Consider the following 48,186-nt stretch of genomic DNA (forward strand, 5'->3'; position numbering starts at 1 on the left):
CAGCTGGAGATCCCGCTGGAGACGGTCGTGGAGGTCGTACGGAATCTCGCTCCCGGGAGCCGGTTCGTGCTGAATCCCTCGCCGCCGCAGCCGTTGCCCACCGAGGTGCTGGCCGCCTGCGACCCGCTGATCGTCAACGAGCACGAGGCGAAGGTGATCCTCGGGGACGCCTGTGTGAGCGACGCGCCGGAGGACTGGGCGCGGCTGCTGCTCGCGAAGGGGCCGAGGTCGGTGGTGGTGACGCTGGGTGCCGAGGGGTCGCTGGTGGCCTCCTCGTCCGGGGACGTGACCCGGGTGGCCTCGGTGAAGGTGGACGCCGTGGACACGACGGGGGCCGGGGACGCCTTCACGGCGGCGCTGGCGTTCCGGCTGGGGGCCGGGGCGTCCTTGGCCGACGCGGCTTCGTACGCGTCCCGGGTCGGGGCGGTCGCGGTGACCCGGGAGGGCGCGCAGGACTCCTTCCCGACCGCGGAGGAGGTCTCGGCGCCGTGAAGAGGTCCGGAATACTGAACCGTCATCTCTCGGGCGCGATAGCCGAGTTGGGCCACGGCGACGGGGTGCTGGTCTGCGACGCCGGCATGCCGATCCCGGCCGGGCCGCGCGTGGTCGACCTGGCCTTCCGGGCCGGGGTGCCGTCCTTCGCGGAGGTCCTGGACGGGCTCCTCGACGAGCTGGTCGTCGAGGGGGCCACGGCGGCGGCGGAGGTCCGCGACGCCAACCCGGCGGCCACCGCCCTCCTGGACGCCCGCTTCCCCGGACTGCACCTCGTCTCCCACGAGAAGCTCAAGGAGCTGTCGGCGGGGGCACGGCTCGTCGTCCGCACCGGCGAGGCACGGCCGTACGCGAACGTCCTGCTGCGCTGCGGGGTCTTCTTCTGATTCTTCCGGCCCTGATGCTTCGCTGATTCTTCCGGCATGTTTCGAGGGGCCCGGTCCGTCGACCGAGCCCCTCGGGTTTTCCCCTCCACGCCAGGACCCCTCGCGATCCCCCCAGATCCCCCTCCAAGAGTCCTGACACCGAGTACGACCGGTGGGGTGGGGGGAGGGTTGTACGGTTCCCCGGATTTTTTTGTCAGTGCCCGCCCCTACTGTTCCCCCATGACTCCTGAGGAGATGCGGAACAAGTTACGTCCCTTCCGGGACAAGGCGCTCGCGCGGGGGATTGCCGTCGGGGACGTGGAGCGGTGGATGGACACCGTGCGGCCGTGCGTGACGTTGGCGGAGGGTGGGGACGGGGAGGTCGTGGGGCGGTTCGGGGGGCCGTTGATGCTGCCTGTGGGGATGGCGCATCCCTTCCATCCCTTCGTCGCCGCCATCGATCTCGCGGCGCTGCCCGCCGGGGCGACGGATCTTCCGCTGCCGTCCGAGGGGCAGTTGCTGCTGTTCGCCTATCCGGAGAACTTCGGCGACGAGCACGACATGGGGAACGTGGTGTACGTCCCCGCGGGGACCGCCGTGGAGGAGCGGGACAAGGAGGGGTGGCACTGGTTCGACCTCGACGAGGAGTACCAGGAGGTCTTCGCGCAGTTTCCGCAGGAGGCCCTGAGGGCGACGGCCGACGTGTCGTTGCCGTACCACCACTGGGTCGAGATGTCCGAGGAGCCCCGCTGGGTGCCGATTCCCGGGCATCCGCGCTCCGAGGAGCTGGCCGCGGTGTGGATCGAGGCCCATGACGACATCGCCTCCCCCGGGCAGCTCCAGCTCGGCGGGTACGCCGATCAGGAGGCCGTCGACACGGACCCGGTCGCGTATGCCGCGTGGTGCGCGGCCAAGGAGGCGGCGGCGGGGCGTTGGGGCGGTGGTGAGCCGGTGTCGGGCGATCCCGCGGACTGGGTGCTGCTCGCCGACTGGAACCCCTGGATCGACGGCCTGGAGGGCGCCACCGTCCACTGGACGATCCAGCGCACCGACTTGACCGCCCGGCGCTTCGACCGCGCCTTCACCATGGTGTTCCGGAATCCCTGACCCGGTCCGGCAGGCAATTAAGAACAATCTCAGCCGGGACCAGGGGACAGCGCTCCCACAGAATCCATAGGATTCACGGCGACAGCCCCACCCCGGCTCCAACGGGGTGGGGCTGTCTCACACGGCTGTCAGCCGGCGGGCGTCAGCGTCACTTGACGGTGACGGAGACCGCCTTGGACACGGTGTTGCCGTCCTTGGCGCGCAGCACCTCGACGCCCTTCTTCTCCAGCTTCTCGGCGACCTTGAAGGCACCCTTGGCGACCTTGGCGGAGGCGGGCAGCGTGACCCACTTCGCGCCCTCCTTCACCTGGATGACGACCTTGCTGCCGTCCTTGATGCCGGCGGTCCTGCCGGTGAAGGTGACGGGGTCGCCGAGCTTGACGACGGGGGCGCTCGCCTTGAGGGTGATCGCCGCCTTGGGCGCCGGGGCGGCCTGCGGGGCGGCGACGGCGGCACCGGCGCCGGTCGCGACGAGAGCGGCGGACACTACGGAGACGGCGGCAATTCGCACGTTCACAGAGAACTCCTTGTTTTTTTACCGTTTCTTTTCCGCCGCAGGGTCGGAGGGAAATTCCGGAATCTCCCTCCGACCCTGCGGCGGACCTGATCGTACAGACATGACCAGGCAAGACACGGACCCCGCTGACCTCAAGAAACGTGAATTCTCAGCGAAACAACAGGAATCTCCGCGAACACACACGCCGTGATCTGCATTTATAGAAGAGAGCTGTGTAAAGGAAACCTTCACAATGCCGGGGCTGACGTGGCCGCAGACACTTCCCTTGCCCGCGTGAACCGACCGGGCAAATACTTGAGGCCACTCGGCGTGGCCGGAGGTGCGGTGTGTTGTCGTACGACTTCTTCCTCGCGCACGCGGGGCCGGACAGTTCTGTGGCCGAGCGGCTCTACGAGCAGTTGTCGGCCGAGACCCGGGTCTTCCTCGACAGCAGGAGTCTGCTGCCCGGGGACGACTGGAGCCTGGAACTCCCCAGGGCACAGCGTTTGTCACGCGTCACGGTGGTCCTGGTGTCAGCCGGGGTTGACACCGCGTTCTACCAGCGCGAGGAGATCGCGGCCGCGATCCAGTTGGCCCGCGAGGTGGGGACCGGGCATCGAGTGGTGCCGGTGTACCTGGAACCGCCGTCGGACAACGTTCCTTACGGGCTGCGTCTCAAGCATGGTCTGGTGGTCTCCGAGAGATGCTCCCTCAGCGAGGTCGCGGACCGACTGCTGGACCTGCACCGCAGGCTCGCCGCCGGGCCGCACATCGCTCCCGCGCCTTCGGCCGTCTCCGCTCCCCCGCCCGCGAGGTCCCGCGCGGAGCTGGTGGGCGACCTGTTCCACCGGGACCCCGTGGTGAGCGTCTCGGCAGCGGCACGGCTCTCGGGGACAGGGCCCATGGTCGTCGCCGACGTCATCGCCCACTTCGCCAGGGTGGCCGGGCGCTCCGAGATCGGCACCGTCGTCGCCTTCGCCGTCCGGACGCTACTGAGCCGTTTTCCCGAACAGTCGGCCCCGTTGATGGTCGAGCGCGTTCTCGACGCACACCGGGCGTGGCATGTCGCCGCCCCGCTCACCCAGTGCTTCTCCGCGCGGCATCGTTCGTTCGGCGCCGGAACGCTGGCACGGCACCTCCACGACTGGGAACCAGACGTCGTACGGCTGTCCATCGAATCCCTCGGATACATGGCGGACGAGACATGGGCGCACTCGATCGTCGATCTGCTGGAGCCGAGCGACGACTACCGCTTCGGGAAGTTCGCGTCCTACGCGGTGGCCGCATGCGCCAGGATGCTGGTCTTCCAGGAGACGTCCCATCAGTTCATGGAATCCTGGAGCCTGCCCGTCGCGTTCTCGGACGTGGAGCGCCTCCTCAGCGCGGTGAGCGAGACAAGCCGAGGCCGAGGCATCGTCCACGACTCCTTGCGGCCGGTTCTGGCCAAGTGCCAACCCCGGCACGCCGATTACCTGATCACGTCATGGCTGGTGTCGGACGACGAGACACGACGAGCCCTGGCCGCCTGGTCCCTCGGACAGATGAGGCTGCACCGGAGCCTGCCCCGTCTCACCGACCTCGTCAGGGACCCGGACGAGAGCGAGACTGTCGTGTCGGAGGCCGCCTACGCCCTCGCCAACATTGCGGGAGCCGACGCGGTCACGGTCCTGAACGAACTGCTGAGCGCGGTGGGAGACGACGACCGACGCGCGGGGACGGTCCGCGCGGCACTCGTCCGCTGTGTCCAGGACGCCCCTGACGACGACCGCTTCGCCCGATGCGTGGCCGGCCTCCTCGCCCGTCCTCCACAGGAGGTCTGCTTCGTGTACCGGGCCATCGGGGTGCGGCGGGACGATCGGTTCGCGGACGAACTCCACCGAGGGCTGAACAGCACCGAGTGGCAGGTCCGGGGCCAGTGTGCGCTCGCGCTCGCCCGTGTCGAGGGGGCCGGGGCCCAGATCGTCCTGCGACGGGCCTACGCCCAGGCAGGGGCCGCCCAGGAACGCGCCCTGTCGGCCCTCGCTCTGCTGTCGCTCGACCAGGAACCACCCGGGGACCCCGAACTGCGGCAGCTGCGCACCGACTTGGCGAGCGACTCCCCTCAGTACCTCCGCCTGGTCACGGACGACATCCTCCAGACCCTCTCGGCGTCCCGGCACCCGCGGGCCGCGGCCATCGCACAGGCGTGGACAGACGTCTACGCGGAGGGCGTGGACTACTGAACCGCTCCCACCCGCCCTCCGCGCATCGCCCGAGCCCGGCGCCTACAGGGTGTGGGCCACGAATCGCTCGGCCGTCTCCGCGAGGAGTTCGCGGCCGTCCCTGGCCCACAGGTCGTCGTTGAAGAGTTCGACCTCGATGGGGCCGGTGTAGCCGGCCGCCTCGACGTGGCGCTGCCACTCGCGCATGTCGATCGCGCCGTCGCCGATCTGGCCGCGGCCGTTGAGGACGCCCGCCGGGAGGGGGGTCGTCCAGTCGGCGAGCTGGAAGGTGTGGATACGGCCGCCCGCGCCCGCCCGGGCGATCTGCGCGGGCGCGTTGTCGTCCCACCAGATGTGGTACGTGTCCACGGTGACGCCGACCTGCTGGGCGGGGAAGCGTTCCGCGAGGTCGAGGGCCTGGGTGAGGGTGGAGACCACGCAGCGGTCCGAGGCGTACATGGGGTGCAGGGGCTCGATGGCGAGCCGGACCCCGCGCTCCTCGGCGTACGGGCCCAGCACGGACAGGGCGTCCGCGATGCGCTCGCGGGCGCCGTGCAGGTCCTTCGAGCCGGCCGGGAGGCCGCCGGAGACCAGGACCAGGGTGTCGGTGCCCAGCGTGGCCGCCTCGTCGACCGCGCGGCGGTTGTCGTCCAGGGCCGCCGTCCGCTCGTCCGGGTCGATCGCCGTGAAGAAGCCGCCGCGGCACAGCGTGGTGACCGCCAGGCCCGCGTCGCGGACCAGCTTGGCCGTCGCCTCGACGCCGTACGACTGGACGGGCTCGCGCCACAGGCCCACGCCCGGGATGCCCAACTCCAGGCACCCCTCGACCAGTTCAGGGATCGACAGCTGCTTGACCGTCATCTGGTTGATGGAGAAGCGGGACAGGTCGGTCACTGGGTCACCCCGTACAGGGACAGCAGGTTCTTCATGCGCTCCTCGGCGAGCTTCGGGTCCGGGAACAGGCCCAGGCCGTCGGCGAGTTCGTAGGCGCGCGCGAAGTGCGGGAGGGAGCGGGCCGACTGGAGGCCGCCGACCATCGTGAAGTGCGACTGGTGGCCGGCCAGCCAGGCGAGGAAGACCACGCCCGTCTTGTAGAAGCGGGTCGGCGCCTGGAAGAGATGGCGGGACAACTCGACCGTGGGATCGAGGAGTTCGCGGAACCCCTTGGCGTCACCCGTGTCCAGCACCCGGACCGCCTCGGCCGCGAGCGGGCCCAGCGGGTCGAAGATGCCGAGCAGGGCGTGGCTGAAGCCCTGGTCGTCGCCCGCGATCAGCTCGGGGTAGTTGAAGTCGTCGCCGGTGTAGCAGCGGACGCCCTGCGGGAGCCTGCGGCGGATGTCGATCTCGCGCTGGGCCTCCAGGAGCGAGACCTTGATGCCGTCGACCTTGTCCGGGTGGGCGGCGATGACCTCCAGGAAGGTGTCGGTCGCCGCGTCCAGGTCGGACGAGCCCCAGTAGCCCTCCAACGCCGGGTCGAACATCGGGCCCAGCCAGTGCAGGACGACCGGCTCGGTGGCCTGGCGCAGCAGGTGGCCGTAGACCTCCAGGTAGTCCTCGGGGCTCTTGGCGGCCGCCGCGAGGGCGCGGGAGGCCATGAGGATGGCCTGGGCGCCGGACTCCTCGACGAGGGCGAGCTGCTCCTCGTAGGCGGCCCGGACCTCCGCGAGGGTCGCCGGGCCGGTGAGCTGGTCGGTGCCGACACCGCAGGCGATGAGCCCGCCGACCGCCTTGGCCTCGGCGGCACTTCGGCGGATCAGCTCGGCCGCGCCCGCCCAGTCCAGGCCCATTCCGCGCTGGGCGGTGTCCATCGCCTCGGCGACCCCGAGTCCGTGCGACCACAGGTGGCGGCGGAAGGCGAGGGTGGCGTCCCAGTCGACGGCGGCCGGGGAGTCCGGCGTGGAGTCGGCGAACGGGTCGGCGACGACATGGGCGGCCGAGAAGACCGTACGGGAGGTGAAGGGCGAGCCGGTGGTGACGGCGAGGGGTTCGAGGCGGGGTTCGTACGCCTTGAATCCCCCGTCGCCGGTGGGGAGTTGGATCGTCACAGCGCGATCTCCGGTACGTCGAGACGGCGGCCCTCGGCCGAGGACTTCAGGCCCAGTTCGGCGAGCTGGACACCGCGGGCGCCGGCGAGGAGGTCCCACTGGTAGGGGGCGTCGGCGTAGACGTGCTTGAGGAAGAGCTCCCACTGGGCCTTGAAGCCGTTGTCGAACTCGGCGTTGTCGGGCACCTCCTGCCACTGGTCGCGGAAGACCTCGGTGGCGGGGATGTCCGGGTTCCAGACCGGCTTCGGGGTGGCCGAGCGGTGCTGGACACGGCAGTTGCGCAGGCCCGCGACCGCGGAGCCCTCGGTGCCGTCGACCTGGAACTCGACGAGCTCGTCGCGGTTGACGCGGACGGCCCAGGAGGAGTTGATCTGGGCGATGGCGCCGCCGTCCAGCTCGAAGATGCCGTAGGCGGCGTCGTCGGCGGTGGCGTCGTAGGGCTTGTCGTTCTCGTCCCAGCGCTGCGGGACATGGGTGGCGGTGAGGGCCTGGACGGACTTCACTCGGCCGAAGAGCTCGTGGAGCACGTACTCCCAGTGCGGGAACATGTCGACAACGATGCCACCGCCGTCCTCGGACCGGTAGTTCCAGCTCGGACGCTGGGCGGTCTGCCAGTCGCCCTCGAAGACCCAGTAGCCGAACTCGCCGCGGATCGAGAGGATGCGGCCGAAGAAGCCGCCGTCGATGAGGCGCTTCAGCTTGAGCAGGCCGGGGAGGAAGAGCTTGTCCTGGACGACGCCGTGCTTGATGCCGGCCGCGTTCGCGAGGCGGGCCAGCTCCAGGGCGCCCTCCAGGCCGGTGGCCGTGGGCTTCTCGGTGTAGATGTGCTTGCCGGCCGCGATCGCCTTCTTGATCGACTCCTCGCGCGCGGAGGTGACCTGGGCGTCGAAGTAGATCTCGACGGTCGGGTCGGCGAGGACGGCGTCCACGTCGGTCGAGATGTTGTCGAGGCGCAGACCGTGCTGCTCGGCGAGCGCCTTGAGGGCGTGCTCGCGGCGGCCGACGAGGATCGGCTCGGGCCACAGCACCGTGCCGTCGCCGAGGTCGAGACCGCCCTGCTCGCGGATCGCGAGGATGGAGCGGACCAGGTGCTGGCGGTAGCCCATGCGCCCTGTCACACCGTTCATGGCGATACGCACCGTCTTGCGTGTCACGTCATTCCCTTCGTAGGAGTCGTACGCGGTCGTGCGCGCCGCGCACGCTCCACTGATGAGCGTTACAGCAAGCGCTTTCTATCTAGGAAGAAGCTAGCCTCTGAGCAGCGGTCTGGACAAGAGCGCGAACGGTGTGAGTTGTTCGAGGGGGCGAACAACGGGGGTCGGGGGGCTTAAGGTCGGCTCGGAACCGGGCCCTGGGTGCCCGCGTGTACGACGGAGTACGACTGAGATGCGCCGAAGCGGGCTTGGGCCGCCGAGGCGCGCGACCGGAGGACGACGATGACGGTGACCCTGGCGGACGTGGCGGCCCGCGCCCAGGTCTCCCCCGCGACGGTGTCGCGCGTACTGAACGGGAACTACCCCGTGGCCGCGACCACGCGTGAGCGGGTGCTGCGGGCCGTGGACGAGCTGGACTACGTGCTGAACGGTCCCGCGAGCGCGCTCGCCGCCGCCACGTCCGACCTGGTCGGCATCCTCGTCAACGACATCGCCGACCCCTTCTTCGGGATCATGGCCGGAGCCATCCAGTCCGAGATCGGCGGTCCCGGCGGGCGTGCGGGGGGCGAGCGGCTGGGTGTGGTCTGCAACACGGGCGGGTCTCCGGAGCGCGAGCTGACGTATCTCACCCTGCTCCAGCGGCAGCGGGCGGCGGCCGTCGTCCTCACCGGTGGCGCGGTCGAGGACGCACCGCACCAGGCCGCGATGTCGGCGAAGCTGCGGAAGCTGGCGGACGCCGGGACACGGATCGTGCTGTGCGGGCGGCCGCCGGCGCCGGAGACGGGCGCCATCGCGCTGACCTTCGACAACCGCGGCGGCGGCAAGGAACTCACCGAGCACCTCATCGGACTCGGGCACCGGAAGCTCGGCTACATCGCGGGCCCGGAGGAGCGGACGACCACCCGGCACCGGTTGGAGGGGCACCGGGCGGCCCTCGACGCACACGGGATCACCGAGGACCCGCGCTGGACCGTCCATGGGCGCTACGACCGACGGTCCGGATACGAGGCCACGCTGGAGCTGCTCCGGCGGGACCCGTCCCTGACGGCCGTGGTCGCCGCGAACGACTCCGTCGCGCTCGGCGCCTGCGCGGCCCTGCGGGACTCCGGACTGCGCATCCCGGAGGACGTCTCCGTCGCCGGCTTCGACGACCTGCCCTTCAGCATCGACGCGGTACCCGCCCTGACGACCGTACGGCTGCCGCTGGCGGAGGCGGGCGCCCGGGCGGGACGGATCGCGATGGGACGCGAGGAGCCTCCGCCGGGGGGGATCGCGACGGTTCGGGGGGAGCTGATGGTGCGGGGGTCTTCGGGAGCGCCTCGGGTTTGACGGGGGTGGGGGGTGGGGGTGCGTGCGAGGGGCGGGGGCTGGTGCTGGGCCGGTGGGCTTGAGGACGGGGGCTGTCGTTGAGGGCGGAGCCTGTGAGCCGGGGGCCAGCGCTTGGGGCTGGGCCCGAGGACCGAGGGCTTGTGCTGGGGGCCGAACCCGAGGGCCCGGAGCCAGCGCCGGGGGGTGATCATGCGGACCGGGGCCACCGCCGACACCCGAGCGCAACGACCCGAGAACCACCATCCCCGGGGCCAGGCCCGATGGCCGGGAGCCGGTGCCAGAAGCCAGGCCCGAGGACCGGTGGCCGCCGCCGAGGACCGGTGGCCGCCGCCGAGGGCCGGGCCGCCGCCGACACCCGAGCCCGGCAGCCAAGGGCCACCGCCAGCGGGCGGACCCGCCGATCGGGGGCCCGGCGCCAAGAGCCTAGGCCGACGGCCGAGAGCCGCGCCCGACACCCGAACCCCCACCAGACACCCCACCCCCGGACCACCCCGGCCCAGGCGGCCCACCTCACCGCCGCCTGAATCGCAGCAGCGCCGCCTGTAGGGGTAGTTCGTGGCAGGACGCGAAGTCGAAGCCGGCTTCGGAGAGCAGGTGGCGGTAGTGGGATTCCGTGCGTTCGCGGCCGCCTACGTTGCACAGCATGTGGACGTCCCAGGCGACGGCGAGGGAGAGGCGGGTGTCGGAGGGGAGGAGGCGTTCGATGACGAGGAGTTCGGTGCCGGAGGCCATCGCTTCGGCGCACCGGCGCAGGATGGCCAGGCAGCGGGCGTCGTCCCAGTCGTGCAGGACGCGGGACAGGACGTACAGGTCGCCGCCGTCGGGGACCCCGGTCGTGAAGTCGCCCGCCACGAACCGGCAGCGGTCCGCCAGGCCGGCCGCGGCGAACGCCTTCTCCGCCGACTCCACCGCGTGCGGCTGCTCCAGCAGGACGCCCTGGAGGTGCGGGGCCGCGCGCAGCAGACGGCCGAGGAGTTCGCCGTTGCCGCCCGCGATGTCGACCACCACCTCGTGGGCGGCCAGGTCCACCAGCCCGGCCACGGGGGCGAACATCGGCGCGCTCGCCGCCATCGCCCGGTCGAAGAGGTCGGCGAGTTCCGGGTGGCGCGCGAAGTACGCGAAATGATGCTCGCCGAAGAGCCGCGCGAACGCCTCCTCCCCGGTCCGCACCGAGTGCAGCAGCCGCCCGAAGGAACGGTAGAACGGGCCGCCGTAGAGCAGCGCGAGCGGCTGGAAGGAGTCGTCGGTCCCGGTGCGCAGCGGTCCGCCCAGCTCCGTGAGGTGATACGAGCCGTCCGGGTCCGCCGCCACCAGGCCGAGCCCGGCGAGATAGCGCAGCAGCCGTCCGAGGCTGTCGGTGTGACAGCCGGTGAGCCCGGCGAGGAGCGTGAGGTCGGCGCCGGGGTGGGTGTCCAGGTGCCCGGCGAGCCGGATCGAGGCGGCCACACCGATCGCCTGGGTGGTCCAGGCGCCGGTCATCAGCTGGAGCAGCCGGTCCCGGGGATGGGCGCCGGGCATCTGCGGGTGCCCGTCGCCGGTCCTTCCCTCCCCCTCCGCCGAGCGGCGCAGGTGGGCGGCGAGGAGTTCGGGGTGGCGGCCGGGGACGTAGAGCTCGATGCGGTGGTCGCCGGTGCGGAAGTAGAGCACGGTGGAGTTCTCGTGCGGGTTGTGGCCGCCGCTGTCGGCGAGGCAGCCCGCCCGGTCGAGGAGCAGGGCCGTCAGTCCGTGCAGGAGCACGGGCGTGGGGTCCACGACCTCGAACGCGGTGTGCGCCTCGTGCCCGGCCGCGCGCTCGGCCGCCGCCACGGTCGCGAGGTCCGAGCCGGGCGGCACCTCCAGGGCGAAGATCTCGATCTCCCCGCACCCGCCCGGGGTGTCCGGCACCGACGCCCGCAGAATCCCGACCGGGAGGCTGCCCGCCGGCCGGCCGTAACGCTGGGCGAGCCGGCCGCGGACGACCACGCTCGGGGTCAACTCGGTTCCGCGCAGCCCCCGTTCGGCCAACTCCTCGCACAGTCCCGCGAGCGTCCGCGGGAAGACGAGCAGAGCGGTGTGGGCCAGCCGGATCCGGCCGCCGAGCTCCTGCCGCTCCTGTGCGGTGAGGGCGGGCAGCAGGACGTCGAGGGCGCTTGCCGTGTCGTTTCGGCGGACGAACTCGGCTGCCTGCTCGATGCGGTCGAGGTCCGCCGGGGGAAGGCAACGCTGCGACGCCGAGGCGATGGGCATGAAGATCCTCTGATGAATCGTGGGTGCGGGAGGTGGGGGACGTACGGGAAGAGGGGCGCTTGTGGGCGGCCTACGGCATACCTGGCTGGCGGCATACGTGGCTGACGGTCGGCACGGCGTATGGCGTACGGCCGCACGATCGTCGTCGGACAAGGACGCGAGGGTCCCTGACAGGCCCTAGACGCCTACGTAGTTGTCGGCGAAGGAGTGCTGCTGGACCGTCGACGTGCGCAGGCTCTCCAGGCGGGAGTCGCGCAGGGCGCGGAGGAAGCGGGACTCCTCGTCGTCCCCGGCGGGCGCGTGCAGCAGGCCGATCATCCAGTGGGAGAACTCCTGGGCCCGCCAGATCCTCGGCAGACAGGTGGCCGAGTAGCGGGCCAGCGGCTCCTCGTCGCCCTGGTGGAGCGCGGCGGCGAAGGCCCGGGCCAGGGTCTCGGCCGCCATGACGGCGAGGTTGGCGCCCTTGGCCGCCGAGGGGCTGATGAGGCCCGCCGCGTCACCGGCCAGGAACAGGCGGCCGTACTGCATGGGGTCCAGTACGTCGGACTCCAGGTCGACCACGGCACGCTCCAGGACGGGTCCGCGGCGCAGCGGGCCGAATCGTTCCGCCCGCATCCTGAGGTCGAGTTCGTCCCAGACGGCCGCGTCGGTCCAGGCGTCCGGGTCGGTGCCCGGTTCGCACTGGAGGTAGTAGCGGGTGACGGAGGGGGTGCGGGCCATGTGTCCCGCGAAGCCGCGGTCGTGCACCGCGTAGGTGACCGCGGGCAGGGCGGGCGGTGTCTCGACGAGCAGGGCGAGCCAGGACACCCCGTGCCGGCGCCGGTGCGAGCGCACCGCCCCGGCCGGGAGCTGTCGGCGGCACACCCCGTGCCGGCCGTCGCATCCGGCGACGTAGCGGCCCGTGAGGCGGTACGGCGTCCCGTCCGCGCGGTGTGCGACGAGCCAGGGCCGCTCGCCGTCCAGGCCGTCGAGGCCGCCCGTCTCGCTCACCGGTGTGTCGAACCGCAGGTCGCCGCCGCGGGCCAGGAACTCGGCGACCAGGTCGGTCACCAACTCCTGCTGCGGGTAGACGGTGTGGGCCTCTCCTCTGCCGAGGCCGTCGTACTGGAGGGCGAACTCGCCGCGCTCGGTGCGGAAGACGCAGGTGCCGTGCTGTCGGCCGCGGGCCCGGAGTCCGGTGCCGAGGCCGTTGTCGACGAGGACGCGGACCGTTTCGGCGGCCAGGAAGCCTGCTCTGGCGCGCTGTTCGACGTGTGCGCGGCTTTGCCGCTCCACGATCAGACAGTCGACACCGGCCGCCAGCAGCAGGTTGCCGAGCACCAGCCCGGCGGGGCCGGCACCGACGATCAGTACCGTCGCCCCGTCCGCGGAGGAGCGTTTTTCCACCTTGTTCTCCAGCTCTCTGATGATCAGTGACGATTCAAGCAGGATGTGGAGAACCGGTGAATGGGTGCCGTTGATCCGAATGGTGCACGGTGCGGGCCGGGTTGACGTGCCGCTCGCTCCCTACCTGGCGCGATGTCGATTTCGGCCTCTTGGCGCAAAAGTGCCGTTTCACCCGTTCGGGGAACCCGAGGCCTCTCTCGCCGCCCGCTCCACACGCCCGCGATGCCCCGCCCACCAATCCCCGTCCCCCGTCGGCAGGTTGTCGCCGGGCCCCCTCAAGCCGACCTCCCCGTCGACCAGTTCACGGACGATGTCGGCGTGGCCCGCGTGGCGGTGGGTCTCGCCGATCATGTGAACGACCAGGCGGTGCAGGGTGATCTCGCCGTACGGCTCGAAGGGGATCCGGCCGAGCGCGTCGAGCGGCAACGCCGAGATCGTCTCGTCGGCGTGGGCGCAGGCGCGGCGGTAGGTGTCCACGATCCGCTCGCGGGACTCCTCGGGGGTGGCCCACAGATCGGCGTTCGGTTCCTTCGTCGCGCCGGTGACCCACAACGGCGGGGCGTCCGGGAACGGCCTGCCGAAGGTCTCGCCGAAGTACAGCGCCTCCGCGCCGGTGAGGTGCTTGACCAGGCCCAGGAGGTTGGTGCCGGTCGGGGTCAGGGGGCGGCGGACGTCGTACTCCGACAAGCCCTCCAGCTTCAGGAGTACGGCGGCGCGGGCGTCCTGGAGATAGAAGCGGAGGTCGGCGCCGGGGTCGGTTCCAGTCATGGGCTCAGTCTGTCGGCGGAGGGATCTGTGTCCACCGAATTCGGGGGCACCGCGTCCCCGGGCGCCCGATGTCAGTGGGCCGTTCTATCGTCCCGGCATGGTGTTCTCGCTGCCCGATGGGCTGCCTTCGGGGCGGTTCGAGCGGTGGGGGTCGGTGGAGGTGTGGGTCTCCGGCGAACTCCCTGACGATGTGGATGAGTTGTGGGTCCGGCTGCTCGGGCGGGCCGGGGTCACCGGGCTTTATCCGCACCTGTGCCGGCCCGGGTCGCCGGTGCGGCCCGTGGATCCGGGGGCCGCCGACGCCGTAGACCTGGAAGGGGTGTTGGCCGCCGACTTCGCGGAGTACCGGCGGCGGCGGTTGCCGTTCTGGAGCGCACCCGCCTCCGTGGAGGTGCCGGAGGACGTCGAGCCCTGGCCGCACGATCCGGGGCCGCCGTTCACGCGCTGGCCGGGGCTCGCGCCCGCGGTCCCGGACTCCGGGGCCGGTCCGACGCCCGAGGAGGCCGCGGCGCGTACCGTCGCCGACCTGCTGTGCGCCGAGCCGTACGCCGCGTCGCTCGCCCTCGCCCTCGTCCCGGCCCGGCGCTCAGCCGACGTCCCGGCCGTGGCGGGCTGGTCGCGCGGTGGGCCGTTGCCGCTGCTGGGCGCCCTGTTGCGGAGCTGGGAGGAGCGGTTCGGGGCCCGGGTCGTGGCCGCGTACGGCGGTGAGCTGCATGTCTCCGTGGCCCGGCCGCCCCTCGACCCGGCCCACGCGGAACTGCTCGCGCTGGAGCACGTGCTGACCACCGCGGACAACATCGTGGACGATCCGCCGACCCCGTTCCTGGAGTACGCGAGGGAGCTTGTCGGGCGGACGGACTGGCGGTTCTGGTGGGACTAGGGACCAGAGAACCGGGCTCGCGAACCGGTCACCGGGCCCGCACCGATGAGTTCCGCACCCCGGCCCGGTCTGTACTGCCGTAATCACCCCAGTGGGAAACGACAAGGAACTGGAGTACATCCCATGCGCATCGTGGTCACCGAGTTCATCAGTCTCGACGGTGTCGTGCAGGCCCCGGGCGGGCCGCAGGAGGACACCGACGGTGGGTTCGCGCACGGCGGCTGGTCGCATCCGTACTTCGACCCGGAGCTGCTCGGCACGGCGTTCACGGAGGGCCTGGAGCGGGCCGAGGCGCTGCTGTACGGGCGGCGGACGTATCTCACGATGGCGGGGGCGTGGCCGGAACGCGCCGGGGACCCGTTCGCCGACCGGCTCAACTCCCTGAAGAAGTACGTCGTCACGGACACCCTCGGCGACGCCGAACTGACCTGGAACAACACCGAGCGCATCCCCGGCACCGACGCGGTCGCCCGTATCCGCGCGCTGCGGGACACCGAAGGCGGCGACCTCGCCATGATGGGCAGCCCCACCCTCGTGCGCACCCTCGTCGCCGAGGGCCTCGTCGACGAACTCCAGCTCGTGGTGATGCCGGTGCTCCTCGGCGGCGGCAAGTCGATCTTCCCGGAGGACGGCGCGAAGCGGCCCTTCGAGCTGGTATCGACGGCCGCCGGGAAGACAGGCGTGCAGGTGTGCGTGTACCGGCCGGCGGGGGCCTAGGGATCGGGGGCGGGCCCTGCGGTTAGTGTGCGCGGATGTCGTACCGACTCGATGCCGTCGTAGGTGACTTCGACCGCCTGCGCAGCTGGGCCGAGGAAGTGCCGGGGGCCGTGGTCGCGCCTCTCCGGCAGCGCCTGGGCCTGCTGCCCCTCTCCGACGCGCTCCACGCCGACCTGCCGAGCCTGCTGTGCGAGCTCTCGCGGAGTGGCCCTGTGGCCCATCTCCAAGCGGACTTCTGGGGCGGCGAGGGCGATCAGACCGCCGACCTGTGGCGGGCCGGTGCGCGGGAATGGGGGCCGGTGCAGACCTCGGACTTCCGTGGCCCGCGGGAGAGTTGGCCGATCAACGCGGCACTCGCTCGCCTCGGCGTGGCCCCGGCGGGCCCCGGCGCACCGGACCACCGCGACCTGTTCCTGGAGGTCGGCCTCGGCCACGGACGGGACGAGGAGGACTGGCACCGGGCCGCCCTCAATGCCTCCGCCGCGGCCGATTACGACGACTGGCACGCGGCCGACCAGGCCGAGCGCGAGTCCGAGGAGCGCGCCGCGGCCGAGCGAGCCGCCCATGAGCGGCTGCCCGGCGTCCCCGTCCCCCTCGACGGCAAGGAGATCATCACCCTGCTCGGCCTGCCCCAGGGACGCACGGTAGGAGCGGCCATCCGCCACCTCCAGCAACTCCACCTCGACCAGGGCCCCCAGTCCCGCGAGGAGGCCGAGGCGGCGCTGCGTGTGTGGGCGGCGGAGCGGGGGTTGCCGGTTACCGGGTGAGGTGGGTGAGGAAGGACGCCCAGGTGGTGGTGGACACGGTGAGGTGTTCGGCGTCGGGGGTCTTGGAGTCGCGGATGTGGATGGCGGAGGTGGTGGCCACCTCGACGCAATCACCGCCAGAGCTGTCGCTGTAGCTGCTCTTGTGCCAAGTCAGTTCAGTCATAGCTCACCTGCCAACTGCTCGATCAGGGCGACGGATTCCTCCGGCCGGAGGGCCTGACTTCTGATCATCGCATAGCGGCGAGCGAGCACACCGACGTCCGCCGGTTTGGATACGAGGGTGCTGTGGCCGTTGCCTTCCATGTACACGAGGGTGGTCTGTTCCGGCGTCTCGATCACCTTCATCGAGCCTTGCAGGCCCGCGTGCCCACCCCTGTCGGTCGGCATGACCTGGATGACGATGTTCGGGCGCTTGGCGCAGGCGAGGAGGTACTCGTACTGTGCGCGCATCACCTCCGGGCCGCCGACCGCGCGCCGGAGTGCCGACTCGTCGAGGATGACGTTGACGACGCACAGCGGCTTGCGGTCCAGCAGGGCCTTGCGCTCCATGCGGGCCAGCGTCAACCGCTCGATCTCGTCCTCGTCGAGAGGCGGGAATGCGCACTCCAGCACCGCCCTGGCGTACGGCTCGATCTGCACCAGGCCATCGATCACCTGCGTGCAGTACGAGGACACGCTCAACGCCTCCTGCTCCAGCTGCACGAACCCCTGGAAGTGCTCCGGATACCGCTCCAGCCGTAGGTACTTGGCGGCGGCCAGCACCAACCCGCCCGCCTCCAACGCCTTCTCGGCCGCCTCGATGAACTCGTCCGTCGCTGGCTTCGCGCAGGTCTCCACCGCGCTCACCGCCGCACCCGAGTACGCCATCAGGTCGCCCAACTCGCTCTGCGACAGCCCCCGCGCGGTACGCAGAAGCCGCAGTACCTCCGCGAAGTACTGCGCCGCGGGCGATGACGTGTTCTTCTTCGGCTGTCCCACCGCACCCCCTCGAATCGACCGCTCAACACCGCTCAACCCGACTCAACGCGCCCACAACCCCAGTCACCGTCAGCGACTGTCGACGCTGCGTCACTTCCGAAGGTAGCGATCAGGACCGACAGTCGTAACGTGAACACGGAAAGTCACTCCTGGCGCCGCTCCTTCATGCCGGTCGTCGAGAACATCCCCGAGGTCCGGCGCGGTGCCCAACTGGTCCTCGACTCCTGGTCGGTGCCCGAGGACGCGAGCGAGACGGTCGTACTGATCCTGTCGGAGCTGGCCGCGAACGCCGTACGGCATGCCCGGCGCCCGGGACGCACCTTCGACACGTCCCTGGCGTACGACGGCGGGAAGGCCGTGGAGATCGAGGTCGGCGACGGTTCCCCGCACCTCCCGGTGCTCAAGTCCTATGACCCGGAGGCCACTTCGGGGCGCGGCCTGATCCTGGTGGACGCGCTCGCGGACGCCTGGGAGGTGCGGCGGCGGGAGTTCGGGAAGGCCGTGTGGGTGCGTGTGCTGGTGTGAGACGTTCAGGGTTCAGGCCAGGAAGCTGCCGTACGGGCCGTTCCGGATGCCGTTCTTCTGCTGCTGGTCGAAGTGGCAGTTCGGGTAGTCGTAGAACGAGGCCGACATCGGTGTGCCGTCGGTGCGTGTGGAGTCGGGCAGGCCGAAGGCGTGGCCCAGTTCGTGCACCATGCCGCCGTACCAGCGGTTCATCGGGCTGTTGATCCCGGCCGCGCCGTCGGCGTCGTGGCCGCTGAGGATCACCCAGCCGCCCCCGCCACCGCCGCCGGAGACGCCGGCCTTCTCGGCGCTGACCTCGCCGACGCACAGCCAGCGCGAGTCCGGGGCGCGCAGGCCGAGTCTGGCCATGAGCTCCTGCTGCATGTTGAAGACCACCCACCAGTACGCGTCACCGCCGTTCGGCGTGTTCTCGTACCAGGAGCGCGGGTGGCTGCCCTGGACCACCTCGACGGCGGGGTTGTTCAGTGTGAACGTCACACCGAGTTCCTGGCGGTAGTAGCGCTGCGACTCCTGCATGACACTGGTGATGCCGTTGGGGTACCGGGAGTCGTTCGCCACGTCCGAGGGCCTGAGCCAGAACACTCGTACCGTCCCGGTCGGCGGGGCGGCGGCGGCCGCCTGGGCCGTGGCGGTGAACGCCCCGGAGCCGAGCGCCACGGCTCCTCCAGCCGCCGCGGCCAGTACCGCACGTCGTGTGAACCTGCATTCCTCCATCGGGGCCCTCCTCGGCCTTTCGGTTCGGTCTTCGGTTCGGTCTTTGGTCCGGCCTTCGGTTCAGTGCTTCGGTGTGGACATGACAAGCTTTTCTCGAACAGTGTGCGAGATACCGACCGTGTGGCGTAGACGACATCAAGCCGTAGTGGCCGCCCGCAACTCCGGGGTGCGCGCGCCGACATACCCCACCGCGGCCACGCACAGCAGTCCGCCCGTGATGAGCGCCGAGGCCCCCGAGCTCCAGCCGGCGACCAGGCCGCCGCGGAGGTTGCCGAGGTGCGGGCCCGCCTGGCCGACGATCGTCTCGGCGGCCGTGACCCGGCCGAGGAGGGCGTCGGGGGTGCGGGTCTGGACGATGGTGGTGCGGGAGAGAACGGCGATGGCGTCCGCCGCGCCGGCCAGCGCGAGGATGCCGAGGCCCAGCCAGGCGCTGGTGGTCAGGCCGAACAGGGCGAGGGCCGCGCCCCAGGTCGCCGAGGCGCACAGCATCACCGGGCCGGGGCGGGCCAGGCGGGTGACCGGTCCCGAGAAGACGGTCGCGGTGACCCCGCCGACCGCGAGCGCGGACAGGAACAGGCCGAGGGTGCGCGGGTCGCCGCCGAAGCGCTCCTCGTTGACCAGCGGGAACAGGCTCACCGGCATCGACAGGACGGTCGCGGCCAGGTCGGTCAGGAGCGCGCCGCGCACCACCCGGTGGCCGGTCAGGAACCGCAGCCCGTCCAGGACGCCGTGCACCCCGGGCCGGGACTTCTCCCCCTCGGGCGGCAGCGCGGGCAGACCGTAGGCGCCGTAGAACGACATCGCGAAGCTCAGGGTGTCCAGGAGGTAGCAGACGCCGATGCCCCACCAGCCGAGCACGACCCCGGCGACCGCCGGGCCGACCAGCATCATCGCCTGGCCGGTGACCTGCTGGAGCGCGAGACCGGACGCCACCTGCTCGCGGGGCAGCAGCCGCGGCACGAACACCCCCGCGGCCGGCGCGCCGAGCGCGGCGAACGACGTCTGCGCCGCGACCAGCAGCAGGACGACCGGCACCGGCGCGTGTCCCGCGAAGCCCTGCACGGTCAGCAGCAGGGCGCAGACCGCGGAGCCGACGGTGCCCGTCAGATACACCCGGCGCCGGTCGGCCCGGTCGACCCAGGCCCCCGCGAACAGGCTCACCCCGACCATGGGCACCGCCTGCGCGACACCGACCGCGCCGCTCCAGACCGTGCTGTGGGTCATGTCCCAGACCTGGTACATGACGGTGACCATGGTCATGAAGCTGCCCAATGTGGACACCGTGCGCCCGAACAACAGCCGCCGGAAGACGGGGGAGGTGCGCAGCGGCCGTACATCGAGGAACGTACGGCTGAGGCTCATGACACGGGGACCGGGGGCGGAGGCGGGGCGGGCTGATGCACCCGGGGACGTTAACCGGCCGTCGCGATTCGGGCCAGCGAATTAATCGCCGGCCCGCGCGGTTCGCCGTACGGTCAGGCGCTCTCGTTCAGCAGGCGCGCCAGGTGCTCGCGGCCCGCCCCCAGCAGCTCGGGCAGCGGGGCGGCGGCCTCGTACCAGCGCTTCTCGTACTCCCAGCAGAGCCAGCCGTCCCAGCCGTGGCGGGAGAGGACCTCCACGCACTCGGCGAGCGGCAGGACGCCGGCGCCGAGCCCGAGCGGGGTGGTGTCCTCGGCCGAGGCGATGTCCTTGACCTGCACGTATCCGAGGTGCGGGGCAAGGGCCGCGTAGGTCTCCAAGGGCTGCTCGCCACCGAGCCAGGTGTGCATGACGTCCCAGAGCGCCCCGACCTGGCGGTGACCGACCGGGCCGAGCACCCGGATCGCGTCGGCACCCGTGCGGTGCGAGTCGTGGGTCTCCAGGAGGATGCGTACGTCGAGGTCGCCGGCGTACTCCGCGGCCGTACCGAGCCGTCGCGCGGCCGTGGCGTCGGCCTCCTCGCGGGGCTGGTCGGAGGCGGCGCCGGGGAAGACCCGGATGTGGCCGGCGCCGAGGTCGCGGGCGAGGTCCAGGAGGCGGTGAATCTCCTCCACCACGGGCTCGTCGTCCCCGGGCGCGGCCACGCGCGCGTACCCGGCGAGACCGAGCACCTCCACGCCTGCCGCCTTGAACTCGGCGACCGCGTCGGCCCGTTCGGCGAGCCCGATCCCCGGGTGCACCGGCTCCTCCGGGTGCGCGCGCAGTTCTACGCCGTGATAGCCGTGCGTGGTCGCGAGCCGCAGCACGTCGGTGAGGGGGAGGCCGGGGACACCGAGGGTGGAGAACGCCAGTTTCATGGCCCTACTCTCACCCGGTGACGAGGGTGAGGTCCAGCCCGGTCACCGCGCTCACTCGGTGAGGTCGAGCCGCCAGTCCTGGCCGTTGAGATCCTGGCCGAAGGAGCGGTGGGGTTTCTCGGCGACGAGGACGAAGCCGTGGCGCTGGTAGACGCGGCGGGCGGCGGCGAGCACGTCGTTGGTCCACAGCACCAGGTCGCGGTAGCCGACCCCGCGGGCGAAGTCGACGACCGCGGTGACCAGCCGGTCCCCGATGCCGAGTCCGCGCGCGTCCGGCTCGACGAGGAGCAGCCGCAGCCGCGCGGTCGCGGGCGCGTCGTCCCGTACGCACATCACGCAGCCCACCGGCCGGCCGTCCAGCTCGGCGATCCACACCCGCTCCAGATGCGGGTCGTGGTCCTCCGCGAAGTCGGCGACGATCCTGGCGACCAGGCCCTCGTAGTCGGCGTTGAAGCCGTACTCGGCGGCGTACCGGGCCGCGTTCCTGGCCACGATCCAGCCGAGGTCGCCGGGGCCGGGCTCACGCAGCAGGACGTCCTCGCGGCGGGGCGGGCGGCCGTCGGACAGAAGAGTCCGGACGGTGTCCATCGCCTCGGTGAGCCGGGGCCGGTCGGCGGCCGGAACGGTGGCGAGCAGCGCCCCCACGGATTCGTCGGCCCGCTCGGCGAGCAGTGCGGCGGTCTCCCGGCCCCGCGCGGTGAGGGTCACCCGGCGCCGCCGCGGATCCTGCCGGGAGGCGGTGCGCTCGATCAGCCCGTCCTGCTCGAACTTGTTCAGGATCCGGCTCAAGTACCCGGCGTCCAGGGAAAGTTCGGTACGGAGGTCGGCGGCGTCGGTACGCGGGGAGTGCGCGAGCTCGTACAGCACGCGGGATTCGGTGAGGGTGTAGGGGGCGTAGAGCTGGCGGCTGTAGTCGAGGGCGCCGATGACGTTGGTGTAGAAGCGGTTGAAGGCGCGGATGTCCTGGACGGTCATGGTTGGTCGACCCCCGGATATGTTTGACTCAGTCAGAGGTATTGGTGGGGTGAGGATAGGTGGTGGGGGGCTGTCGGGGCTAGTCCTTTGGCGGGGGTGGGGGTGGGTGGGGTGGTTCTCCGGGGGGTGCGGGCGGGCGGGGCTGCTTCGGCGTGGCTTGGTGTGGGCGGGGCGCTTTGCTGAGGCTGGGTGGCGGGCAGGGGTGCTTCGCCGAGGCCCGGTGCGGGCGGGGAGGCTTCGCCGAGGCTCGCTGCGGCGGGGCGCTTCACCGCAGCTCCGTGCCGACGGGGACGCTTCGCCTGGGCTCGGTGCGGGCGGGGCCGCTTCGCCGTGGTTGCGTGGCGGACCGGGCACTTCACCACAGCTCCATGCCAGCGGGGACGCTTCGCTGAGACTTGGCTCGGCGGGGCGCGAAAACCGGGTGCCGGTGGGTGGGGCGTGGTGATAGACAGCCGGGCGTGGCGAAGACTCTGGAGTTTCCTGACCTGCTGCGGCTGATCGAGGAGCGGTCGGACGCGTTCCGGGCCGCGGTCGCTTCCGCGGCCGACCTCGGCGTACGGGTGCCGTCCTGTCCCGACTGGACGCTGTTCGACCTGGTCCAGCACCTGGGCGGGGTGCACCGCAGCTGGGCCGCCAACGTGGCCGCGGGCCCGGCCGACGGCCCCGCGCTCCAGCGCGGCACCACGTGGGAGGGCCCTCTGGCGGCACCCCGCGAGCGCGAGGCCCTGCTGACCTGGTCGGCCGAGTCGACCCAACTCCTCCTGAACGCCCTGCGCGAGGCCGGCCCCGACCGCGGCTGCTGGACCTGGTGGGGCGCGTCGGAGTCTCCGCAGACCTCCGGCGCCGTCGCCCGGCACCAGGTCCAGGAGGCGACCGTCCACACCTACGACGCCCAGCTCACCGTGGGCACCCCTTCCCCGCTGCCGACCGACGCGGCCTTCGACGGCGTCGACGAGTTCCTGACCACCTGCTGCGCCACGACCAGCCCCTGGCCGCACCCACCGGCCACGATCGACTTCCACGCCACCGAGGGCCGCTCTTGGCGGTTGTCCCTCTCCCCCACGGGGGCGGCGACTTCGACACCGACGCCTTCCACGCCGACCGCCTCTGCGCGGGGAGCGGCTGGGGAGTTGGTGCTGACGCTGTACGGGCGGATGTCAGTGGATTCCTTGGAGGTCAGCGGGGATCGGGGGGTGTTTGATCTGCTTGAGGCTTGGGAGCCGGAGGACTGAGACGGCGTGGCGGTGACGCCACAGCTCTGCCGGGGGCGTCATCCGCAGTGGCGATAGCTCCAGCGGCCTTCTGGAGCACTGTGGGGAGGGGTGCGGCGGACCGGCCGACCCTGTATTCGCAAATCGAGTCCGGCGAGCGGCTCGGCCGCCACCGCTGGTAGATCGAGCGATCGATCTACCAGCTGTTCGGCTACCAACGGCTCACCGTGCGATACGAACGGAAAGTGAGCTGCACCGGGCGGGTCCGGTGGCTCTACGGGGCGGCCTCGGCATTCACCTGGACCACTCGCGCCCCGGCGATCCCCAGTACCTCGACAATTCGGTGAGCGGCGGACGGGGAGAAGAGGCCGCTGGTCACACTCAGGCCGAATTGAGGCGTCGGAGGGTGCTCCACCTCGCGCAGCAGGAGGAACGCCTCCCCCTCTGCCGGGGAGAAGGCGAAGCAGAGCCACTCCGCGAGGCTGTCGCAGGCGGTCTCCGCCCGGCCCCAGCGCTCCTCCAGCGCCACACGGTCAATATCGACCTCGGCGAGCCACTTGACGTCGCGCGAACTGACATCCCCTTCAGGGATCCGCTTCAGCTCCGCAGGGTCCAACTCTCTCAGGTCCATCCCTACCGCACCTCTGTGACGATGACCGGAACGGAAGCCCACTCCTCGCCCTCCATCTCGGATTCCTTGACGCTATCCCCCCAGGAAGCGTATCCAGGCCTGATGTCGACCTTGGGCTTTACGGCGGTGAAGAACTCCAGGCTTCCCAGCTTGGCGCCCTTGGGGATGGCACCGACGTGCGCCTGGGTAGTCGCGACTCCGAGGGACTACCTCTGCCCTCGGAGCCCGACATATCTGGCTGCGGCCCAAAGCGCGGGCAGCCTGCGCTGTCTCGGCTGCGGCGAGCCCCGGACGTCGCTCTTACCCGCTCCCACCACCTATCTCCCGTAGAAGATCTTTGCACTCCGAGTGGCCTCGCACATGGCGGCAAACCCCACTCTCCGAATCGACGACAACTCCAGGGCTACCACCAAACCTTGGCCTGCAGCTCGGAGTTTTCGGATTCACGGTGATTTGAAACAGGTAGAGGCCGGACCCTGAGATACCTCGAAATTGAAGCCCCCACTGCAATTCATCATTTGAGGGAAGGTCGCGAGATGCGAATTCTTGCGCAGCAAATTCGGCAGCCTCCAAGTCAATCACGGTGCCGGAACACCGCCTCCCGTATGCATGAACTCCCAATGATCCCAGTTCATGTCGGCGTATCCTCCTGCCTGACCATCAACGAAGCCAAGTTGGTCGCCAATATATAATACCCGGCAGTACCCGGTCTTGGAAGGGCAGGCCTCAGAGATCGCCCCCCCGTGGGATTTTCAGCATCCACTCATAGCAGCACGGCCACCAACTTCAGAACTTGCGTGCGCTCAACCCAGTGAATGAGGCCATCCAGGACGGATCCGACGCCGAGATCACACCAGCCACACCAAGATCATAAAATCTAGAATTCGTTGCGGTAAACCAATTTGGCAGCCGTACGGCCGGGCAAGGTTCGGCAATCCAACCTGGCACTTCGCGCAGTTCATGTGTGAGTGCTCAGGACTCCCTTGACGCTCTTCCCTCAGGACCTGCGTGGGCGCGCTGGATGGACGGCCTTCGCCTTCGCGCACGATGCAGCAGACAACGTGAGGCGCCTTGCAGAAGATCCGGTGGGGCGCCTTCCCTTCGCTGCCCGGTGGCTACATCAGCCGTCGGCCGGGGTGGTTTTCCCGTCACCAGAGGGCCGGCCCGGCGAACCGGGTTGCGCGGAGACATCAAGGTCGGGTGCCAGTCGAGCAGGCTCATCTCGGCATCATCCGCCTCCAGGGAATACATCATCACGCTGCCCATGCTCATGATTTATTTGCGCTTGGACGTCAAGGACTCCGGCGTCTCGATGCTTCAGAAATCCTTGCCGTCGTAGACGTACGAACTCTGGACCCCCGGGACCCATTTCCCATCTTTCAGGCAGTCGCGAATTCCTTTTATATCGCCAGGCCGGACTGCTGGGGGGACGGGAACGCGGCGGGTGCTGGTACGGCCCACCCACGCGCGCAAACCCTCCAAGCAAGATCAATGATCAAGCACAGATCCTGGTCATGAGTTCCCGACGGCATCGTCGGAACTCATGACCGATCAAGGACAACCGAGTTCAAACTTCAAGATTACCCGGCGGTCCCGAACTCCCTCACGAAATCCTCGAGCAGTTGGATCATGTCTCTCTCCGACCAGTAAGGAGGCCCACCCCAGGGGCGATACAGAGACATCCCCTCCGCGAGAAATTCAAACACCTCGGAATCCATGAAATGCTCGACGGCAAATCCTTCCATGGACGTCACGTATTCCATTGATCGATCTTCGCCGGAAATAAATTTTCGAGCCATTTCGAGAATTTCTTCCAGAGGGTTCACGGAATATCAAAGCTCCTCGGGATCATTGCAGTGACTATGTGATTCGGATTACTCCCAGAGACAACCACAAAAGGCTTACCTGGCAGCTGTGTCGCCCGAACCTGGATCGTATCGCGGACCGGGTCATACTTTACCTTGTTGGCGTTGTTCAGGATGTAGTCAAGCGCATTCAGCGTTGTGGGGGGACGCCCCGGCCCACTACCGGCGACTCGTTCGGCAGCATGATTACTCAAAGTCCTGCCTTCCGGAGTGACCAGGTTGGGGAGGTGCAGGTTCTTCTCCTGCCTCAACGCCCAATTGGGGCTATAGGGAACCGGCAGGTTACTCGCCGCGCCGACAGCCTCATCGGCTCCCCTGAAGGTTACGGGAAGAACTTCGGCGTTCCCTTCAGGGAACCTTCCACCGAGAGCCAGCATGGGAGCAAGCGAACCGTTGTTCCACGCCGCCTGGTAGGTAACGGAGTTAGGGTCCGCTCCGGCAGCACTCGCCCATCCGTCGTAGGTCTCCTTCGTGCTCTCAGTGGCACTGCAGGAACCATCATCGAACCAACAGAATGGATTGGCGAGGTCACTTGCCTTGTCAAGACCGTAGGCTATGCCGCCCAAATGCCCCATAAGGTTGTCCCGGTTGTTGCTGCCTCTCTTCGCCTGGGCCGGGTCTGGCCCCTTCTTGAATTCAACACTCGCTGAGGAACGCCCCCCGTCGGTGCGGACGGCAAAGGTCATGGTGCCGCTTCCGGTACCGCCGCCCGGGGTGTGGTAAACAAAACTTTGAGTGTAGGTATGGGTGGAATGGTAGACCCAGGTCCCGCCCGGCCCCATTGAGAGGTGGTCCCGATAGGAGCCGCCATTGCCGTCGCTGCATCCCTGCTCGCATGCCGTGATTGGGCGGAGGCCGGTGGGATCAAACTTGGTGACGGGAGTGTTGTTGGAGTACGCGTACCCGTTGAGGGACTCGTGGTCCTCCGGGGCGAGAACTGGGTCAGCGGAGATAAACCGCCCGGTCACCGGGTCGTATTCTCGTGCGCCGATATGGGTGAGTCCAGTCTCGACGTCGGCTGGCTTACCCAAGAATCCCTTGTCGTCGGGCCAGGTCGACGGCGTCGCGCCACGCGCTTCGCCGAAGGGCTTGGTGTAACGGCGGGTGACAGCCTGGGTCGTAGCGTCCACAGTCATTGAGGCAGTGCCGTGGTGGTCGTCGACCATCCAGGACAAGCCGGTCTCAGTGCGGATGGCGGTGGCATCGCCGACCGGGTAGTAGCGCTGAGCGGTGAACTTCTTGGCGGCCGTGTCGTAGTGGAGTTCCTGACCAGCCAGGTACAGGACGGTCTCGCCGGGGCCACGACGGATCAGTAGTTCACCGTTGGCGTCGTAGACGTATTCGCTGGTCTTGGTGCCTCCGCCGCCACCGCCAGATCGGCCGCGTGCCGCCGTTCCAGCGGCTCCAGACGCACCAACCCGCCCTCCAGGACGGGCCCTTCCAACCGGAATCCCATGCCGTGCCTTCCCCTCGCAACGGCAGCAGTATGTGCGGCCACCGCGCCCGACGGGAAGCGGGTGGAGGGGGCGGCAGAGGGCAGCAGGGGGCGGCGAGCCGTCACAGGCCCTGTCTGAACTCCGCGAACGCCTCATGGAACCCCGGGAAGGTCTTCCGTACGCACCCCGGGTCGTCGAACGAGATTCCCGGTACCCGCAGGCCGGTGACCGCGAAGGACATGACCATGCGGTGGTCGCCGTAGGACTTGATCTCGGTGGGGGTCAGCGCCGGTGCCGGGTGGATCTCGATCCAGTCCGGGCCCGTGGCGACCTGGGCGCCCAGAGCGCGGAGGTTCTCCGCGCAGGCCTCCAGGCGGTCGCACTCCTTCACCCGGGTGTTGGCGACGTCCTCGATGCGGACGGGTGAGGTGGCGAACGGGGCGATGGCGGCCAGCGTCGGCATGGTGTCCGAGATGTCCCGCATGTTGACGGTGAGGCCGTGCAGCCGGGACGGGCCGCGGACCGTCGTGGCCTCGGCGCCGACGGACACCTCCGCGCCCATCCGCCGCAGTACGTCCACGAAGCCGAGGTCTCCCTGGAGCGCGCCCGTGCCCAGCCCCGGCACCGTCACCTCCGCGCCCGGCGTCAGGGCGGCCGCCGCGAAGAAGTAGCTCGCCGTGGACGCGTCCGGCTCGATCGCGTAGGTCGTGGCACGGTAGCCGCCCGGCGGGACCACGTAGACGTCGCCCTCCCGCGCCACCTCCACGCCGAACTCCCGCATCATCGCGACGGTGATCTCGACGTACGGCACCGAGACCAGGTCCGTGACCCGGATGCGCAGGCCCCTGCGGGTCAGGGGGCCCAGCAGCAGGAGCGCCGTCAGGTACTGGGAGGACTGGCCGGCGTCCAGCGTCACCTCGCCGCCCTCCACACCCGCCGCCGTCACCGTCAGCGGATGGTGGCCCTCCGCCTCCTCGTGCCGCAGGTCCACGCCGAGGTCGCGCAGGGCGCGGGACAGGGGGGCCAGGGGGCGCCTGCGCATCTGGGGCGAGGCGTCGAAGCGGTACGTGCCGTGGCCGGCCGCGGCCAGGGTGGGCAGGAAGCGGGCCGTCGTCGCGCCGTCCCGGCAGTACACGTCGGCCTCCGCGACCGCCGGTCCCTGCGGGCGGCCGTCCACCTGCCAGGTGTCCGGCGTACGGCCCACCCGGTACCCGAGCCGCACCAGGCCCTCGGCGAAGCCCTCCGTGTCGTCCGAGCGCAGGGGGCGTACGAGGGTGGTGACCCCGTCCGCGGCGGCGGCCAGGAAGAGGGCGCGGGCGGTGATGGACTTCGAGCCGGGCAGGGCGAGGGACCGCGGGGCGGGACGACTGTCGACGGGCATGCCCCGCATGATCGCCCCAGGGGCGCGTCGTATGCCGGGGCGTCCACGGGGTGGGACTCGGGGGGAGCCGTGCAGGGGAGGGGGCTCAGCCCCGGTTCACGACATCGGCCTCACACCGACCCCACCCCTCGATCACCCGGCCGCCGACCTCCGGCAACCATCCCAGGCCACCCACCCCCTCACCGACGCCCCCTCCACCCCCACCGATCATCCGGCAACGGCGACTTCCGATCCGTCTGCACCTGGATCTCCACATACGAGTCCGCGGCGCCGGACGTGCCGGGCCAGCAGGGTGAGGAGGCCGAGGGGCCGAAGGGCTCCCGGAAGGGCCCAAGAACCCGGCTCATCCGCCCCGTTGGTCCCGCCCTCACCAACTTCGGGAAATCGGGCCGGAGCCGGGAACCCCGCCCCGCCCCCGCTCGTCCAACCCGCAAGCTGCCGGAGAGTCACCACGGTACGGCGTCGGCCTCGCTGCTGGCTGCGAACGCTGACCAACCCTCTCCTCCGTACTGCGGCCGGCAGCACGCCGTCATCGGCGCGCCCCCCTCCAACAGCGCCGATGGCGGCCCCTTGTCCCCAGGCACACACGCTCCACCCCCACACGCTCATTCCCGCCCCCGCCCCACCCCCCGGGTTACTGTGCACTCCCTTGACTGGCAGAAACTTCCCGGTTATTGGTGACTTCTCGGAAGTTTCCTTCAGTGGATCACCTCCGGAAGGAGCGCACGTGCCCTCCAGACGTACCGTCCTCGCCGCCACCGCGGGGGTCACCGCGGCACTCGCCGTCGGCGGGACCGCACACGCGGACGACAAGAGGCTCCGGTCCCTCATCTCCCGTATGACGCTGCCGGAGAAGGTCGGCCAGCTGTTCGTGATGCGGGTCTACGGCCACTCCGCCACCGCCCCCGACCAGGCGGACATCGACGCCAACCTCCAGGAGATCGGCGTCCGTACGGCCGCCGAGATGATCGCGAAGTACCGGGTGGGCGGGATCATCTACTTCACCTGGGCCCACAACACCCGTGATCCGCACCAGATCGCCGACCTGTCCAACGGCATCCAGGCGGCCTCGCTGAAGCAGCCGCGCGGACTGCCCGTCGTCATCTCCACCGACCAGGAGCACGGCATCGTGTGCCGGGTCGGCGAGCCCGCCACCCTCTTCCCGGGCGCCATGGCGGTCGGCGCCGGTGGTTCGCCGAAGGACGCGCGCGCCCTCGGCCGGATCGCCGGGCAGGAGCTCAGGGCCGTCGGCATCCGGCAGAACTACTCCCCCGTGGCCGACGTCAACGTCAACCCGGCCAACCCCGTCATCGGCGTCCGCTCCTTCGGCTCCGAACCCCGGGCGGTCGCGGCCCGGGTGGCCGCCGAGGTCGCCGGTTACCAACGGGACGTGGCCGCGACCGCCAAGCACTTCCCCGGCCACGGCGACACCGCCGTCGACAGCCACTACGGCTTCCCGGTGATCACGCACAGCCGGGAGCTGTGGGAGAAGCTGGACGCCGTGCCGTTCCGGGCCGCGATCCGCGCCGGCATCGACTCGATCATGACCGCGCACATCCAGTTCCCGGCTCTGGACGCCTCGGGCGACCCGGCGACCCTCTCCCACCCGATCCTCACCGGCATCCTGCGCGGCGAACTCGGCTACGACGGGGTCGTGGTCACCGACTCGCTCGGCATGGAGGGCGTCCGCCAGAAGTACGGCGACGACCGCGTGCCCGTCCTCGCACTGAAGGCCGGTGTCGACCAGCTCCTCAACCCGCCCTCCCTGGACGTGGCGTGGAACGCGGTCCTGAAGGCCGTACAGGACGGGGAGCTGACCGAGGCACGGCTCGACGAGTCGATCCTGCGGATCCTGCGGCTCAAGGCCCGGCTGCGGCTGTTCGAGGAGCCGTACGTCAGCCGGGGCGGTGTCACCCGGACCGTGGGCACCCCGGCGCATCTCGCCGCGGCCGACCGGATCGCCGAGCGCACCACCACCCTGCTGGTCAACGAGGGCGGGCTGCTGCCCCTCGGCCGGCGCACCCACCGCAGGCTGCTGGTCGTGGGCGCCGACCCGGCCTCCCCGTCCGGTACGACGGGCCCGCCCACCGGCGTCCTCGCCGCCGCCCTGACCGAACTGGGCTTCACCGCCACCGCGTTGTCGACCGGTACGGCACCCTCGGCGGCCGTCGTCGCCCAGGCCGTCGCGGCGGCACGGGACGTGGACGCGGTGATCGTGGGGACGTACAACCTCACGGCGGCCCAGAAGTCGCTGGCCGAACAGCTCGTGGCGACCGGGAGGCCGGTGGTGGCCGTCGCGATCCGCAACCCCTACGACGTGGCCCAACTGCCCGCCGTCCCGGCGTACTTGGCGACCTACTCCTGGACCGACGTCGAACTGCGGGCCGCCGCCCGGGTGATCGCCGGGAGGGTGGCGCCGCGCGGGCGGCTGCCGGTGCCGGTGCAGCGGGCGGACGACCCGGCCGCGGTGCTGTACCCGGTCGGGCACGGGCTGTCGTACGACTGAGGGACCCACGGAGCGCACGGCGCGGGCCGTCGTACGGCTGACGGCCCGCGGAGCGTAGTTCGCGTACGTCACGCAACCCGGGCAGTGACCCCGAAAGGCGCAAAGGACCCCACATGTCTGGCGTGGCCCCGCCGCGACGGTCACGCTGGACGGGGGTAGTCCGGGGGGATCACGATGCGCGAGAAGTGTTCGGCGGGGGCGGTGTGCGCACTGCTGGCGCTGCTGGCCGCCCTGCTCACGGGGTGTACGGGGTCGGCGGCCGGCTCGGACGGCGGCGGGCGGGGCGGGGCGTCCGCCGGGGGTGTCTCGCCGTCGGCGACCCGGGCCTCCGGGTACGGCGCGGTGTTCCTCGCGGTCGACGAGTGCAGCTCCTTCGGCAAGGCCAGCTTCACCGAGGTGCCCTGCACCAGTGAGCGCGCGGCGGCCCGGGTCGTGGCCCGGCACGACGGCACCCCGGCCGACGGACCGCCCTGCCCCTCGACCACCGACTTCGTGCTGCACATCAGCGAGCAGAGCCAGATCTCCGACGAGGACGGCGACGGCGCGGTGCCACAGGGGTACGCCTGTATGCGCAACCTGGAGCCGCCGCATCCCGGAGACCCCGGGGGCGGGGGCGGACCGCGGACCATCGTCGGCGACTGCGTCTACAGCTCGGGCAGCGGCCAGGTCCGGGAGACCGCGTGCGACGGCAAGGGCGAGAGGAAACCCCAGTACCAGGTGGCCAAGGCGGTCGCCGAACGCTCCCGGTGCCCGCTGTCCACCGCCCTGTACGTCCAGCTCGGCGGCGCCCGACCGGTGGGCTGCGCCCGGCCGTTGTGATCCCGGCCGGGCGCAGCGGGCGGACTACGGACGCAGCGTGGGCTCCCGCTCCACGTCCCGCGTGTCCAGCCTGGTGTCGAACTTCGCGAGCGGCTTGGCCGCCTCGACCGCGGGGGCGGAGACGCCCGCCCAGTCGAGGATCCGCGCCGTGGCGAACGCCTTCTGGTCGGCGACCAGGCCGGCGACGTTCGCCCCGTGGTTCATGCCGGGCGCGGTGAAGACGTAACTGTCCTTCGCTCCCTTGTCGACCCGGAACCGCTCCGCGCCCCACGGGTCGTTCTGACCGTAGACGTAGAGCATGTGACGGGCGTTGTGCCGCACCCAGTCGTCGACGTCCCGCATCACGTACGGCTGGAACCTGGTCGGGATGTCACGCGGCACGAAGGTGCGCGGCGGCTGGTAGCCGTAGCGGACGTACTTCTTCTCGATGTGCGGGAAGTGGATCGTCGGCGCGCCGAGCTGGGTGGCCGCCTGGTAGTAGTACGGCGTGTACGGCGTGAGGCCCTGGTCGGTGTAGAACGAGAACCCGGAGATCGTGTCGATCGAGTTCCAGATCTGGTCGTCGGTCGCGGTCCTCGCGTTCGGCGGGATCAGCTCGTCCTCGGCGCAGTCGGCGGCCTGGGCGTACTGCCAGAAGCCCCAGACGTAGTCGAGTACGACGGCCTCGTACGCCTTGTCGAGGCTGCCGACGGTGTTGAAGGTGAAGCCCTCGGCGGCGGCGTACTGCGCGTACTTCTTCTCCAGCGGCCCGCGCCGGACCAGGGCCTCGCGCTGCACCGCGTTCAGCCGGTCGCGGCACTCCTTGGTGCCGACCTTGGTGAAGAACCGGTCGTAGGCCGAGTCCTCGTTGTTCACCACGTCGTTGGGGGCGACGTAGGCGACGACGCCGTCCATGTCGCGCGGGTAGAAGCGCTCGTAGTAGGTGGCGGTCATGCCGCCCTTGGAGCCGCCGGTGGCGAGCCAGTTCTTGCCGTAGACCTTCTTCAGCGCCTTGAAGATGCGGTGCTGGTCGCTGGCGGCCTGCCAGATGTCCAGCTTGCTCCAGTCGGCCGGGTCGGGCCGGGACGGGGTGAAGAAGCGGTACTCCATGGAGACCTGGTTGCCGTCCACGATCCGGGTGGGCTCGCTGCGGCTGGGGTTCGTGGAGACGTTGTAGCCGCCGGTGTAGAACACCGTCGGCCGGGAGACGTCCTTGTGCAGCACCGTGATCCGCTGCTGGAACGTGCCCTTGGACGGGTGCCGGTGGTCGACCGGCTGGGTGTAGTTCAGGACGAAGTAGCGGTAGCCGGTGTAAGGCTTCTCCTCCACCAGGCTCATCCCCGGGATGGCCAGCAGCCGGTCCTTGATGTCCACCGGCCCCGGCTCGGCGGCGGTCGCCGCCCCCGCCGTACTGACGGTGCCTATGAGCACCACCAGCGTGAGAAGCCATCTGAGCGCCTTGCGCATGCACCCTCCCCTGTGAGTACAGATGTGGCCCGGACGCTAGCGGCGCAAGTCCGGTCCGCACCAGGGGACATGGCGCTTCGATGGGGAAAACCCTGTGAGATGTCTGTGGTTCAGACCCTGATCCATCCCGCCGAGTCGTACTTGCCCCGGCCCACCTCGCCCTTGATCCAGACCTTGCGCTGGCCGGCGTGGACGGTGACCGGGCCGGCGCGGTACTTGAAGTCGCCTGCGTCCTCGACCGGGCGGAGTCCGTAGACGCGCAGGCTCACGCGCATGTGCTGGCGTACGCCGGGACGCTTGGGCAGGGTGATCGCGCACACGTATCCGTCCCGCTTGTAGACGTCCAGGGTGCCGGTGTCGAACGAGAACGACTTGACCTTGCGTCCCTCGCAGGACGAGTCCGCCGCCTGCGCGGGCCCCGGCATGGCCACCGCGAGCACCCCCGACGCCGTCACCAGGGCCAGACCCACCGCCAGCCGCCGTACCGCTCCACTCTTCACTGCCGCCCCTCCCGCAGCTCTTGTGCGTACGGTTGTACGGACGTCCGACATGTGTCGCAAGGTTGCACGACAGTCACCGGGACACGTCGACCGGCTCCCCCACGAAGGTCCGCCACAGTTCGGCGTATCTGCCGTCCAGGGCGAGGAGTTGATCGTGCGTACCGTCCTCGACGACCCGTCCGTGGTCCATCACCACGACCCGGTCGGCGCGGGCGGCCGTGGTGAGGCGGTGGGCGACCACGAGGGTGGTGCGGCGGCCCGCGAGGCGGTCGGTGGCCTGGTTGACCTGGGCCTCGGTGGCGAGGTCGAGGGCCGCTGTGGCCTCGTCCAGCAGGAGGATGTCGGGGTCGACGAGGTCCGCTCGGGCCAGGGCGATGAGCTGGCGCTGGCCCGCCGAGAGGTTGCGGCCGCGTTCGGCGACCTCGTGGAGGTAGCCGCCGTCGAGCGTGGCGATCATCTCGTGGGCGCCGACCACCAGGGCCGCCGCCTCGACCTCGGCGTCGGTGGCGGCCGGGCGGCCGTAGGCGATGGCGTCGCGGATCGTGCCCTGGAAGAGGTACGCCTCCTGCGGGACCACGCCGAGGCGGTGGCGGTAGGAGGTCAGGTCGAGGGCGCGCAGGTCGGTGCCGTCGACCGTGACCCGGCCGCCCGTCGGGTCGTAGAACCGGGCCACCAGCTTGACCAGGGTGGACTTTCCGGCGCCCGTCTCGCCGACGAACGCGACCGTCTGGCCCGGCGGGATGCTCAAGTCGACGCCGCCCAGGGCCTCTTCGTCGTCGCCGTACGCGAAGTGGACGTTCTCGAAGGCGACTTCGCCGCGCAGGGAGAGGACTTCGAGGGGCTCGTCCGCCGTCTTCGTGGACGTCGGCTCCTGGAGCAGTTCCTGGATGCGGCCGAGCGAGACGGTCGCCTGCTGGTAGCCGTCGAAGACCTGGGAGAGCTGCTGGACGGGGGCGAAGAACAGGTCGATGTAGAGCAGGTAGGCCACCAGGGCGCCGGTCGTCAGGGTCGCCGCGTCGACCCGGCCCGCGCCCGCGATCAGGACGGACGCGGCGGCCACGGAGGACAGCAGCTGGACGAAGGGGAAGTAGACCGAGATCAGCCACTGGCCCCGGATGCGCGCCTTGCGGTAGCTGTCGCTGCGCTCCGAGAAGCGCCTGCCGCCGTCGCGCTCACGCCGGAACGCCTGCACGATCCTGAGCCCGGACACCGACTCCTGGAGGTCGGCGTTGACCAACGCGACGCGCTCACGGGCGAGTTCGTACGCCTTCACGCTCGCCTTGCGGAAGAAGTACGTGGCGACGATCAGGGGAGGCAGCGTCGCGAAGACGACGAGCGCCAGCTGGAGGTCGATCACCAGCAGGGCGACCATGATGCCGAAGAAGGTGACGACCGAGACGAACGCGGTGACCAGGCCGGTCTGGAGGAAGGTCGAGAGGGCGTCGACGTCCGTCGTCATCCTCGTCATGATCCGGCCGGTCAACTCCCGTTCGTAGTAGTCGAGTCCGAGCCGCTGGAGCTGGGCGAAGATCTTCAGTCGCAGGGAGTACAGGACCCGTTCGCCGGTGCGTCCGGTCATCCGGGTCTCGCCGATCTGCGCGGCCCACTGGACCAGGACCGAGAGCAGGGCGAGCAGTGTCGCCGTCCAGATCGCGGCCATCGCCATCCGGGTCACGCCGTCGTCGATGCCGTGCCGGATCATCACCGGCAGGAGCAGGCCCATGCCGGCGTCCACCGCGACCAGGCCCAGGCTGACCAGCAGCGGGCGGCCGAAGCCGCGCAGCAGCCGCCGCAGTCCGTACGACTCCTCGGGTGTGACCGCGCGGCCCTCGTCGATGTCCGGGGTGTCCGTCGCCGGGGGCAACGCGTCGACCTCGGCGAGGAGTTCGGGGGTGGCGGGCGTGCCGGACAGGGCCGTGTCCTTGGGCTCCCGGTCGCCGGTCCACAGCCGGGGCGTCACCCCGCGCTCGGCGTCGAACTCGGCGTCCAGCTCGTCGCGTACGGAGGTGTCCTCCTGGACGGCGACCGGCTGGGCGTGGCCCGGGGAGACTCCGCCGAGGCCGTCGGGGTCGGTGAGGAGGCGGCGGTAGAGGGGCGACCTGCGCTGGAGTTCCTCGTGGGTGCCGACGTCGGCGAGGCGGCCGGCGTCCAGGACGGCGATGCGGTCGGCGAGGTTCAGGGTGGAGCGGCGGTGGGCGATGAGGAGGGTGGTGCGGCCCTCCATGACCTGTTTGAGGGCTTCGTGGATCTCGTGCTCGACCTGGGCGTCCACGGCGGAGGTGGCGTCGTCGAGGACGAGCAGGCGCGGGTCGGCGAGGATCGCGCGGGCGAGGGCGACGCGCTGGCGCTGGCCGCCGGAGAGGGTGAGGCCGTGTTCGCCGACCGTGGTGTCGTAGCCCTCGGGGAGCTCGGCGATGAACCGGTCGGCCTGGGCGGCGCGGGCGGCCTCCTCGATCTGCTCCTGGGTGGCGTCGGGGCGGCCGTACGCGATGTTGTTGCGGACCGTGTCCGAGAACAGGAACGAGTCCTCGGGGACCAGCCCGATCGCCGCGCGCAGCGAGTCCAGGGTGAGCTCGCGGACGTCGTGGCCGCCGATGAGGACGGCGCCGTGGGTGACGTCGTAGAAGCGCGGGAGGAGGAGGGAGACGGTGGACTTGCCCGAGCCGGAGGAACCGACGACCGCGAGGGTCTCGCCGGGGCGGATCTCGAAGCTGAGGCCGTCGAGAACGGGCCGCTCGTGGTCGTAGCCGAAGGAGACGTCGTCGAACTCGACCGTCGCGGGGGCGTCGGCGGGAAGCTCCTTGGTGCCCTCCTTCATGGTGGGCTCGGTGTCGATCAGCTCCAGGACGCGCTCGGTGCCCGCGCGGGCCTGCTGGCCGACCGTGAGGACCATGGCGAGCATCCGGACCGGGCCGACGAGCTGGGCGAGGTAGGTGGAGAAGGCGACGAAGGTGCCGAGCGTGATGTGGCCGCGGACGGCGAGCCAGCCGCCGAGGGCGAGCATCGCGACCTGGCCGAGGGCGGGGACGGCCTGGAGGGCGGGGGTGTAGCGGGCGTTGAAGCGGATGGTGCGCAGGCGGCCCGCGAAGAGCCTGCGCCCTACCTCCCTGAGCTTCCCGGTCTCCTGGTCCTCCTGGCCGAAGCCCTTCACCACGCGTACGCCGCTCACCGCGCCGTCGACCACGCCCGCGACGGCGGCGGCCTGGGCCTGGGCGTACCAGGTGGCGGGGTGCAGCTTGGAGCGCGAGCGCTTGGCGATCCACCACAGGGCCGGGGCGACCGCGAGGGCGACCAGGGTGAGCGGGATCGACAGCCAGGCCATCACGACCAGGGAGATCACGAAGAGGGCGAAGTTGCCGATCGTCATGGGCAGCATGAAGAGCAGGCCCTGGATCAGCTGGAGGTCGCTGGTGGCCCGGCCGACCACCTGGCCGGTGGACAGCTCGTCCTGGCGGCGGCCGTCGAGGCGGGTGATGGTGCCGAACATCTCCGTGCGGAGGTCGTGCTGGACGTCGAGGGCGAGGCGGCCGCCGTAGTAGCGGCGGATGTAGGTGAAGGCGTAGACGAGGACCGCGGCGGCGATCAGGGCGCCGGCCCAGGGGGCCATGTCGCGGGTGTGGTCGCCGATGACGTCGTCGATGATCACCTTGGTGATCAGGGGGACGATCGCCATGACGGCCATGCCGGCGAGGCTGGAGCCGAGGGCGAGTACGACGTCCTTCGGGTACCGCCAGGCGTACCCGGCCAGTCGTCGTGCCCATCCCCGTTGCGGATCCACGCGGGTGCCCTCCGGTTCGTCGTCCGTCCTGATCTACCGGAAGGCACCAACGCGAAATCAAGCGGATTTCATCCCTCCGCAACAAGGAGTGGCGAGAAAAGGGAGTGGTCAGACGCGGACGCGCAGGGAGTAGAACCGGGTGGTCTGCACCGCGTTCTGGTTGTCGTCGCTGACCAGCAGGACCTTCAGGCGGCCCTTGTCGTGTCCGGTGACGACCATGCCCTCGATGTTGTCGAGGAGCGGGTTCGGCTGGGGCTGCTTGGCGGTGGCGCCGAGGGTGGGGCAGGTGGCGATGTCCGTGAGCAGGGTCTTCTTGATCAGGCGTACGTCCGACTGGCCCGTGAGGTTCTCGACGCGGCGGGTGTCCGTGGCGTGGCGGGGGTCGGCCAGGTAGAGGCGGACGGTGTTGCCGACGCCGGAGGTGAAGCCGCGCTCCAGGACCAGGAGGCGGCCGTCGGGGAGGGCCTGCACCTCGGGGACGCCGAGGAAGGCGGCGTCGGTGCGGTAGGCGTACTGGGCGCCGAGCTTCCAGGTCTTTGCGTGCCGCGTCCAGGTCTGGAAGCGGACGGTCCCGGCCGTGTCGCCGGAGAGCGCGTACTCCATGGAGGCGAGGAGGGTGCGGCCGCCGTTCAGGAGGGTCAGGCCCTCGAAGGTCTGGTTCGAGGTGGCGCGACCGGCCGGGGCGACCAGGAGGGAGGCCGGGACGGGGAGCCGGTCGAGGATCCTGCCGCCGGGGCTGTACCGGCGGATCGACGGCTCGGTCTCCGAGGTGACCAGCCGGGTGCCGTCCTTGTCGATCGCCAGGCCCTCGGAGTCCAGCGCGGTGCCGTTCTCGTCGGCGAGCTGGACGACCTTCTTCGGCGCGAGGGTCCTCGCGTTCAGGTCGAAGAGGGAGGAGCGGTCGGAGAGGGCGGCGAGCGAGCCGTCCCGGTCCACGGCGAGCGCGGAGAAGTTGCCGACGAAGGTGCCGTCGAACGTCGTCTTGTCGAGCGCGTCCGAGAAACGGTCGAGGGAGACGGACGGGGAGCAGGCGTGCCCCACCGGCACCGAGGCGACGGCGGGCCCCGCCACGGTCAGACAGGTCGCCGCCGCCAGGGCCGCGGTGGTGGTCGCGAGTACGGTTCTCAGCTGCATGGACGTCACCGTAGGCCGGGTCGGTGACCTACGGGAGACCGCGCCGTGAAGGACAGGCCTCTCGTCCCGCACCGGGATTCCGTCACGGTCGCGGCCCACACCACGGGACGCACCACGGACGCACTACGGGACGCGTGCGTGACCTGCGCGAGACCGCGCCGTGAAGGACAGGCCTCTCGTCCCGCACGTCACTGTGGGAGGGCACGGTGACGTGCGGGAGTGCGGGAGGGGTTGGCGCACGCACAGTGGCGTGCGGGAGGGGTCGGCGCACGCACGGTGGCGGGCGGGAGGCCCGCAGGCGTCAGCTCGCCGCGAGGTCCTTGTGGATGGCCTTCGCGACGCCCTGGATGGTCGTGATGCCGTAGTTCATGGTGCTGTTGCCGTGGGTGAGCACCGTGATCATGTAGTCGTGGCCGCCGCCGGTGAAGGTGCCGACGCTGTGGACGCGCCAGCCGTGCGTGGAGCGCTGGAGCCAGCCGTTCTTGACGTGCCAGGAGACCCCGGACGGGCGGCCGTACGGCGTGCCCCAGCGCTGCGACGAGATGACCTGGCCCATCAACTTCAGGATGTAGGCACGGGAGTTGTCGCTCAGGACGGTGTTCTTCGCGGTGACCAGCTTGAGCAGCTTCTGCTCGTCGGTGACGGTGATCTGGGTCAGGCCCCAGTAGTTGTTCGCCCCCGGCTTGGTCTGGGTCATGCCGGCCGCCGCGAGGAAGCCCTTGATCTTGGTCATGCCCAGCTGACGCCACAGCTTGCTGGTCGCGTCGTTGTCCGACTTGGTGATCATGGCCTTGGCGAGATTGCTCTCGGTGGTGGTCAGATACCGGTTGTGCTTCTTCGCGTCCCACAGCAGCGTGGCGAGGACGGTCACCTTGACCACGCTCGCGGAGTCGTACGCGCTGGACGCGCGGAGCGTGCAGGTGGTCTTGGTCGTACGGTCGTAGAGGCCGACGGCGACCGTGCCGGAACGGTTGGAGAGCGCGGACGTGATGTCCCGCTTGAGCTTGTCGGCCAGGCCCGCCTTGGCGGACGTGCAGCTGACGGTCGGTGTCGTCGCCGCGACGGCGGGCGTGGCGGTGGCGACGCAGGCGGCCAGCGCACCGGCCGCGATCCATTTCGTGTGTCTGAATATCCCCCGTGTCATGCCCTGTTGACGCCCTGGTAGGTGCGAATGGTTGTACGCATGAGGAATGGTTGTGCGATTCGTTACCTGGCCCTTGGCGTTTTCACAGCAATACGCCAGGTACGGCACAGCCCCCACCCAAACCCGCTCCGCACCATGCCTGGGTGACATCTGCCACCGATCCCCACCCCCGCACCGAGACCGTGTCCGCCGACTGGGCACCGCCGACCCCACCCGCGCCGGCGCCACCGGACAGGGCGCCGCGCTGGTCGCTGCCCGCACTGCTCGCGATCCTGGCCCTGGCCGGCGTGCTGTACGGGTGGAACCTGTCCGGCAACAGCCTCAACAGCTTCTACAGCGCCGCGATCTACAGCGGCACGCAGAGCTGGAAGGCCTGGTTCTTCGGCTCGCTGGACGCGGGGAACTTCCTCACCGTCGACAAGCCGCCGTTCGCCCTGATGATCATGGGCCTGTCGTGCCGGGTATTCGGCTTCGGCACCTGGCAGATGATGGCGCCCGAGATCGGGGCCGCCCTCGGCACGATCTGGATCCTGCACACCTCCGTCAAGCGGTACTTCGGCCATGTGGCGGCGACCCTCGCCGCGCTGGTGCTCGCGCTCACCCCGATCACCGTCGCGATCAACCGCGACAACAACCCCGACACCATCCTGGTGTTGCTCATGGTGGGCGGCGCGGCCCTCGCCCTGCGCGCGGTGCGCACCGACAGGCTGCTCCCGCTGATCGGCTCCGCGGTCCTGTTCGGACTCGCCTTCAACACCAAGATGCTCCAGGGCTACATCGCCCTGCCGGCCGTCTTCGCCGTGTACGTCTACGCGTCGAGGCTCGGCTGGAAGAAGAAGGTCGTCAACCTGGCCCTCGCGGCGCTGGCGTTGGCGGTCTCCAGCTTCTGGTGGGCCACCGCGGTCTCGCTCGTCCCGGCCGACGACCGCCCCTACATCGGCGGTTCGACCGACGGCTCCGCCTGGAACCTGATCATGGGCTACAACGGCCTCGGCCGGGTCCTCGGCGGCGAGGGCAACGGCGGGGGCGGCGACGGTGGGGGCGGCACGTTCGCCGGTACCGCGGGCATCGGCCGGATGTTCAACGACGTCCTCGGCGGCCAGATCTCCTGGCTGATCCCCTTCGCCTTCCTCGCGTTCGTCGCCGGTCTGCTGCTGTGCGGGCGGGCCCCGCGCACCGACGCCACCCGCGCCGCGCTCATCATGTGGGGCGGCTGGCTGGTGCTGCACTACCTGACCTTCGCGATGGCCGAGGGCACCATGCACCCGTACTACACGACCGCGCTCGCCCCCGGCATCGCGGCGCTGACCGGCGCCGGTGGCGTCATGCTGTGGCGCGCCTTCCGCTCCGGTGACGCCCGCTGGTCCTGGGTGCTGCCGGCCGGCCTCGCGGTCACCGGCATCTGGGCGATCGTGCTGCTGCGCCGGGCCACGGGCTGGAACACCTGGCTGTGGCCGGCGGTCGGTGTCCTCATGGTCCTGGCGGTCGCGGGTCTGTTCGTCTTCCGTACGGCGGGCTCGGGGACGCGGCTCCGGCTGCTCGGGGTGTCCGTCGCGGCGGCGATCGTGGCGGCCCTCGCGGGTCCCACGGCGTACGCGGCCTCGCCGGCCTTCGGCACCTCCAGCGGCATGATGGGCGGCACGAACCCGACGGCGGGCCCCTCGACGGGCGGCGGCATGGGCGGCCCCGGGGGCGGTGGCGGCGGTGGCCGGGGCGGCTTCGGCGGCGGCGACGGCGGGCCGGGCAGTCAGCAGGGCGGTACGCAGGGCGGTACGCAGCAGGGCGGCCAGGCGAACGGGGAGTTCCCCGGCGGCGGAACCGGCAACGGCAACGGCCAGATGCAGCCCGGCGGCGGCAACGGTGAGCTGCCCCAGAGCGGCGGTACGGCACCCGGCGGTCAGCAGGGCGGCGAGCTTCCCGGTGGCGGCGAGATGCCGGGCGGCGGTACGGCTCCCGGCGGCACCGGCGCCATGAGCGGTGGCCCCGGCGGCGGTGGCGGCGGCATGGGCGGCAGCGTCGACAGCGCCCTGGTCTCCTACCTGGAGAAGCACCAGGACGGCGCCAAGTGGCTGCTCGCGGTGTCCAATTCGCAGAGCGCCGGCTCGCTGATCCTCAGCACCCACAAGCCCGTCATCTCCATGTGGGGCTTCACCGGCTCCGACAAGGCGATGACCCTCGCCAAGCTCAAGGAGCTGGTGAAGAAGGGCGAGTTGCACTACATCCAGCTCGGCGGCGGTGGCATGGGCGGCAACAGCAGCCTGAACACCGAGATCACCAACTGGGTGCAGAAGAACGGCACGGCGGTGAAGGAGAGCGACTACAGCACGGGCAGTTCCTCTTCGCAGAGCGGCCAGTCGGGCAGCACCTCGACGATCTACCGCCTGGACCCCTCGGACGTCAGCTGACAAAGAACTGACAAACAACCGGTCAACGGCCCCCGCCCACCCGGCGGGGGCCGTTTTCGCGTGTCAACTCGCGTAGACAAGGGGCGATTTGCCGTTTCACGACACCGAATGGACACGTGACATCCATTTACACGGCTGCATGCTCATGCCACGCTCCCATCTGCCGCCTCCATTCAACCCGCGTAGATGGGACCCCCTTTATGCTGGCGACACGCATACGCAGCTGGAAGTCGGTGGCGCTCACCACCGCCGCCGTGCTGGTCGGGCTCGCCGCCCCGGTCGTGACGACGACCCCGGCCGCCGCCACGACGACCGCGTACGACTCGACGTACTACAAGAACGCGATCGGCAAGACGGGGACGAGCCTCAAGTCGTCCCTGCACACGATCATCAGCGCCAACGTCACGAAGATCTCGTACTCCGCGGTCTGGAACGCCCTCATGGCCACCGACCAGGACCCGAACAACAGCAACAACGTGATCCTGCTGTACAGCGGCGTCTCCCGCGCCAAGTCCCTCAACGGCGGTGACGTCGGCGACTGGAACCGCGAGCACGTGTGGGCCAAGTCCCACGGCGACTTCGGCGAGTCGATCGGCCCCGGCACCGACCTGCACCACCTGCGCCCGGCCGACGTCCAGGTCAACAGCATCCGCGGCAACCTGGACTTCGACAACGGCGGCAGCGCCGTCACCAACGGCGGCGGCTCCACCGTCGACTCCGACTCCTTCGCCCCGCGCGCGGCGGACCGCGGCGACGTGGCCCGCATGATCCTCTACATGGCCGTCCGCTACGACGGCGGCGACGGCTTCGCCGACCTGGAGCCCAACGAGAAGGTCGGCAACGGCTCCAACCCCTACATCGGCAAGCTCTCCGTCCTGAAGACGTGGAACGAGGCGGACCCGCCCAGCGCCTTCGAGGAGAAGCGCAACCAGGTCATCTACGACACCTACCAGCACAACCGCAACCCGTTCATCGACCACCCGGAGTGGGTCGAGGCGATCTGGTAGGCGTCCCCGAACGACCCCGGCTACAGGTGCGTGGGCGCGAACATCCGCAGCACCGCCGGGAGTACGACCACCGAGGGCCCCGGTGAGCCGAGAGCCTTCGTGAGGTCGTCCGTGAGGGTCTCCGGGGTCGTGCGGACCCCGGGGACCCCGAACGACTCGGCCAGGGCCACGTAGTCCGGCCGGGTCAGTTCCGTCGCCGTGGCCTCGCCGAAGGCGTCCGTCATGTACTCGCGCAGGATGCCGTAGCCGCCGTCGTCGACGATCAGCCAGGTGACGTTGAGGTCGTACTGGCGGGCCGTGGCCAACTCGGCGATGGAGTACAGGGCTCCGCCGTCGCCGGAGACAGCGAGGACCGGGACGGAAGGGTCGGCCACCGCCGCGCCGAGCGCCGCCGGGAAGCCATAGCCGAGGCCACCGGCGCCCTGGGCCGAGTGCATGCGGTTGGGGCCCTTGGCGTCGAAGGCGGACCAGGCCCAGTAGGCGAGGATCGTCATGTCCCAGAAGGACGGGGATCCAGCGGGCAGCGCCCGGCGGATCGACGCCAACAGGTCCTGTTCCAGGGAGAGTTCCTGGGCTGCGATGCGTTCGCCGACCTTGGCGAGGACCGTGCGGACCCGCTCGGGAGCCTCCGCGTCCTGCCTCGGCGTCACCGTCTCCAGCAGCGCCTGCAACGCGAGCCGCGCGTCCGCGTGGATGCCCAGTGCCGGATGGTTGGACTCCAGCTTGCCGAGGTCCGCCTCGATCTGGATCACCCGGCCGCGCGGCTTGAACGTGTGGTAGTTCGAGGAGAGTTCGCCCAGCCCCGAGCCGACCACCAGGAGGACGTCGGCGTCCTCCAGGAAGTCCGTGGTGTGCCGGTCCTCGATCCAGGACTGGAGCGAGAGCGGGTGCGTCCAGGGGAAGGCCCCCTTGCCGCCGGGGGTCGAGACGACGGGCGCCTGAAGCGTCTCCGCCAGCTGCCGCAGCTTGCCGGAGGCGTCCGACCGTACGACTCCCCCGCCCGCGATGATCGCCGGGCGCTCGGCGCGGGAGAGCAAGTCGGCCGCCACCGCCGTGAGTTCGGGGCGCGGGGGCAGTTCCTCGGGGAAGGCGTCGCCGCCCGTCACCACCGGGATCAGGGTCGGGGCCAGCAGCACGTCCTGCGGGATCTCCACCCACACCGGGCCGTGGGGCGCCGTGAGGGCCGATTTCCAGGCCGCCTCGATCGCCGAGGGGATCTGGGACTGGGTACGGACCGTGTGGACCGACTTGACCACGCCCCTGAACGAGGCGGACTGGTCCGGGAGTTCGTGGAGATAGCCGTGACGGCCGCCGCCGAGACCGGCGGTCGGGATCTGGCTGCTGATCGCGAGGACGGGGGCGGAGGCTGCCGCCGCTTCCTGAAGGGCGGCCAGGGACGTCAGCGCCCCGGGCCCCGTCGACAGCAGCAGCGGCGCCGCCTCCCCCGTGATCCTGCCGTACGCGTCCGCCGCGAAGCCCGCGTTGTTCTCCACGCGCAGGCCGATGTACCGCAGGTCGGAGCGGCGCAGCGCGTCGAACATGCCGAGCGCGTGCTGGCCGGGCAGCCCGAAGACGGTCGTCGCGCCGAGCCCGGCCAGGGTCTCCACGACCAGGTCTCCGCCGTTGCGGCCGGGAGGTGGGTTCAGGGCCGCCGAGATCTGCGCCTCGGTCGGACGGAGCACCAGGTCGTGGTCGTGAGTCACTGCGCGCGGGCCTCTGCAATCTGGCGGGACATGATCGTGGTCAGTTCGTAGGCGGTGTGGGAGGCCGCCACCGAGGTGATCTCCGCGTGGTCGTACGCGGGGGCCACCTCGACGACGTCCGCCGACACCAGGTTGCACGATGCCAGACCGCGCAGGATCTCCAGCAGCTCGCGGGAGGTCATGCCGCCCGCCTCGGGGGTGCCGGTGCCGGGCGCGTGCGCCGGGTCCAGGCAGTCGATGTCGATGGAGATGTAGAGCGGCCGGTCGCCGACGCGCTGGCGCAGCTGGTCGGCGATCTCGTCCACGCCCCGCCGCATCACGTCCGCGGACGTCACGATCCCGAAGCCCAGCTTCTCGTCGTCGGTCAGGTCCTGCTTGCCGTACAGCGGACCGCGCGTGCCGACGTGGGAGAGCGCCGAGGTGTCGAGGATGCCCTCCTCCACCGCCCGCCGGAACGGCGTTCCGTGCGTGTACTCGGCGCCGAAGTAGGTGTCCCAGGTGTCGAGATGGGCGTCGAAGTGGAGCAGCGCGACCGGGCCGTGCTTCTTGGCGACGGACCTGAGCAGCGGCAGCGCGATGGTGTGGTCGCCGCCCAGGGTCATCAGCCGGGCGCCGGTGCCGAGGAGGTCGTCGGCCGCCGCCTCGACCGTCTCGACGGCCTCGTTGATGTTGAACGGGTTGACCGCGATGTCCCCGCCGTCCGCGACCTGCGCCAGCGCGAACGGGGACGCGTCCTGCGCCGGGTTGTACGGGCGCAGCAGCCGGGACGCCTCGCGGATCGCGTTGCCGCCGAAGCGGGCGCCCGGCCGGTAGGAGACACCCGAGTCGAACGGCACCCCGACCACGGCGACGTCGGCCCGGCCCACCTCGTCGAGGCGCGGCAGCCGGGCGAAGGTCGCGGGTCCGGCGTAGCGCGGGATGCGGGAGGAGTCGACGGGGCCGCGGGGGGTCTCGGGGGAGCTCATGGTCGTATGCCTTCCTTCTGTGCTGTGCGTTCGGTCTACCGGGGTGCCGGGACCGCTTCGAGGACCTCGCCGCGCCCGGCGAGCCGTTCCCGCCACGCCTCCAGCACGGCGGTGTCGGTCGCCGGGGTCGCCAGGGATACGGCGACGTAGACGACCAGGGAGGCCAACAGGCCGTAGTACACGGGCTCGTTGGCGAGGATGCCGTAGCCCGCCATCAGGCCGATCACGGCGAGTCCGCCGACGACCACAGAGGCGAGCGCGCCCTGGGCGGTGCCGCGCTTCCAGAGCAGTCCGCCGAGGATCGGGACGAGGAGTCCGCCGACCAGGAGGTTGTAGGCGACGGTGAGGGCCTCGACGACGTTGTTGAGGGCGATCGCCGTGCAGATCACGGCCACGCCCATGACGAGGATGAAGAGGCGGTTGCCCCGCACCTCGTCGTGGTCCCCTTCCGCGGGCCTGCCCCGCAGCCGGGACCAGATGTCGTTGTTGGCGACGGTCGCGCAGGCGATCAGGGCGCCGGAGGAGGTGGACATCACGGCGGCGAGGGCGGCGGCGAGCACCAATCCCCTTACTCCGACGGGGAGTTCGTCCTTGACGATGGTCGCGAAGGCGTCGTCGGCGTTGGCGAGGTTCGGGTAGAGGACCTTGGCGGCGGTGCCGATGACGGCGCCCGCGAGGGCGTAGACGAGGCAGTAGGTGCCCGCCACCGTGCCGCCCCACTTGGCGGTCCTGTCGCTGCCCGCGGTGAAGACGCGCTGCCAGATGTCCTGACCGATGAGCATGCCGAAGGTGTAGATCAGCACGTAGGTGAAGATCGTCTCGCCGCCGATGCCCAGCGGGTCGAAGTACTCGGTGGGCAGCTTGGCCCTCATCTCGCTGAAGCCGCCCGCCTTCACGACGGCGATGGGCAGCAGGAGGAGCAGTACGCCGATGGTCTTCACCACGAACTGCACCATGTCGGTGAGGGTGATGGACCACATGCCGCCGAGGGTGGAGTAGGCGACGACGATCGAGCCGCCCAGGATGATCGCGACGGTCCGGTTCATGTCGAACAGGACGTCGAAGATCGTGGCGTAGGCGATGGTCGAGGTGACCGCGAGCATCAGGGTGTACGCCCACATGACCAGGCCGGAGATCACGCCCGCGCGGCCGCCGTACCGGAGGTCGAGCATCTCGGAGACGGTGTAGACCTTGAGGCGGGCGATGCGGGCGGAGAAGAAGAGGGACAGGGCGAGGAGCCCGAGGCCGATGGTGAAGACCATCCAGGCGCCGGAGAGGCCGTACTGGTAGCCCAACCCGACGCCACCGATCGTGGAGGCGCCGCCGAGGACGATCGCGGCCATGGTGCCGGAGTACATGGCGGGCCCGAGACGCCGTCCGGCGACCAGGAACTCGCTCTTGGACCTGGCGCGGCGCATGCCCCACCAGCCCATGGCCAGCATGCCGGCCAGATAGACGACGATCACCGTGTAGTCGACGGCCATGTCGGAGCCCTCCTTCTGCCGGTCTGAGCCTGCCGGTCTGCGTCGACAGTAGGTGGCCGGAAAGCGGCTGCGAAGTGTACGTTTCATCCATTCGAGCGGTACTGGATGGAGGGAACGTCCACCATGCCGGACCCGGCAGTCCCACCCACCCCACCGGTCCCGCTGGCCGCGCTGCTGGCCCGCGAGGATCTGGCGCTACGGCAGATCGCGGGGCCCGTGGATCCCGCCACGGTGATCCACTGGGCGCACACCTCGGAGATGGCGGACCCGTACCCGTATCTGCTCGGCGGTGAGCTGCTGCTGACGGCCGGGGTGCACATTCCGGAGGCGGCGGGCTCGGGGACGTACTTCGACGACTACGTCTCCCGGATCGTCGCGGCGGGCGGGGCGGCCCTCGGCTTCGGGGTGGCGCCGGTGCACGACACCGTCCCGCGCGCCCTGGTCGCCGCCTGCGACGCCTACGGCCTGCCCCTGGTCGAGGTCCCGCCCGAGACCACCTTCTCCGGGGTGGCCCGCGCGGTCTGGCAGCTCATGGCCCAGGCCCGCCACACGGAACTCCGCCGCGTCTCCGAGGCCCAGCAGAGCCTGGCCGCGGCGGCGTCCCGCCCCGACCCGGTGCCGTCGGTGCTGCGGCAGCTGGCGCAGCGGGTCGGGGGGTGGGCGGTGCTGTACGGGCCGGACGGGACGGAGGTCGCGGGGGCCGGGCGGGTGCCGGAGCGGGCGCCGGCCCCGGGGGCCGGAAGGGGGCCCGGGGCCCGGGAAGTGCGAGAGGCGCTGGCGGAGCTGGCGCGGATCGTCCGGCCCACGGCTCCGGCCCCGTCCTCCGGACCCGCACCAGGCGCACCCGCCGGAAAGGCGGCCGGTACCGGTCCCCACGCGTCCGGAGACCGCGGGACCCCGGCCACCGCACCCGCACCCGCCTCGCCCGCCTCCCGCCCCGCCCCCACCTCCGCCACCGACACCGTCCGCGGCCTCCACCTCGCCGCCTACGCCCTCGGTGCCGGGCACGGCTTCGTGCTCGGGGTCGCCGCGCCCGGCCGTGACCCCGGCGATCACACCATCGCGTCCGTCGCCGCCGTACTGCTGTCGTTGCTCACCGGTGAGCATCAGAGCGGGTCGGGGGCGGCGCGGTCCTCGGCGCTGGTGCGGATGGCGCTGGGGGCACCGGCGGTGGACGTGGCTCCGCTGCTCGGCGGCGAACGGTGGGTCGTCGTGCATGCCCGCCCCGACACCGCCGCCGCTCCCGACCCGGTCGCCGCCTCCGCGCTGGGCGCCTCGCTCGGGTCGCCGCTCATCGACGTGGCGCGGGACGTCGTACGGGTGCTGCTGCCCGCCGACCGGGAACCGGCCCCGCAGCCGGGGTGGACGCT

The 48,186-nt window shown here is 70.6% G+C and carries 39 protein-coding genes and 2 pseudogenes (1 of these 41 only partly in view); 15 read left to right on the plus strand and 26 right to left on the minus strand.

All coding sequences use genetic code 11. The features are described 5' to 3' along the window. From G3I78_RS23740 to G3I78_RS23750, 3 genes are all read left to right on the plus strand, one after another. On the plus strand, nucleotides 1–492 hold the 3' portion of the coding sequence (locus G3I78_RS23740; protein ID WP_164427767.1) for a ribokinase. It extends 414 nt beyond the left edge of the window; 492 of the gene's 906 nt are visible here — the last part of the coding sequence; the start codon falls outside the window, past its left edge; the stop codon is at nucleotides 490–492. After that, nucleotides 489–878, plus strand: coding sequence for a D-ribose pyranase (gene rbsD / locus G3I78_RS23745; RefSeq protein WP_164427769.1), 390 nt, complete (start codon nucleotides 489–491; stop codon nucleotides 876–878). The genes G3I78_RS23740 and rbsD overlap by 4 nt, the downstream gene beginning before the upstream one ends. 234 nt (nucleotides 879–1,112) lie before the next feature. After that, on the plus strand, nucleotides 1,113–1,964 hold the full coding sequence (locus G3I78_RS23750; protein WP_239157986.1) for a DUF1963 domain-containing protein: 852 nt from the start codon (nucleotides 1,113–1,115) through the stop codon (nucleotides 1,962–1,964). A 148-nt stretch (nucleotides 1,965–2,112) separates the two neighbouring features. Here the strand turns inward: G3I78_RS23750 and G3I78_RS23755 are convergent, their stop codons facing one another. Continuing rightward, nucleotides 2,113–2,481, minus strand: coding sequence for a hypothetical protein (locus tag G3I78_RS23755; RefSeq protein WP_164427773.1), 369 nt, complete (start codon nucleotides 2,479–2,481; stop codon nucleotides 2,113–2,115). A 329-nt stretch (nucleotides 2,482–2,810) separates the two neighbouring features. Here G3I78_RS23755 and G3I78_RS23760 point away from each other — a divergent pair, with 329 nt between their 5' ends. Continuing rightward, complete coding sequence (locus tag G3I78_RS23760; protein ID WP_164427775.1) at nucleotides 2,811–4,682, plus strand: TIR domain-containing protein; 1,872 nt, start codon at nucleotides 2,811–2,813, stop codon at nucleotides 4,680–4,682. Nucleotides 4,683–4,724: 42 nt separating this feature from the next. On the opposite strand, the gene G3I78_RS23765 is transcribed toward G3I78_RS23760, so the two are convergent. Genes G3I78_RS23765 through G3I78_RS23775 form a run of 3 tightly spaced genes read right to left on the minus strand, consistent with a single transcriptional unit; the run spans nucleotide 4,725 to nucleotide 7,860 of the window. After that, on the minus strand, nucleotides 4,725–5,555 hold the full coding sequence (locus G3I78_RS23765) for a sugar phosphate isomerase/epimerase family protein (RefSeq protein WP_164427777.1): 831 nt from the start codon (nucleotides 5,553–5,555) through the stop codon (nucleotides 4,725–4,727). Continuing rightward, nucleotides 5,552–6,706, minus strand: coding sequence for a dihydrodipicolinate synthase family protein (locus G3I78_RS23770; protein ID WP_164427779.1), 1,155 nt, complete (start codon nucleotides 6,704–6,706; stop codon nucleotides 5,552–5,554). The genes G3I78_RS23765 and G3I78_RS23770 overlap by 4 nt, the downstream gene beginning before the upstream one ends. Beyond that, nucleotides 6,703–7,860 (minus strand): Gfo/Idh/MocA family oxidoreductase, encoded by a 1,158-nt coding sequence (locus G3I78_RS23775; protein WP_164427781.1) that lies wholly within the window; start codon nucleotides 7,858–7,860, stop codon nucleotides 6,703–6,705. Before G3I78_RS23775 ends, G3I78_RS23770 begins: the two co-directional genes overlap by 4 nt. Before the next feature lie 282 nt (nucleotides 7,861–8,142). On the opposite strand from G3I78_RS23775, the gene G3I78_RS23780 reads away from it, so the two are divergent. After that, complete coding sequence (locus tag G3I78_RS23780) at nucleotides 8,143–9,189, plus strand: LacI family DNA-binding transcriptional regulator (protein ID WP_164427783.1); 1,047 nt, start codon at nucleotides 8,143–8,145, stop codon at nucleotides 9,187–9,189. A gap of 510 nt (nucleotides 9,190–9,699) precedes the next feature. Here the strand turns inward: G3I78_RS23780 and G3I78_RS23785 are convergent. The 3 genes from G3I78_RS23785 to G3I78_RS23795 form a co-directional block, all read right to left on the minus strand. After that, nucleotides 9,700–11,415 (minus strand): methyltransferase, encoded by a 1,716-nt coding sequence (locus G3I78_RS23785; RefSeq protein WP_164427785.1) that lies wholly within the window; start codon nucleotides 11,413–11,415, stop codon nucleotides 9,700–9,702. Between the two features lie 177 nt (nucleotides 11,416–11,592). Then, nucleotides 11,593–12,801 carry a 4-hydroxybenzoate 3-monooxygenase gene (locus G3I78_RS23790; protein ID WP_343243831.1) on the minus strand — a complete coding sequence of 403 codons (1,209 nt, stop codon included), beginning with the start codon at nucleotides 12,799–12,801 and terminating at the stop codon, nucleotides 11,593–11,595. Nucleotides 12,802–12,969: 168 nt separating this feature from the next. Continuing rightward, nucleotides 12,970–13,569 (minus strand): DinB family protein, encoded by a 600-nt coding sequence (locus G3I78_RS23795; RefSeq protein WP_164427787.1) that lies wholly within the window; start codon nucleotides 13,567–13,569, stop codon nucleotides 12,970–12,972. Between the two features lie 97 nt (nucleotides 13,570–13,666). Here G3I78_RS23795 and G3I78_RS23800 point away from each other — a divergent pair, with 97 nt between their 5' ends. From G3I78_RS23800 to G3I78_RS23810, 3 genes are all read left to right on the plus strand, one after another. After that, nucleotides 13,667–14,449 (plus strand): DUF4253 domain-containing protein, encoded by a 783-nt coding sequence (locus G3I78_RS23800; protein WP_164427789.1) that lies wholly within the window; start codon nucleotides 13,667–13,669, stop codon nucleotides 14,447–14,449. Nucleotides 14,450–14,572: 123 nt separating this feature from the next. Further along, nucleotides 14,573–15,166 (plus strand): dihydrofolate reductase family protein, encoded by a 594-nt coding sequence (locus G3I78_RS23805; protein ID WP_164427790.1) that lies wholly within the window; start codon nucleotides 14,573–14,575, stop codon nucleotides 15,164–15,166. A 35-nt stretch (nucleotides 15,167–15,201) separates the two neighbouring features. Then, a complete protein-coding gene (locus G3I78_RS23810; RefSeq protein ID WP_203615382.1) occupies nucleotides 15,202–15,933 on the plus strand; it encodes a hypothetical protein in 732 nt (243 codons plus the stop codon). Here the strand turns inward: G3I78_RS23810 and G3I78_RS23815 are convergent. Continuing rightward, entirely contained in the window at nucleotides 15,923–16,096 is a 174-nt protein-coding gene (locus tag G3I78_RS23815) for a DUF397 domain-containing protein (RefSeq protein ID WP_164427792.1), read from the minus strand. The two genes, G3I78_RS23810 and G3I78_RS23815, sit on opposite strands and share 11 nt — an antisense overlap. Beyond that, on the minus strand, nucleotides 16,093–16,911 hold the full coding sequence (locus G3I78_RS23820) for a helix-turn-helix transcriptional regulator (RefSeq protein WP_164427794.1): 819 nt from the start codon (nucleotides 16,909–16,911) through the stop codon (nucleotides 16,093–16,095). The genes G3I78_RS23815 and G3I78_RS23820 overlap by 4 nt, the downstream gene beginning before the upstream one ends. Before the next feature lie 129 nt (nucleotides 16,912–17,040). On the opposite strand from G3I78_RS23820, the gene G3I78_RS23825 reads away from it, so the two are divergent. Continuing rightward, nucleotides 17,041–17,436, plus strand: a complete 396-nt coding sequence (locus G3I78_RS23825; RefSeq protein ID WP_343243832.1) for an ATP-binding protein — start codon at nucleotides 17,041–17,043, stop codon at nucleotides 17,434–17,436. Nucleotides 17,437–17,448: 12 nt separating this feature from the next. On the opposite strand, the gene G3I78_RS23830 is transcribed toward G3I78_RS23825, so the two are convergent. From G3I78_RS23830 to G3I78_RS23845, 4 genes are all read right to left on the minus strand, one after another. Then, nucleotides 17,449–18,150 carry a hypothetical protein gene (locus G3I78_RS23830; protein ID WP_164427796.1) on the minus strand — a complete coding sequence of 234 codons (702 nt, stop codon included), beginning with the start codon at nucleotides 18,148–18,150 and terminating at the stop codon, nucleotides 17,449–17,451. A gap of 135 nt (nucleotides 18,151–18,285) precedes the next feature. Then, nucleotides 18,286–19,512 carry an MFS transporter gene (locus tag G3I78_RS23835; RefSeq protein ID WP_164427798.1) on the minus strand — a complete coding sequence of 409 codons (1,227 nt, stop codon included), beginning with the start codon at nucleotides 19,510–19,512 and terminating at the stop codon, nucleotides 18,286–18,288. A gap of 113 nt (nucleotides 19,513–19,625) precedes the next feature. Continuing rightward, complete coding sequence (locus G3I78_RS23840) at nucleotides 19,626–20,426, minus strand: sugar phosphate isomerase/epimerase family protein (RefSeq protein ID WP_164427800.1); 801 nt, start codon at nucleotides 20,424–20,426, stop codon at nucleotides 19,626–19,628. A gap of 51 nt (nucleotides 20,427–20,477) precedes the next feature. Further along, nucleotides 20,478–21,401, minus strand: coding sequence for a bifunctional helix-turn-helix transcriptional regulator/GNAT family N-acetyltransferase (locus G3I78_RS23845; protein ID WP_164427802.1), 924 nt, complete (start codon nucleotides 21,399–21,401; stop codon nucleotides 20,478–20,480). 458 nt (nucleotides 21,402–21,859) lie between these two features. Between G3I78_RS23845 and G3I78_RS23850 the strand changes: the two genes are divergently transcribed. Beyond that, nucleotides 21,860–22,633: a maleylpyruvate isomerase family mycothiol-dependent enzyme gene (locus G3I78_RS23850; protein ID WP_164427804.1), complete on the plus strand. Its 774-nt coding sequence runs from the start codon at nucleotides 21,860–21,862 to the stop codon at nucleotides 22,631–22,633. 253 nt (nucleotides 22,634–22,886) lie between these two features. Here the strand turns inward: G3I78_RS23850 and G3I78_RS23855 are convergent, their stop codons facing one another. The 5 genes and pseudogenes from G3I78_RS23855 to aroA form a co-directional block, all read right to left on the minus strand. Further along, nucleotides 22,887–23,243 carry a hypothetical protein gene (locus G3I78_RS23855; protein ID WP_239157987.1) on the minus strand — a complete coding sequence of 119 codons (357 nt, stop codon included), beginning with the start codon at nucleotides 23,241–23,243 and terminating at the stop codon, nucleotides 22,887–22,889. A gap of 1,580 nt (nucleotides 23,244–24,823) precedes the next feature. Then, a complete protein-coding gene (locus G3I78_RS23860) occupies nucleotides 24,824–25,069 on the minus strand; it encodes a hypothetical protein (protein ID WP_164427806.1) in 246 nt (81 codons plus the stop codon). After that, nucleotides 25,066–26,466: pseudogene (locus G3I78_RS23865) on the minus strand (RHS repeat-associated core domain-containing protein); the annotation flags it as partial. The gene G3I78_RS23860 and the pseudogene G3I78_RS23865, both read right to left, overlap by 4 nt. Then, nucleotides 26,466–26,564: pseudogene (locus tag G3I78_RS52125) on the minus strand (N-acetyltransferase); the annotation flags it as partial. The pseudogenes G3I78_RS52125 and G3I78_RS23865, both read right to left, overlap by 1 nt. A gap of 101 nt (nucleotides 26,565–26,665) precedes the next feature. Then, nucleotides 26,666–27,925: a 3-phosphoshikimate 1-carboxyvinyltransferase gene (aroA, locus tag G3I78_RS23870; protein ID WP_164427808.1), complete on the minus strand. Its 1,260-nt coding sequence runs from the start codon at nucleotides 27,923–27,925 to the stop codon at nucleotides 26,666–26,668. A gap of 727 nt (nucleotides 27,926–28,652) precedes the next feature. Between aroA and G3I78_RS23875 the strand changes: the two genes are divergently transcribed. Both G3I78_RS23875 and G3I78_RS23880 read left to right on the plus strand, forming a co-directional pair. Next, a complete protein-coding gene (locus tag G3I78_RS23875; protein WP_164427810.1) occupies nucleotides 28,653–30,431 on the plus strand; it encodes a glycoside hydrolase family 3 protein in 1,779 nt (592 codons plus the stop codon). Between the two features lie 174 nt (nucleotides 30,432–30,605). Beyond that, complete coding sequence (locus G3I78_RS23880; protein WP_164427812.1) at nucleotides 30,606–31,250, plus strand: hypothetical protein; 645 nt, start codon at nucleotides 30,606–30,608, stop codon at nucleotides 31,248–31,250. A 24-nt stretch (nucleotides 31,251–31,274) separates the two neighbouring features. On the opposite strand, the gene G3I78_RS23885 is transcribed toward G3I78_RS23880, so the two are convergent. The 5 genes from G3I78_RS23885 to G3I78_RS23905 form a co-directional block, all read right to left on the minus strand. Next, complete coding sequence (locus G3I78_RS23885; RefSeq protein ID WP_164427814.1) at nucleotides 31,275–32,696, minus strand: S28 family serine protease; 1,422 nt, start codon at nucleotides 32,694–32,696, stop codon at nucleotides 31,275–31,277. 110 nt (nucleotides 32,697–32,806) lie between these two features. Beyond that, nucleotides 32,807–33,196: a hypothetical protein gene (locus tag G3I78_RS23890; RefSeq protein ID WP_164427816.1), complete on the minus strand. Its 390-nt coding sequence runs from the start codon at nucleotides 33,194–33,196 to the stop codon at nucleotides 32,807–32,809. A gap of 73 nt (nucleotides 33,197–33,269) precedes the next feature. Continuing rightward, nucleotides 33,270–36,974, minus strand: coding sequence for an ABC transporter ATP-binding protein (locus tag G3I78_RS23895; protein ID WP_164427819.1), 3,705 nt, complete (start codon nucleotides 36,972–36,974; stop codon nucleotides 33,270–33,272). Between the two features lie 108 nt (nucleotides 36,975–37,082). Then, on the minus strand, nucleotides 37,083–38,108 hold the full coding sequence (locus tag G3I78_RS23900) for an esterase-like activity of phytase family protein (protein ID WP_164427821.1): 1,026 nt from the start codon (nucleotides 38,106–38,108) through the stop codon (nucleotides 37,083–37,085). Nucleotides 38,109–38,409: 301 nt separating this feature from the next. Then, on the minus strand, nucleotides 38,410–39,252 hold the full coding sequence (locus G3I78_RS23905) for a serine hydrolase (protein WP_164427823.1): 843 nt from the start codon (nucleotides 39,250–39,252) through the stop codon (nucleotides 38,410–38,412). A 143-nt stretch (nucleotides 39,253–39,395) separates the two neighbouring features. Between G3I78_RS23905 and G3I78_RS23910 the strand changes: the two genes are divergently transcribed. After that, nucleotides 39,396–41,657 (plus strand): glycosyltransferase family 39 protein, encoded by a 2,262-nt coding sequence (locus G3I78_RS23910; RefSeq protein WP_164427825.1) that lies wholly within the window; start codon nucleotides 39,396–39,398, stop codon nucleotides 41,655–41,657. Nucleotides 41,658–41,857: 200 nt separating this feature from the next. Beyond that, nucleotides 41,858–42,664, plus strand: coding sequence for an endonuclease (locus G3I78_RS23915; RefSeq protein WP_164427827.1), 807 nt, complete (start codon nucleotides 41,858–41,860; stop codon nucleotides 42,662–42,664). A 20-nt stretch (nucleotides 42,665–42,684) separates the two neighbouring features. Here the strand turns inward: G3I78_RS23915 and G3I78_RS23920 are convergent, their stop codons facing one another. The 3 genes from G3I78_RS23920 to G3I78_RS23930 are packed head-to-tail and all read right to left on the minus strand — an operon-like array spanning nucleotide 42,685 to nucleotide 46,816. Beyond that, complete coding sequence (locus G3I78_RS23920) at nucleotides 42,685–44,367, minus strand: thiamine pyrophosphate-binding protein (protein ID WP_164427829.1); 1,683 nt, start codon at nucleotides 44,365–44,367, stop codon at nucleotides 42,685–42,687. Further along, a complete protein-coding gene (gene speB / locus G3I78_RS23925) occupies nucleotides 44,364–45,332 on the minus strand; it encodes an agmatinase (RefSeq protein WP_164427831.1) in 969 nt (322 codons plus the stop codon). Before speB ends, G3I78_RS23920 begins: the two co-directional genes overlap by 4 nt. Nucleotides 45,333–45,367: 35 nt before the next feature. Next, entirely contained in the window at nucleotides 45,368–46,816 is a 1,449-nt protein-coding gene (locus G3I78_RS23930; protein ID WP_164427833.1) for a sodium:solute symporter, read from the minus strand. Between the two features lie 123 nt (nucleotides 46,817–46,939). On the opposite strand from G3I78_RS23930, the gene G3I78_RS23935 reads away from it, so the two are divergent. Beyond that, on the plus strand, nucleotides 46,940–48,186 hold a 1,247-nt coding region (locus G3I78_RS23935), incomplete at its 3' end, for a PucR family transcriptional regulator ligand-binding domain-containing protein (protein WP_203615386.1).

The organism is Streptomyces sp. SID13726 (assembly GCF_010548375.1).
In the GTDB taxonomy this organism is placed as follows: Bacteria; Actinomycetota; Actinomycetes; order Streptomycetales; family Streptomycetaceae; genus Streptomyces.

Bases quoted from the DNA above. Each gene is read 5' to 3' on its own strand.
- G3I78_RS23750 (WP_239157986.1), top strand. From the start codon at position 1,113: ATGCGGAACAAGTTACGTCCCTTCCGGGACAAGGCGCTCGCGCGGGGG.
- G3I78_RS23780 (WP_164427783.1), top strand. From the start codon at position 8,143: ATGACGGTGACCCTGGCGGACGTGGCGGCCCGCGCCCAGGTCTCCCCC.
- G3I78_RS23785 (WP_164427785.1), bottom strand. From the start codon at position 11,415: ATGCCCATCGCCTCGGCGTCGCAGCGTTGCCTTCCCCCGGCGGACCTC.
- G3I78_RS23795 (WP_164427787.1), bottom strand. From the start codon at position 13,569: ATGACTGGAACCGACCCCGGCGCCGACCTCCGCTTCTATCTCCAGGAC.
- G3I78_RS23800 (WP_164427789.1), top strand. From the start codon at position 13,667: ATGGTGTTCTCGCTGCCCGATGGGCTGCCTTCGGGGCGGTTCGAGCGG.
- G3I78_RS23805 (WP_164427790.1), top strand. From the start codon at position 14,573: ATGCGCATCGTGGTCACCGAGTTCATCAGTCTCGACGGTGTCGTGCAG.
- G3I78_RS23810 (WP_203615382.1), top strand. From the start codon at position 15,202: ATGTCGTACCGACTCGATGCCGTCGTAGGTGACTTCGACCGCCTGCGC.
- G3I78_RS23815 (WP_164427792.1), bottom strand. From the start codon at position 16,096: ATGACTGAACTGACTTGGCACAAGAGCAGCTACAGCGACAGCTCTGGC.
- G3I78_RS23830 (WP_164427796.1), bottom strand. From the start codon at position 18,150: ATGGAGGAATGCAGGTTCACACGACGTGCGGTACTGGCCGCGGCGGCT.
- G3I78_RS23835 (WP_164427798.1), bottom strand. From the start codon at position 19,512: ATGAGCCTCAGCCGTACGTTCCTCGATGTACGGCCGCTGCGCACCTCC.
- G3I78_RS23840 (WP_164427800.1), bottom strand. From the start codon at position 20,426: ATGAAACTGGCGTTCTCCACCCTCGGTGTCCCCGGCCTCCCCCTCACC.
- G3I78_RS23845 (WP_164427802.1), bottom strand. From the start codon at position 21,401: ATGACCGTCCAGGACATCCGCGCCTTCAACCGCTTCTACACCAACGTC.
- G3I78_RS23855 (WP_239157987.1), bottom strand. From the start codon at position 23,243: ATGGACCTGAGAGAGTTGGACCCTGCGGAGCTGAAGCGGATCCCTGAA.
- aroA (WP_164427808.1), bottom strand. From the start codon at position 27,925: ATGCCCGTCGACAGTCGTCCCGCCCCGCGGTCCCTCGCCCTGCCCGGC.
- G3I78_RS23880 (WP_164427812.1), top strand. From the start codon at position 30,606: ATGCGCGAGAAGTGTTCGGCGGGGGCGGTGTGCGCACTGCTGGCGCTG.
- G3I78_RS23885 (WP_164427814.1), bottom strand. From the start codon at position 32,696: ATGCGCAAGGCGCTCAGATGGCTTCTCACGCTGGTGGTGCTCATAGGC.
- G3I78_RS23900 (WP_164427821.1), bottom strand. From the start codon at position 38,108: ATGCAGCTGAGAACCGTACTCGCGACCACCACCGCGGCCCTGGCGGCG.
- G3I78_RS23905 (WP_164427823.1), bottom strand. From the start codon at position 39,252: ATGACACGGGGGATATTCAGACACACGAAATGGATCGCGGCCGGTGCG.
- G3I78_RS23915 (WP_164427827.1), top strand. From the start codon at position 41,858: ATGCTGGCGACACGCATACGCAGCTGGAAGTCGGTGGCGCTCACCACC.
- speB (WP_164427831.1), bottom strand. From the start codon at position 45,332: ATGAGCTCCCCCGAGACCCCCCGCGGCCCCGTCGACTCCTCCCGCATC.
- G3I78_RS23930 (WP_164427833.1), bottom strand. From the start codon at position 46,816: ATGGCCGTCGACTACACGGTGATCGTCGTCTATCTGGCCGGCATGCTG.